Here is a 57,671-nt window from a genome sequence, read left to right as displayed (position 1 = left end):
ATGTCCTGGGACCAAGCCATTCGCGACACCGGTTACATGGCTGTTCTCAAGGGTGCGCCCGACCTCAAAGCCGCCATGGCCTATCTCGACTTCTTCTATGCGAGCTCCGATGCGCATGTGCCGTTCATGCGCGCTGTCAACTATGCGACGGCCAGCAAGTCGGCCATCGAGTTGTTGAAGCCGGAGGAGCGCAATCTCTACGCGACTTCGCCGGAGAACTACGAAAAGCTGGTCAAGCCCGACTTCGCCTGGATCGGCGAGCACCGTAACGAACTACGTGAGCGGTGGATGGCCTGGCTGACTCGCTGAGCCGCATTAGCGTCTCCCGCCATTTGCGCTTCTAAGTGAGGACCGAGCATGGATCACACCAGTGACCCCGGCGCGCTGCGCTACGTGATCGATCCCGGAAGGCTCGATCTCGTCAAGGAGTTCCGCGCAAGTCCGCTCGGAGCGCATAGCCCGGAGCTCCGCAAGCTGTTGGCCCGGATGCGCTGGGGCAAGCCGGAAGGACGGCTTGTTCTGATCGTGCTCGAACCTGGCAAGGCTTGGCGGCTGTCGCGCATCCCCAAGCGTCGCGGCGATCCCATGCCTTTCGTCGATGATCGCGTCTTCACCTCTCTTGTTGAAGCCGAGTGGCATGTCTTCAAGCTACGTTGGCAGGAAATGACGGGAACGACGCTGCCTGCGGAGATTTCCGGTGATCTATAGGACCAACGAATATCTCGGTTATCCGGATCGCATCAGCGTCCCGGCAGGCGAGGCCGTCAGATTCCAGCTCAGCAGCAAGCGGCCGAGCGTGAAGGTCGAGGTGCTCAGGCTGCGCTGCGGCGATGTCGACAGCAACGGCCCTGGGTTCAAATATGAAGTGATGACGAGCCCCATTGACGGTGAGCATGCCTGCCTCGACCAGCCGATCCGGCCGGGATCCAACGCCGTCATTGACCACGATGGTGCACTGGTCCCGACCGGCGGACACTGGTGTTTCGGGACCTACGTTTATCCGACGCGGATCGCGGACAATGCCAAGGCCGTGATGGGAAATTGGTGCGAGCGCTCGGCGCGCGGCTACGCGCTCGAACTCGACGAGGAGGGGCATCTGGTGCTGGTGCTGGGCCAGGTGAGCGGTACGCCGGCGCGTTTTGCCCTCGACGTCAAGCTGCGCCCGCGCGTCTGGGCATTCGTATCGTGCGCGCTTGACCTTGCGGGGGGATCGGTCTCCGTATCGCTGATCGTTCCGGCAGATGGCGTTCGGCCGGTCGCTGCCTATTCGAAATCGTTTGCCCTGCCGCAAGCGCCCGCGCTCGATTCCGGCCTGCCGTTCCTGATCGCGGCCCATCATGCGAATGGCGATCGCCAGTATACCTCGCACTTCGATGGCAAGATTGAAGCTCCGCGGGTCTTTTCGTGTCCATTGAGCGCAGAGGCGCTGCGGGTATTCGACGGCCGGTTGCGGACGGGAGCAGGCGATGCAGGGCTTGTCGCCTTCTGGGATTTCGCAAACGGCATCTCGTCACTGTCGATCAAGGATGTTTCACCGAACGGCCTGCACGGCAGCCTCCGCCAACTGCCCCGCAGGGGCGTGACCGGCTTTCAATGGTCTGGATCCGTTCACGACTGGCGGCTGTCGCCGCAGGAGTATGCGGCGATTCATTTCCACAGCGACGATATCTACGATTGCGAATGGCAGACAACCTGCACGCTCGATGTGCCAGCCCACTGGCGATCAGGCGTCTACGCGCTCCGGCTGACCTCGGGAGGTGATAATCCAGACCGGGACTGCGAAAGCTACGTCACCTTCTTCGTGACGCCCGGCAAGGCGTCCCGGCGGGCGGATCTGGTCGTGGTCGCTTCGATCGCGACATATCTGGCTTATGCCAACAGCGCGTTGCGTCTCTATCAGGTTCACTTCGAGACTCTGATGGAGCACGTTCTGTGGTTGCCGCAAGATGACGTCTTCATGCAGGAGAACCCGGAGATCGGCCAGTCGACCTATGATTGCCATGTCGACGGCTCGGGGCGGGCCTACAGCTCCTGGCTGCGGCCCATCCTCAACATGCGTCCGCGCGGCTATTGGTTCAATTTGATCAACGACACCCATATCCTTGACTGGCTCGAGGAGAAGGGGATCGCCTACGATCTGATCACGGATGTCGAGCTTGACCGGGAAGGAGCGCGGGCGCTCGCTCCTTACCGGGTCATGATGACGCCGACCCATCCCGAATATTACAGCTTCAACATGATGAACGCGATCATGGCGTATCAGAACGCCGGCGGGCGGCAAATCTCGATGGGAGGCAATGCATTCTACTGGCGCTGCGGCTTTCACCCGGCCGCGCCCGCCGCGCTGGAGGTTCGCCGCGGCATGGCCGGGACGCGCACCTGGGAATCGGAGCCCGGCGAAGTGCATCTAGCCGGCACCGGGGAGCCGGGGTCGCTGTGGCGGCATTCGGGCTTTGCGCCGCAGAAGCTGGTCGGCGTCGGGTTCTCCGCCATGATCAACGATACCTGCGGCTACTATCTGCGCACGGCCGAAAGCGAGGATCCGCGTGTCGCGTTCATCTTCGAGGGCACAGGCCGTCACGAAAAATTCGGTGATTTTGGATTTCGCTACAATGGTGCCGTCGGCAGCGAGATCGATCGATACGATCTCGAACTCGGAACGCCGCCGCATGCGTTGCGGATCGCGACATCCGAAGGATTGGGCGCGGGCGCGCTGCCCACGCCGGAGGAGTTTCGCACCGTGGTGGATGGACTCGACGGCACGCAGAATGCGCTGGTGCGCGCCGACATGGTGTTCTTCGAGACCGCCCATGGCGGCGCCGTCTTTGCGACGGGATCGATCACCTACGGCATGTCGTTGGGTCACAACAACTACGACAACAACATCAGCACCATCACGTTGAACGTCGTGAATCGGTTTCTCGATCCGAGGCCGTTCGTCATGCCTGCCAAAACCTAGACTGCGGCCTCGATTTCGGCCCAACATGCAAAGCCGCCATCTCGCCGCCAGAGATGGCTTTTCGAACCAGGGAGGCTGTCATGTCGGACAAGCCTGAGTTTCATCCGCCTGAATTGGGATCCGTCAACGTCGCTCCCCGCAAGGCGCGCCCGATGCATGCGGACGAGCACTGGGCCAGCCAGCCCTGGTATGAGGTTCCGCGCGGCGATCCCTCTGTCGGGGAAGTCTACACCTATACCGATGCGATGTCTTACGACCCGGGAGACGAAGTTGTCTTTCGCTCCTCGACAACAGCAAAGGCCTGGCGGTTGCAGATCTATCGCGACGGTCTCGAGCCCGAGATGGTGCATGAGATCGATGTGCTTGACGGCGTGTTCGCGGCTACGCCGTCCGATGCCTATCGCAATGGCTGCAACTGGCCCGTCGCTCACCGATGGACGCTGCCGCCGGATCTGCGCTCGGGCTTTTATCGTGTGGTCTCGTCGTGCGAGCGAGCGAATGGGGCCCGCTTCATCCAGCATCATTTCTTCGTCGTGCGGCCGACGGAGAAAACGCGGCGCGCGAAAATACTGATGATCCTGCCGACGGGCACCTGGACCGCCTACAATGATTTTGGCGGTGCCAATCATTATTTCGGCGTCGAAGGTCCTGACAGCGACGAGCCGTCGCCGGTGCTGTCGCTGCAGCGGCCATGGACGCGCGGCATGGTCTGGCTGCCGTCAGGCGCACCGCGCATCTGCGCTGATCCCGCGCCCGAGATGGGCGACGCGCCCCGCTACCCGATGAAGGAGTGGGCCTTCTCCAACGGCTTTGGCCAGTATTACGCGGCAGCGGGCTGGGCCCAGTACGACCGGCATTTCGTGCTCTGGGCGCAGAAGGAAGGCCACGCGCTCGACATGATCACCCAGACCGATCTTCACTACCGGCCCGAGCTGCTCGACGCCTACCCTTGCGTCACCATCATCGGCCATGACGAGTACTGGACATGGGAGATGCGCGAGGCGATCGAGCGCTATGTGGAGGGCGGCGGGCGCCTCGCGCGCTTCGGCGCGAATTTCCTGTGGCAGATCCGGCTCGAGGACGACGGCAAGCGCCAAGTTTGCTACAAGTTCAAAGCCATCCACAAGGATCCGATCGTCGGTACGGACCGCGCGCGCCTGATGACGTCTGCCTGGGAAGATCGCAACGTCCGTTGGCCGGGCGCCTCGACGGTCGGCGTGAACGGCGCGCACGGCCTCTATGCATCCTGGGGCGGATTTGCGCCGAACGGCCAAAGAGGCTTTACGGTCTATCGCCCGGAGCATTGGGCGTTTGCCGGCACGGGACTGCACTATGCCGACGTCTTCGGCGACAAGCAGCACATCTTCGCCTACGAGGTCGACGGGTTGGACTACACGTTCCGCAACGGTCTTCCTTTTCCGGTTCCGGTCGAAGGGCAGCCCGAGACCATCCAGATCCTGGCGATGGCGCCGGCCGTCCTGGCGGAAGACGAGCCGCAGGGTGAGGGCTTCCGCTACTACGTACGCAGCAGCGACCACGAAGGCCTGGTGGAGTGCATCACCGGCGAGGTCACGCCCGAGGGTCTGGCCCGCTACAAATACGGCTCCGGCATGATGGTGCACATGACCCGCGGCAAGGGCGAGGTGCTGACAGCCGCGACCTGCGAATGGGTGATGGGACTGAAGCGCGGCGATCCGTTCACGCAGCGGATCACCCGCAACATCCTGGATCGCTTCACTGCGCCCCGTTCCGCGTGAGCAGCTTTCAACGACGCCTGGATTTCGCGCCTGCTGCCTTGGCAGCTGGCGCGGCGCGCGTCTTCGTCGCTTCCATCTCGACGTCGTCGTCCACGGCCGTCTCGGGAGTCATGAAGCGCGTACCGCCATGCTTTTCCAGCAACCGGACGAGATTCTGGCCACCCTCCATCATGTCCGCCTGGATCGACTCGCGAACCTTGTCCGGCCGGCGCTGCCGCAGATTCTTGAGAACCGACAGATGTTGGTGTTCGTTAGGATAGGTCGGGGGGGCGTGCGGGTAATGGAAATTCAACAGGGGTCCGTTCCGCATCCAGATATCGTCGAGGATGGCGAGCACTTCGGGAAGCCCCGATCCATCATAGAGACCGCGGTGGAATTGCCAGTTGGCGCGAACGGCGTCGGACCATCTATGCTCCTTCTCCGCGCTGATCAGCTCGCGGTGAGTGGCTTCCATCCTGTCGATATCGGCTTCCGAGATGCGCGTGGTTGCGTGCTCGGCGGCAAGTCCCTCGAGAAACAGCCTGACGGTCCTGAGCTCGATATACTGCTTGGCCGTCATGTGGGCGACCATGATCGAGCGTCCCGCCTGCATCTCGAGCGCGCGGCCGCGCACGAGCTGCATCAGGGCTTCGCGAATGGGCGTCTCCGACACGTTCATGGTCGCAGCAAGGTCACGGATCTTGAAGCGATGGCCCGGCCAGAACCGGCCTTCCATCAGCGCCTGGCGCAGATTGTTGTAAACCAGGCTTGTCAGGCTGTCGCGAGCCACCGGGCCCACGCCGCCCTCGCCAGGTCTCTGTTCAACGTCAACCATTCTCGGTCCCCGAAAGGTCTGGGCCGTTTCGGCTATCCGCGCCGACACGGGTTCGAATCCATTTCATATATAATATAGGAGATCGTTCTTGCGCGCCGACCGTCTGCGCTTCTTCTACGACAGAAACTTTAAGGTCCTCCCGAAACCCCAAATTCGTCAGCTCGGAGTGGGGCCTCTGCCAGCCGAGGTTCGACGGCCCGGGTCAGGCAAAGCAACAATCCCCCTTGTAACCGAGAACATAATATATGATATATCAAAACTAGAGGAGAAGAAGGCATGCCGGAATTGACCAGGACAAGGGATGCTGCCCTGCGGGCGCGCGCCAAGAAGGTCGTGCCAGGCGGAATGTGGGGACATCTCCACGCGGCCAAGTTGCCCGAGACGTATCCGCAGTTCTTCAGCCGCGGCGAGGGCGGCGTGCTCTGGGATGTTGATGGTCACCGCTACGTGGACTTCATGTGCAGCTGGGGTCCCAACCTGCTCGGCCACCACCATCCCGAGGTGGAGGAAGCTGCCGAGCGTCAGCGGCGTGACGGCGACTGCCTCAATGGTCCGGGCGAAGTCATGGTTGAGTTGGCCGAGCTTGTCGTCGATATGGTGGGACATGCCGATTGGACGCAGTTTCAGAAGAACGGCACCGATGCGACGACGACGTGCGTCACGATCGCAAGAGCTGCAACGGGTCGCCGAAAGATCCTCGTCGCCAAGGGCGCTTATCATGGTGCCGTGCCGTGGTGCTCACCGTCGCTTCTCGGTGTGACCGCGGAGGATCGCGCCCATCTCGCATATTTCACATTCAACGACGTCGAGAGCCTCGACGCGGCGGCCAAGGCGGCGGGTGATGATCTTGCCGGGATTCTGATTTCGGCATTTCGCCACGATCTCGGGATCGACCAGGAACTTCCAACCGTAGAGTTCGCCCGTGCGGCGCGTCGCATCTGTGACAGCAAGGGCGCCGCGCTGCTCATCGACGAAGTTCGCGCCGGCTTCCGCCTGAATGCCGCGGGTAGCTGGGAAGGCCTTGGTGTCCGGCCCGACTTGTCCGCCTGGAGCAAGGCGATCGCCAATGGTTATGCCCTGGCGGCTGTGACCGGAGCCGATTGGCTGCGTCGTGCTGCGTCCCAGGTCTTTGTCACGGGGTCATTCTGGGCCGGCGCCGTCGCCATGGCTGCTGCCGTCGCGACATTGAAGATAGTACGCAGGGACGATGTTCCGACCCGCCTCGGGCAGCTCGGACAAACGCTGCGTGATGGCCTCGAGACGCGCTCCCATCAGTTCGGTCTTTCGATCCGTCAATCGGGGCCAGTGCAAATGCCGACGCTTTTGTTTGAAGGGGACCCGGACTATCGGAAAGGTTCGGCGTTTTGCAGCGCGATGCTTGCAAGAGGTGTCTACTTCCATCCCAAGCACAACATGTTCCTCTGCGCCGCCCATACCGAGGCCGACATCGCCGTTGCACTCGAGGCCGCGGAGCACGGCTTTGCAACTGTGGCGGCACTTTGAAGAGAATAATGGTGCGACGAATGCCCATGTTCGGTCGGATAAGCCCATGGTGCGACCAGTAAATGATTGATTGTTTATTACCCGTCGCCGGCGGGTATTCAACGTAACTGGGAGAACTCAGTCGCTCCTCCTTGCAGCCTTGCGCGCCGGGCGGGGCTTGTCATGTTGTGCTTCCAGATTCCATTCCCGGATCCATTGAATCACAAACTCAGCGAAGGCTTCGGCCGCCGGCGGAATCGAGCGCCGTGAAGGCCGATAGAGACAAACCTCGCGCACGGTCTCGGGCCTTGTGATGCGGCGCATCGTGAGTCCCAGCGGCCGAGCCACGACTCCGACATAAGCCGGAGCAGGCGTGGCAGCGAGCCCCTGCGCTGCTATGCCAAGGGCCGTGGTGATGTTGTCGACAATCTGCGGCGGAGCGATCGGACTTGTGTTCGGAGCGGAGCTCCGCATCTGCGCAACGCTGACTTCGTGATCTCGGCTCGCGGCGACGAGGGGGACGTTGCGAAGGTCGTCCCAGCTCAGCACCTTCCTGGCCGCCAAGGGGTGTTCCGACGCAACCCATAGCACCCAGGGGCTGCGAAAGATCGCCTCTCGGGTGACGGCTGGATCGGGAGGGCGGTCGGGCCCTACCGCCAGGTCGACATCTCCCGCTCCGACCCGATCCACGGTCAGATCGACGGGTACGTCTCGAATATGGATGGCAACATTCGGACGCTCTCGCCTGAATTCGCGTACGGCCGCCGGCAATACCGCGCTCGCCAGGATCAATGGGGCGCCGATCCGGACCACGCCTGCGGCGCGATTGCGAACGTCTGCAGCGGCAGTCTCGGCGAGTTGTACGTGCCTAAGGACAGTCTGGGCAATGCCCAGGAATTCGCGGCCGGCGCTCGATAGAGCAACGCGTCTCGTGCTGCGGTCGAACACGCGAAACCCCGTAATGGCCTCGAGCTCACTTACGAGCTGGCTCACGGCCGACGATGTCAGGCCCAGTCGGTCGCCAGCGGCCGAGAAACTGAGAGTGTCCGCGACTGCAACGAACGCTTCGAATTGCCGGATCGTGGTGCGGGTGAGCGACATGTCTCATTATTAAGCATTCCTGATCAATTGAAAAGAATCGATCGTTTGTCCTGGAGCGTTCGCCCGCGCAAGACTTGCCGTGCCAATCCACGACAGCGGTCGTGGCGGCTCTCAGTGGCAATGATGAAGAGCGGAGCTCACGGATGTGAAGCGACCGCCGTGGCATCGGGAGGGAACTGTGCTCGATCCTCGGACGGCGCCTATGCCGCCCTCACTCGTTAGCCGATCACCGGCGGGATTCTTCTCGTCGCCTTGCAGGCCCATACCTCGTGCCCTCCGTCGAGACGAGCATCGGAAATGATTGAGCACGAAACCACTGGCGAGAAGATCGCTCGGTCTCTGATCGCGCACGGGGTGGATACGGTTTTCGGTATCCCCGGCGCGCACATGTATGACTTCAACGACGCTCTCTATGGCCGCAGTGCCGAGCTGCGCTTCATCCATACCAGGCACGAGCAAGGCGCCGGCTATATGGCCTACGGCTATGCCAAGTCGACCGGGAAGCCTGGGGTCTACTCGGTCGTGCCCGGCCCCGGCGTGCTCAACTCCGGCGCCGCACTTTGCACCGCCTACGGCGCAAATGCTCCCGTTCTCTGCGTCACCGGCAACATCATGTCGCACTTGATCGGGCAGGGGCGCGGCCAGCTCCACGAGTTGCCCGATCAGCTTGCGACATTGCGGAGCTTCATCAAGGGCGCAGAGCGCATCAGCCATCCAAGCGGCGTCTCCGACACCATGGCGAATCTGTTTACGCGCATGCTGTCGGGGCGCCCCGGACCGGTTGCCGTGGAGGCGCCATGGGACGTTTTCGGAGCGAAAGGACCGGTCGGCGCAGTGGCAGTCGGCGTTCCCAATCTTCCGCCGGCCATCGATCCCGATGCAATCGCCGCGGCCGCGGCACTGATCACAAAGGCCAGGAATCCGATCATCATGGTCGGCGGCGGGGCTGCGGATGCCGGCCCCGAAGTCGCCGAACTGGCTGCGCGCCTTCAAGCGCCCGTCACGGCGCACCGCTCGGGCAAGGGGATCCTGCCCGATGACGATCCCCTGGCGTTCAATTCGGTCGCAGCCTTCGAGCACTGGAAGCACGTCGACCTCCTGATCGGCATCGGCAGTCGTCTCGAGCTGCAATACATGCGCTGGCGGTGGCTTCCGCCGGGGCTCAAGGTCATCCGTATCGACATCGATCCGACCGAGATGGTCCGTCTGAAGCCGGATGTTGCCATTGTGGCGGATGCAGCGGCAGGCACCAGGGCTTTGACTGCCGCGATCAGCGGAGTGTCACCTGGCTCGCGCCACGACGAATTCCTCGAGATCAAGGCTAAGGCGCAGAGCGCCTTCTCGGAGGTGCAGCCCCAGATCGCCCATCTCGATGCTATTCGCGCCGTACTGCCTCGCGACGGCTTTTTCGTCGAGGAAGTGAGCCAGATGGGCTTCACGGCGCGATTTGGTTTTCCCGTGTACGGACCTCGGCAGTACGTGACGTGCGGATATCAGGACAATCTCGGCTTCGGCTATAACAGCGCGCTCGGTGTCAAGGTCGCGCATCCGGACAAAGCCGTGGTTTCCGTCTCCGGGGATGGCGGGTTTCTGTTCGGACTCCAGGAGATGGCCACCGCGGTCCACCACCGCATCAACGTCGTTGCCATCGTCTTCAACAACTCGTCATACGGCAACGTTCTGCGCGATCAGCGGCAGTCCTATCAGGGCCGCTACATCGGGTCCGACTTGACCAATCCGGATTTCGTCAGGCTCGCCGAATCCTTCGGCATGCCTGCCTATCGTGCCGCATCGCCGGAAGCCCTGAAGCGCGCGCTCGGAAAAGCCCTCGATCTCGACTCGCCGGCGCTCATCGAAGTGCCGATTGAAAAAGGCTCCGAAATGAGCCCTTGGCCGTTCATATCACCCGGCCGAGCCCAGCGCAGCCGATCGTCGCCGGACATGATCAAGGAGTGAGCATGACAATCCAAACCCGCATCGCAGCTCTGCCCGTGAGCGAGGCCACCAGGGCCTTCCTCTCGAGCAAGCATAACCTCCTGATCGGCGCGCAGGACGTCGGAACGCGGAGTGGCTCGGAAATTCCAGTGCATGATCCGGCGTCCGGGGCGGTCATTGCGGCGGTGCCCGCCGGAGGCAAAGCGGAGATCAATGCGGCGGTGGCGGCAGCCCGCGTTGCCCTCGAAGGATCGTGGTCGAAGTATCGTCCTGCCGATCGCGAACGACTTCTGCTCAAGCTGGCGGATGCGGTCGAAGCCGACGGTCAGCTGCTTTCAGAAGTGGAAACGGCCAACAACGGCCAATCGATCGGTATTGCGCAGGCGCTCGAGGTGGGGGCTTCCGCCGAGCACCTGCGCTACATGGCGGGGTGGGCGACCAAGATCTACGGTCAAACGCTCGACGTCTCGATTCCGATTCCGCCCGGCACCCGCTATCGCGCGATGACGCGGAAGGAGCCCGTTGGCGTCGTCGGCGCCATCGTTCCCTGGAACTTCCCGCTCCTGATGGCGGTCTGGAAGATTGCGCCGGCGCTGGCTGCCGGGTGCACTGTCGTCCTGAAACCGGCAGAGGAGACGCCGTTGACGGCGCTCAGGCTTGGGCAACTGATCCGGCAGGTCGGTTTTCCCGAGGGCGTCGTCAATGTCGTGACCGGCTATGGTCACGAGGCCGGTGCGGCGTTGTGCTCCCACCCTGGGATCGACAAGGTCGCCTTCACCGGCTCGACCGAGGTCGGCAAGCTCATTGGCCATGCCGCGATCGACAATATGACGCGTTTCTCGCTCGAGCTCGGCGGGAAATCGCCGATGGTGATGTTCGATGACATGAATCCCGAATTGTTCGGGCTCGCCGCCAATCTCGGCGTCTATTTCAATCAAGGTCAGGTTTGCACGTGCGGTTCGCGCGTCTACATCCAGAAATCGATTTTCGACAAGGTGGTTGAGACCTTTGTCGGCGTCGCCAACGGTCTGAAGATCGGCTCTGGCTTCGATCCTGCCAGCCAGATCAATCCGCTTGTTTCGGCCAAGCAGCAGTCACGTGTTCTTTCCCTGATTGAAAGAGGCACGGCTGAGGGCGCCACGATTGCAGCAGGGGGAACTTCAGCGGGCGATGTTGGCTACTTCGTCAAGCCGACCGTTGTTGTCGGCGCCAAGAAGACAAACGCGCTGGTGCGCGAGGAAATTTTCGGACCGGTGGTTACTCTGCTTCCATTCACCGACATGGCCGACGCGATCGCTCAGGCGAACGACACGGAGTACGGGCTCTCTGCCTCGGTGTGGTCGCGCGATATCGATCGCTGCTTCACCTTTGCGGATGCCGTGAAGGCGGGCACGGTGTGGGTCAACACGCACAATGTGGTCGATCCGAACATGCCTTTCGGTGGCTACAAGCAATCCGGTCTCGGTCGCGAACACGGAGCCGTTGCTGTCGAGAACTACCTCGAAACCAAGGCGATCTGCCTGGCGCTTTAGCCAGCACAGAAGCAATCGGCCCAGTTAATACTCGTCGTCCACCGGGAGAACAATGATGAGCGAGCCCAAGACGCTTGCGGCCAATCAGAAGAGCGCGGAGTCGTTCCTCGACAGGTTTGCGCGAGCGACCGTGCCGCATCTCATCAATGGCGAACGCACATTGTCAGACTCCGGAGAGACCTTCGACACGCTTGACCCGACCACGAATGCCAAACAATGCACTGTTGCATCCGGTCACGCGGCGGATGTCGCCAAGGCTGCACAGGCTGCAGCCGATGCTTTCCGGATCTGGCGGGACATCTCGGGCACGAAGCGCCGCGCGATCCTCCATGCCATTGCCGATGCCATCGAGGCTCGTTCCGACGAGATCGCCTTGGTCGAATCGTCGGATACCGGACAGCCGATCCGCTATATGGCGAAGGCGGCGCTGCGAGGCGCTGAAAATTTCCGCTTTTATGCGGACCGCGCCCCTGGCGCTGCCGACGGGTTGTCGCTGCCGGACGGCGACCATCTCAATTACACCATGCGCCAGCCGATCGGGCCGGTGGGGGTTGTCACGCCCTGGAACACCCCGTTCATGCTGTCGACCTGGAAGATCGCGCCAGCCCTCGCTGCAGGCTGCACTGTCGTCCACAAGCCGGCCGAGTGGAGTCCGCTTTCGGCAGTGATCCTGACCGAGATCATGGACGAGGTCATTCGCGCGCATGGTGGTCCGGCTGGCGTCGTAAATCTCGTTCACGGACTAGGAGAGAGCGCGGGGAAGGCGCTGACCGAGCACGACGCGATCAAGGCTGTTGCCTTCGTCGGCGAAACCACCACGGGCTCGCACATCATGCGGCAAGGCGCTGCGACGTTGAAGCGCGTCCACTTCGAGCTCGGCGGGAAGAACCCAGTCATCGTGTTCGATGATGCCGATCTGGATCGGGCGCTCGATGCGGTGCTCTTCATGATCTACTCGCTGAATGGCGAGCGCTGCACGTCCTCGTCGCGGGCGCTTGTGCAGAGGTCGATCTACGCCGAATTCGCCGCGAAGGCCGCCGATCGTGTCGCTGCAATCAAGGTCGGACATCCCCTCGACCCGGCGACCGAGATCGGTCCGCTCATTCATCCGCGGCACGCCGAGAAAGTATTGAGCTATCCGAGTTTGGCGCGAGACGCCGGGGCTACGGTCGCGGTCGGCGGCGGTCGTGCTTGCGGAGGAGCGGGCAATTACGTGGAGCCGACCCTGTTCACGAATGCGGCCAACGATATGCGGATCGCGCAGGAGGAGATATTTGGGCCGGTCCTCACCATGATCCCGTTTGCAGACGAAGCCGAGGCGACCAAGATCGCCAACGATGTGCGATATGGGCTCACCGGCTACGTCTGGACACGCGACGTGGGTCGTGCGCATCGCGTTGCGCGCGATCTTGAGGCCGGCATGATTTGGGTCAATTCGGAGAACGTGCGCCATCTGCCGACGCCGTTTGGCGGCGTGAAGCAGTCGGGCATCGGCCGTGATGGTGGAGACTATTCCTTCGACTTCTACATGGAGACGAAGAACATCGCGATTGCCTACGACAGTCACAAGATTCCACGCGTTGGGGTGTGAGAGGGAAGAACAATGGCAATTCCTGCGAGTGTCTTGTATCCGCCTTTCAACATCGTTCGGCTAAGCCATATCGTGCTGACGGTGACCGATCTGGAAGCTGCGCGCGCCTTCTATGCCGATACGCTCGGCCTCCAGGTCACGGCTGAGGACAACCGCCGCATCTACCTGCGCGCTCTCGAGGAGCGCGGTCACCATTGCATCATTCTTGAAAAAGGATCCAGCGGCCTTGCCAACGAGCTCGGCTTCAAGGTGTACGATGAGGATCATCTCGATCGCGCAAAGGCGTTCTTCGAGGGGATGGGTTTACCGACAACGTGGGTCGATGTGCCCTATCAGGGCCGTACGTTCCGAACGCGGGATCCGCTCGGCATTCCCCTCGAATTCTATGCGCAGATGGATCGGCTGCCTCCGATCCATCAGAAGTACTCACTCTATAAGGGCGTGCGGCCACTGCGGATCGATCACTTCAACTGCTTCTCGCCGGATGTGCGGGCTTCGGTTGAGTTCTACAACTCACTCGGTTTCCGGATGACCGAATATACCGATACCGAGGACGGATCGGAGCTCTGGGCGGCCTGGATGCATCGCAAAGGTGGGGTTCACGACATTGCGTTCACAAATGGCCTCGGACCAAGGCTCCATCACGTCGCGTTCTGGGTGCCGACCCCGCTGAATATCATCGACCTGCTCGATGTGATGTCAACGACCGGCTACGTCGGAAACATCGAGCGCGGTCCGGGCCGGCACGGCATCTCGAACGCCTTCTTTCTTTATATCCGCGATCGCGACGGTCATCGGACAGAGATCTATTGCTCGGACTATCAGACCGTTGATCCGGACCTCGAGCCGATCCGGTGGGACCTGAAGGATCCGCAGCGGCAGACCTTGTGGGGTGCTCCCGCGCCGCGCTCCTGGTTCGAAGAGGGCAGCATCTTTCGCGAGGTCAGTCCCGTGGCGTCGAAGCTCAAAGCGACCCCGATTGTAGCCCCCTGAAACTTCGAGGCTCGGCAACGGCCCAAGATTGTCGCATCATTTGGGGCAGGAGCCCGGTCGAAGAAATGCTTGAAGCCTTTAAGAGAGCGACATCCCTGCTGGACGCGACGTGGTCCGTCGCAACGCCGCGCGTGTCGGCCAAACAAGTGGCGATCGTGATCGAAGAAGCGCGCGGTTTCCTTGGCGACCGGCTGTCGACAAGCATGTCATTGCGCGAACAGCACGCGCACGGCGAGGGCCCCACCTTGCCTCATTTGCCGGATGCCGTCGTCTTCGTCGAGACAGTCGACGAGGTTAGGCAAGTTCTGGCGCTCTGTCATCGAGAGGGGGTGCCAGTTGTTCCGTTCGGCGCAGGTTCGAGCCTCGAAGGGCAGGTGAATGCCGTTTGCGGCGGAGTAAGCGTTGATCTCACGCGGCTGGACTCGATCATCGAGGTCAATCGGGAGGACATGGATTGCTTGGTCGAGCCGGGCGTCACGCGCGAGCAGCTCAATAGCTTCATCCGCGACGCCGGCCTATTCTTTGCGGTCGATCCCGGTGCGGAATGCACGATCGGGGGAATGTGTGCGACTCGCGCAAGCGGTACGAATGCGGTGCGATACGGGACCATTCGGGAAAATGTACTTGGGCTGGATGTCGTTCTCGCAGATGGCCGGCTCATTTCGACCGGCGGCCGCGTGCGGAAGGCCGCCAACGGATACGATCTGACCCACCTCTTCATCGGTTCGGAGGGAACACTCGGCGTTATCACAAAGATCCGTTTGCGCCTTCACGGAATACCTGAGGCAACCAGCGCCGCCGTGGCGCAATTCCCAACCCTGGCCGCGGCGGTCGAGACAGTCTTCATGACGATGCAACTCGGTATTCCGATTGCGCGCGTCGAGCTTCTGGATGACGTGCAAATGGGAGCGAGCATCGCTTATTCCAGGCTCGAGGGTTACGAGGCGGTGCCGACCCTGTTCTTTGAATTCAACGGCAATAGTTCGAGCGTGAAAGAGCAGGCCGAACTCGTCGAGACTATGGCGAATGACGCTGGAGCAGTTCGCTTCGTGTGGTCCAGCGGCACCGAGGCACGTAATCGGCTGTGGACCGCCCGACACCGGGCGTATCCGGCCGCAATCGCTTTGCGTCCAGGGGCGAAGGGCATTGCTACCGACGTATGCGTGCCGATCTCGCGGCTTGCCGAAGCTGTCCTCGGGGCGCGAGAGGATATTGCCGCGTCCGGATTGATCGCACCAATTGCCGGCCACGTTGGAGACGGCAATTTTCACTGCTGCATCCTGGTCGATCCCGACGATCCCGTGGAAGTCGAGCGAGCACTCGCGCTGGACCACAAGATCGTCGCGCGCGGTCTCGCGTTGGGCGGGACGTGTTCCGGAGAGCACGGAGTCGGCCTCGGAAAGCGTGGCTTTCTGGAGCAGGAGCACGGTGCTCAGGCCCTGGAGGTGATGCGATCGCTCAAGATGGCGCTCGATCCGAAAGGAATTCTCAATCCAGGCAAGCTTTTCCCAGAACCGCCGTTGGCATCCGTGTGATGAGCTCGTCCGTTAGCATCGAAAGGAACATCGATGAAATACCAGTCTCTTCTCGCGGGCGCCATTGTAGCCCTGACATCGTCATTGGGAACGGCTGCCCTTGCGCAGCCGTTCGAGGGATGTCCGTCGAAGGAAATCCTGACGCAGTTCGAAGAGTTTGGCCGCACCAAGAAGATGCCGCCCGAGCTGGGGGCCTGGCTGAACAATCCCAAGGCCCAGTACGTCGAGCCCTGGAAGGCTTTCGATAACGTCTATTATGTCGGCGTTTGCTGGGTCTCGTCTTGGGTGATACGCACCAGTGACGGCGTGGTGTTGATCGACACGTTGCACGAGCCTCATGTCGATCAGCTCATCGCCAATTTGCGCAGGGTCGGCGTCGACCTGGCCGACATAAAATACGTGCTGATGACGCATGGGCACTTCGATCATGTCGGTGGAGCCGCCAAACTCAAGCCTCTGTTGCCGAATGCGAAGTTCGTGATGACCAAGACCGGCTGGAGCGAAGCGATCGCGGGAGCGAAGCAGTCGGAAGGAACGCCGCGTCGGTGGTCAATGATCGATCGGGATGTCGTCATCGGGGACGGAGATGTCATCCGTTTAGGCGATAACACGTTCGGCGTATTGGAGACCCCTGGTCATACCCATGGCACAGCGTCATACACCTACGACGTGAAGGATAGCACAAAAACTTATCGCGCCATCACGATCGGCGGGCTCGGGCTCAATGCGATCGAAAATTCGAAGCAGGTCGAAGGTTACATTGTGAGCCTCGACAAGATCAAGAAGCTGGTTGAGCAGCCCGGCAATCCTGTGAGGGTGCATCTCACGACGCATCCGTTCTCGAACGGGTTGACCGAGCTCCGCGAGAAAGTCATCTCGCGCGCACCAAACGAGCCGAATCCTCTTGTCGACCCGCAGGGTCTGCTCGATCAGCTGGCGTATCTGCGCAAGGGAGCGGAAGAGCGGCTGGATATCGAACGCAAGGCGGGACGCTAGTCATGCGTCGCCTGGTGCGACGATCGATCATGGTCGAGGAGACGTCATCGTGCGATTGCTGAGCTACCTGCAAGACGGCGAAGAACGGTTTGGCTCGGTGACGAGCGACGGAGTCATCGATCTGACTTCGCGGATGGGCGCCGAATTTCCCAATTTGAAGGCTCTGATAGCGGCCGAGGCGCTCCCGGCCGCGCAACAGGCGGTGGCTGGCCAGGTCGCGGATCATCGGTTCGACCAGTTGACGCTCCTGCCGCCAATCACCAATCCCGAGAAGCTCTGGTGTATCGGCGTGAACTACAACGATCGCAACGAGGAGTACAAGGACAATTCTGACCTGCCGAAGTACCCCAGCCTGTTCGTCCGTGCTCCGTCTTCAGTGGTTGGCTCCGGCCAGCCACTTGAAAAACCGCGCGTGTCCGAGGAGTTCGACTACGAGGGCGAGCTCGTGATCGTGATCGGCAAGGCCGGTCGTCACATTCCGCGTGAGCAGGCTTGGTCGCATATCTTCGGAATGACGCTGTGCAACGAGGGCAGTGTGCGGGACTGGCTTCGGCATGGAAAATTCAACGTTACGCAGGGAAAGAACTTCGATCGGTCGGGGAGCATTGGGCCTTGGATCATCACGGCGGACGAATGCGATCCGCGCGGACCTCATGACATTGCCACCCGCGTCAACGGCGAATTGCGGCAGCACGACTCGACCGAGCGGCTGATGTTCCCGTTCGATTATCTCATCAGCTATCTCTCCACCTTCGCGACCCTCAAGCCCGGCGATATGATCGCGACAGGCACGCCGACCGGTGCTGGAGCGCGGTTCGATCCGCCGCGTTGGCTGAAGCCGGGCGATGTCGTCGAGGTGGAATCCACTCGGATCGGCGTTCTGCGCAACACCGTCGTCGCCGAGGAGCGGTAGTCCTCAAGCCAAGCAGCTGACACCGAGGCTGGTCTGGCCAGCCTCGCTGTCGTTCGTCGCCTCAAATATGGTGCTCGGCGATGATCTGGCCGCTGCCAGATGACGGGAAGTAGGGACAAAGCAGCTCCGTTTCTCCCGTGTATGCGTCCCAACCGAGCAACCCGAACATCATGTGCGTGTCGGCCATCAGGGCCTCGCCATTGCACTTGGTCGAGTACTCCGGGAGCATGCGGACGAACTCCGCATAGCGTCGTTCCTTCCATAGATCGAGGACGCGCAAGTCGACCTGGCGGTTGAATTCGCTGCCGATCTGTTCCCACTGGCTGTCGCCGACCTGCTCGTTGGCAACGAGCTTGTGCGACATGGAGCCGGAGGCAAGGACGGCTACCTTGCGGTTCGAGGCGGCGATTGCGGAAGCGCAGGCCGCACCGAACTTGCGGTTCTCCTCCACGCTGGCGAAGATCGGCGCGGCAACCGAAAGGACGCGCGCCCAGCCGCCTTCGTTCATGTAGTGCATCGGCACGATGGTGCCGTACTCGAGCGGCAGCGTCTCCACCTTGTGTGCCAGGACCTGGAGACCGTGCTTCGTCGCTTCGGCTGCGATCGCGTCACCGAGCTCGGGGTCGCCGGGATAGTCGTAATTCATGTTCTGGATCATATGCGGCGCTTCATGACTGGTATAGACGCCGCGATGGCGCGCGTTTGCGTTCACGTGACACCCGAAATTCGAGATCCAATGGGTATCGAATACGAGGAACGTGTCCGCCTTCCTGTCGCGGGCGCGCCTGCCGATTTCGCGCAACGCCTGAATGGCCGCTGCTCGCTTTCCCTTCAGCGGTCCGTCGCGCTCCGAAATCATGATCGAAGGTACGTGCGCAATCTTGGCCGCCAATACGATGTCACCCATGGACGCCTCCTCTTTGAGTTGATCCAGTGATCGTATTTGTGTTGGCCGCTGCGATCCTTAATGCAGATCAAATGCAGGAGTGTCGAGCGCCGCTTGATCATTAAGCGCAGCTTATCGATTACAAAGAAACTATCGATTGTGAGGCCACGCCCTGCTCGAAAGACTGCATGATTGCGCGGGCGCGGTTACGGCCCCTTATATGCTATCGAGATGAGGTAATTCAGGTGAGGCAGGTGGTTTACAAATTGGCGGGAGCGGCACTGTTGTTGGCAGCAGTGACTTCACCGGCCGTGGCGCAGGATGCAGGCGGCTACGAGAAACAGAGCTACAACTATAGTGAATGGGCCAAGGGCCGCTTTTCAGAAGTGGTGACTGTGAAGAATCCGGGACGACTGTTGTTCCTGGGCGGTATCGGCGCGGAAGATGAGGCGGCAACCTCCGGCGGAGCGATCAAGCACGTTGGCGACTTCGGCGCACAATGCAGGTACGCGTGGGACAAGATCAAGCGTATCCTGGAGAAGCAGGGTGGTTCTTTGAACGATGTTATCAAGGTCACCACGTTTGTGACCGATATCAGGACCTTTCCAGAGGCAGGAAAGTGCCGGAGCGAAGTTTTCGCCGGATCGACCCAGCCAGCAGGTACGTTCGTCGCGGTCAGTCAGCTGGCCTGGCCAGGCATGATGATCGAGGTCGATGTGATCGCGGCGACCGCTAAATAGCTTTAGCTTGAAGCCTTGCTCGAAGATACAAGGCGCCGGGTCGAACCGTCGCCTTGTTGTCAATTCAGAGGGCTCCTGACAGTGCCCGCAGGTTTTGAGGCGAGCCGCCGTCAATCCTCAGCGCTGACCATCGTGCACCGAGATCTCGGACGCTGCCAGCCCGCCGATCCGCGCATGAGGCCTGCCACCGGTCGCCATCACCAGCCCGAAAGCGATCTCGTCACGTCTGGGCGCATCCCATAGCGTCATCTCCGCGGTGCCGAAATGGCTGCGCACATAGCACGCGTGGATGTGGCCCAGAGGGACCATGAGACGCGTGCCGGGCCCGCCGATTGTCTTTGCCGCCGGCACGATCGCCTTGGGCTGGCCGAGCACCTCGCGCATGCCCTGGCCGCCGGCTTCGTGCCAGACCGCGCCGTGCTCGAGCTCTCCGTCTTCGCCGACGATGATGCCCTTGCCGTAGGCTTCGACATGCGAGGCGCCTCCGAGCTGCGCGATCAGCCGGGTTGCAAGTTCGCGCCCGAGCTCACGCAAGGACGCCTGAAATGGCATCAGGTTGGGCTCGTAGCGACCGGCGAAGGGATTGCGGATGACCGCAATGGCCGTTCCGACCAACAGCGGCTTCTCCAGGCGAGGCCCGCGCTCATGCCAGATTGTTTCGACACCAAGCGCGGTCTTGCGAATATCGTAGGACATGCGCGGCTCTATGCTTCGTCGACGACCGGATTGCTGAGCACGCCGATGTTTTCGATCTCCACCTCGACCACGTCGCCAGGCTTGAGGAAGATCGGCGGCTTGCGGGTGAAGCCGACGCCGGCCGGCGTGCCGGTGGCGATGACGTCGCCGGGAACGAGGTCGAAGATGGTCGAGCAATATTCGATCAGCCGGGGGATCGAAAAGATCAGCATCGAGGTATCGGAGGACTGCACCACCGCGCCATTAACGCGTGTCTCGAGCTTTAGCTTGGCGGGATCGCCGATCTCGTCCGGCGTCACGAGCCACGGTCCGAACGGACCGGTGCCGACGAAGTTCTTGCCGGAGGCAATTTGCCCGGCATGGCGCTGCCAGTCGCGCACGCTGACGTCGTTGTAGATCGAGTAGCCGGCCACGTGATTCCAGGCATCGTCCTGGCTGATGTGGCGACCGCCCTTGCCGATGACGACGGCGAGCTCGCCCTCCCAGTCGAAGTTGTCGGAGACCTTCGGCCGTATCACCGGCGCGTTGTGGCCGACCTGCGAGCGCCAGACCCGCAGGAAGATCGGCGGAAACTCGGTGATCTCGCGCTTCATGCCGAAAGCCACCGCCTCGTTGTGGTGGTCGAGATAGTTGCGCACGGCGCAGACGATCTTTTCGGGCCGCGGGATCACCGGAAGGTATTTGACCTCCGCCAGCGCCATCCTCGGCTTGTGTTCGGCCACAATGGCCTCGCGGTGTGCGTAGTCGTTGCTGCCGAGGAAGTCGGCGAGCGTCGGATATTGGGGCAGGGCGCGGCCGAGATCGACCACGCCATTTTCGACGACGGCTCCCCAGCTTTCCCGATTTCCGTCCAAGAACGACAGCAGCTTCATGGCTTTACCCCAAAAGTTCGCGTTTTTCGATCTTGGCTATTATTTTCGAAAATAGGCGGAGACGCAAGCCTGACGCGAGCGAAAAATGCGGACGCGTCCTATTCGGTCTCGAGCAGGTGCCCGGCGTATTTCGCGACATTGTCCGCGGTGGAGCGGATATGCGTCTCGATCAGCTGCACGGCGAGATCGGCATTGCGCGATATGGCGGCTTGCATAATCGCCTGGTGCTCGCCGGCCTTGTCGCGGGGGCGTGGCCGGAAATTGGCCGACAGATGCCGGTATCGCTCGGCGCGGTCGAACAGTTCGGCGCGGATCGCCAGCAGGGTCGCAGAGCCGCAAGCGGAGACCAGCGCCTGGTGGAATTGCCGGTGGGCGATCTTCCATTCGGGATCGCGCAGCGGATGCTCTGGGTCACGCTGTTCGATCCGTTTCAGCCTGTGAAGCGTCGAGATGACGGCAATCTCCCAGTCGTCATCGCCCTTCTGGATTGCGCGGCGCATCAATTCCACTTCGATGAGGACCCGGGCGTCGGTGACTTCCACCAGATCCTGCCGGCTCACCGGCGCAACGCGAAATCCGCGCTGCTCCTGGGCGTCGACCAGGCCCTCGGCGGCGAGGGCGGTCAGCGCCTCGCGCAAAGTGGTGAAGCTCGCGCCGAAGCGCTCGCGCAAGACGTCGAACCTCAACGGCTCGCCGGGGGCCAGGCCGCAGGTCACGATCTCCTCGCGCAGCCGATGGGTGATGTCGGCGGCGATCGTCTTGCCGAATTCCTTGCGGGGCCGAATGGCGTTGTCAGGCATGGTCCTGCCCATGAATCGATGGCCCAAGATGCCGCGCCAATGAGTATCTTGCAATAATTTTCGTAACCGCTATTATTTTCGAAAATAGTGGTCCGAGGAGGGGGTATGAGCTCATGAGAGCGGTCCTGGTACGTCAACCGGGCGGGCCGGATGCCCTTGAATTGGTCGAGCTGCCAGTGCCCACGCCGGGTGTTGGGCAGGTTCAGATCCGTGCCGAAGCATTCGGCGTGGGGCAGCCCGACGCGCTGATCCGCCGCGGCGTTTACAAATGGATGCCGCCGCTGCCGGCCAATCCCGGCAATGATGTTGCCGGCCGCATTTCCGCACTCGGCTCTGGCGTTGAGGGGTTACAAGTCGGCCAGAAGGTCCTGCTGAGTGCACGTGACCTATCGCAGCGCGGCGGCTGTTATGCCGATTACGTCGTCGCTCCCGCCGACGCTGTTCATGTGCTTCCCGACAATGTCGATCTGCAAGCAGCGGTGTGCCTGTCGAATTATCAGGTGGCTTACGCACTCCTGCAGGAGTGCCGTCATCCGCGCGCGCCCGCGAGTGTCCTGGTGATCGGCGCGGCCGGCGGCGTTGGCACCGCACTGGTGCAACTGGCCAAGCTGGCACAGATGACCGTGATCGGTACGGTCTCCACCGACGAGAAGGCGGAGTTCGCGCGCCGTCACGGTGCCGACCACGTCATCTTCTACCGCAGCGAGGATGTCGTGGCGCGGACCCGCGAGCTAACCAAGGGCGCGGGCGTCGGTCTCGTTCTCGACCACGTCTGCGGATCCGAGTTTGCTTCCTACCTTGGTGTGCTCGGAAAATGGGGCACGCTGCTGTCGTACAACGCCTTCGCCGGACTGCCGGAAGAGAATCTGATGGCGGCGATGCGCAATCATCTCGACATCTGCCCGGCGGTGCGCTGCTTCTCATTTCACATTTACGACCATGATCGCGAAGGCCGTCGCGCGCTGATGCGCAACGTGATCGACGCCCTGAGCCACAATGCGATCAAGCCGGCGATCTCGGCGGTTCTGAAGCTGGAAGACGTCAGGCAAGCTCACACCTTGCTGGAGCAGGGCTCCGCGCTCGGCAAGATCATCATGACGCGTTGAGAGAGTGGACGAATACAATGACGACCCAGGCACCGATTGCTCGATTTACACGACTGAGACACGCCACCTTCGCCTCGCCGGATTCGGAGCGATTGCTCGACTATTACCGCGGCGTGATCGGTCTCGGTCTGGTCGCTCGCGATGGAGATCGCATTTTTCTTGCCAGCGATTCCGAGCAGCTTTCGCTCGTAATTGAGCCCGGTGAGGCGGCGTTGACGAGTATCGCGTTCGAGATCTCCCCTGAAGTCGAGATGGAGGCGCTGAGTGCGGCCCTGAAACGCGCTGATCTGCGTCCAGAACTGCGGAGTGATCCCCTGCCAGGGGTTTCCCGTCTGCTATCGTTCGTCGATCCTGAAGGAACGCGGTTCGAACTGCTTCAGGGCTGGACGCCGACGCCGGCGCAGGAGCGGATCGGCGCGCTCGCCGTCACCAAGCTGGGCCATGTCGCGCTTCGGACGCCCGACCCGCTGGCGACGTCGAACTTCTGTGCTGATGTCATGGGTTTGCGGGTCTCCGACTGGGTCGAGGACCGCTTCGTCTTCATGCGCAGCGGCTACGAACATCATACGCTGAACTTCGCCCGTGCGCCCGTGCGCAGCCTCCATCACCTCGCATTTGAACTACGCGGCCCGTCCCACATGCAGCAGGCCTGCGATCATCTCGCTCGCAATAAGCTCAACATTCTCTGGGGCCCCGTCCGTCACGGTCCGGGGCACAACACGGCCGTGTACCACCGCAATCCCGATGGGCATCTCGTCGAGCTGTTTCACGATCTCGATCGTATGATCGATGAGGAGCTCGGCTACTTCGATCCGCGCCCCTGGCATCGCGATCGTCCGCAGCGACCGAAAGTCTGGGTCGGGCTGCCGCGCGACGTCTGGGGTCTGCCGCCGTCACCCGAATGCGTCGAGTTCGCCCGCTAGGCGGCCGGCACTTTTCTTGAAGACCGCCGCTTCAACGCGGCCAACGAAACAAAGTCAAAGGGAGGATGCATCCATGCAATGGATGAGGCGGATTGCTGCGACCGGATTTCTGCTTTGCAGCGTCATTGCTGCTGGCCCCGCGCAATCGGCGGATAACTACCCGTCGCGGCCGATACGAATGCTTCATGGCTTCGCCGCTGGTGGCGCGGCCGATACGCTGTCGCGCATCGTTGCCGACGGGCTCTCCAAGAAGCTCGGGCAACCCGTCGTCGTCGAGGCCAAGCCGGGAGCGGGCGGCAACATCGCGGCGGACGCAATCGCCAGGGCTGAGCCCGACGGCTATACGATCGGCCTCGTCACGGGCGCCCATGCCATATCGGCGGCGACTTACAAAAGTCTGAGCTACCAGCCGGCCGAAAGCTTCGACATGATCTCGACGCTGGTCTACTACGCGCTGGTCATTGCGGTGCGTAACGACTATCCGGCCAAATCGCTCGGCGAATTGATTGCGATGGCAAAGCAGAAACCCGGCGCGCTCAGCTTCGGCTCGGTCGGTTTCGGCAGCACGCACCATCTCGCTGGAGAGCTGCTCAATGCGATGGCCGGCACCGAGATGGTGCACGTGCCTTACCGGGGGGATTCCCAATCCATTACTTCGCTGCTTGGTGGCGAGGTTCCGGTCATCATCGGCACGCCGGTCCTGCTCGCAGCGCAAATCCAGAGCGGAGCCGTTCGCGGGCTGGCCGTGACGTCGCCAACGCGGACCGCGCTTTTGCCGAATGTCCCGACGGTCGAGGAAGCCGGAGTCAAGGGATATGACGTGCGCACATGGGCGGGCCTTCTCGCTCCCAAGGGCACGCCGCCTGCCATTGTCGCCGCGCTCAACGCGGCCACGCTCGAGATCCTCAAGGACCCGGAGATCAAGCAGCGCCTGGAAACAGCCGTGGGAGGCGAAGTCCGTGGCAGCTCCCCAGAAGAGATGAAGAGGCTGATCCAGTCCGAAATCGCGAAGTGGTCGGGCGTGGTGGAGCGGGCGAAGATCCCCAAGATCTGATCCCGCGCGGCGGGGAAAAATCCCGGAACTAAACTAGCCGTCCAGGGCCGTTTCTCTTCTAAAAAGATCTGGCCAAGCCTTTGCGTTCGCTGGGTGACGGGCCAGCAGCGGGTGAAGGCCGCTTTGATTATCTGGACCTGCGCGGCGTTGAATGTCTCCGCGTCGCGGACGACTCGTTCATGCCGCTTCTCGTCTCCGGCAATACCAACGCGCCGACGAAGATGATCGGCGAACGAGCGGCGCGGTTCATCCTGGACAGGGAAACTGGCGCGTAGCTGGCCGAGAGATCAGTCCTTCACGTGGGGCGTTTGGCTTCCTGCGAGAGCATCGTGACAAAGGCGGTGACTTTCGGCGGCCGAAAGCGTGCGGCCGGATAGACGGCATGTATTCCGCCCGCCGGCAGCGTCCACCGTGGCAGAAGATGGATGAGCCGACGGGCCTTCAGGTGCCGTGCAACCAGGAAATCCGGTAGCACGGATAATCCTCCACCGGCGAGCGTCGCCGCGAGGACCGCGGGGGTCGTGTTGATGGCGATCGTCTGCCGCATTCGGACGGTCCGACTCTCGAAATCGCCCTTGGTGAAGCGCCAGACCAGTGGCTCGTTGAGCGCTCCATTGGCGATGAACGGCAGGGACGCGAACTCGTCGGGCTTGCTTATGTCCATCGAACCGGCGAGTGCTGGCGCAGCGACCAGAAGCTGCCGGAACGTTCCGATCCGCCGCGCCTGCAGGCTTGAATCGTTCAGCCAACCGACACGGATCGACACATCGATCTGATTGGCGACCAGGTCAATTTTCGCGTCCGACAGGATCAGGTCAACACTACAAGCCGGATATTTCCTGGCAAACGTGGCCGCGAGCGGAGCAATCATCGAAGTGCCGTAGTCGTTCGGGGCCGTGATACGCAGCACGCCCATGGGCGCCGCATTGGTCTGCGCGAGTTCGTCTACCGCGTCTTCGGCCTCGCGCAGGATCATAATGCAGCGGGCATGCAGCAGGCGGCCAGCCTCCGTCGGTTCGACCCTCCGCGTCGTTCGCAGCAGCAGCGCCGTTTTTAACTCCGCTTCAAGGCGAGCCACTTGCTGGCTGACGACAGTCTTGGTGATGCCAAGCCGCTCCGCGGCGCGCGTGAAGGAGCCAGCGTCGACCACGGCGGCGAAATAGGCGAGACGATTGAGATTGATGGTTTCCATGGCTGCATATTGTAAGTCATGAGTAAACAATATGTATTATTATACGCCATTTATCAATCAATGACATACCGCTAAATCCCGCTGCACATCACACGTGGCGGTGGAGCATGGTGCAGATCGACTATCTCTTCGACCCTCTCTGCGGCTGGTGCTACGGCGCTGGTCCCGCGCTGGAGCAACTGGCTGGGCTCGATAACGTCAGGCTGACGCTCGCGCCGACGGGGCTGTTTGCAGGGCAAGGGGCGCGGGCGATGGACCAGCACTTTGCGGCCTATGCCTGGCAGAACGACCAGCGCATCGCGCGGCTGACAGCCCAGCCTTTCACCGAAGCCTATCGAAACAACATCCTCGGCAAGGCCGGCGGCCTGTTCGATTCGGCGCCGGCGACGCTCGGCCTCGTTGCGGTCGGTCTCACCGAGCCTGCGCGCGAACTGGAGGCGCTAAAATTGTTGCAGCGTGCTCGCTACGTCGATGGTCGGGACAATTCGAGTCTTCAAGTCGTCGCCGACGTACTCGAGGAGGCGCAACTCCCCGAAGCGGCGCGTCGCGTTCGAACGCCCGACGAAGATCTGATGGCCGTCTATCGGAACCGCGTCGAAGCCGCCCGCGCTGACATGGCCCGATTCGGTATCGACGGCGTGCCGGCGCTGGTCGCCGGCATCGGCGGTGCGCGCCGGCTGTTGAGCAGCAGCCTGCTGTTCGGCCGGTTCGAACTCCTCGCCTCACAGCTACGCGCAGCCTGATCGGTCGATATCCCGTTCTTTGACTTTATCAACTTCGATGGAGAGACAAATGTTCTCGAGGAGACAACTCATGAAGACAACGCTTGCTGCCGGTGCCACCGCTGTGTTTGCTGCCGCCGATGTCGGCCATGCGGCTGACGCCAAGCTGGCATGGAAGCACTTTCCGGCTGGGCCCAACGGATTTTTCCGAGCACCTGTGCTGCTCGCGGGGGCGACGGAAGCGGTGCTGATCGACGGCGGCTTTTCCTATCCGGACGGACGCGCGCTCGCCGAGGCGATCAAGGCGACGGGCAAGAAGCTCACGACGATCTATGTCAGCCAGTCCGATCCCGATTACTACTTCAGCCTGAAGCCGGTGCGCGAAGCTTTTCCCAATGCCAGGGTGTTGGCGGCGTCTGCGACGCTTGCAGCCATCAAGGGCAACGTCGAGAAGAAGCTCGCGGTCTGGGGCCCTCAGCTTAAGGAAAACGGTCCGCAGACACTTGCCGATGTGGTTCTGCCCGAGCCGTTCGACGGAGCCTCGCTCACGGTTGACGGCGAAACGATCGAGATCGTCAACGCCGAAGGCCTCGCCAACCGCCGCTATCTCTTCGTTCCCTCCCTCAACGCCGTCTTCGGTGGCGTGATGATCTTTTCCGGCGTCCATGTCTGGACCGCCGATACACCCACCAAGGAGCAGCGCGCGGCCTGGGTTGCGAACCTCGACAAGATCGCAGCGCGCAAGCCATTGGTCGTTGTACCGGGTCACATGGGTCCCAGCGCCGCCATCGATCTGTCGGCCGTCGAGCACACCAGGAAGTATCTGCTCACGTTCGACGAGGAGCTTACCAAGGCCGCTGATGCGGCTGCACTGAAGGCCGCCATGGAAGCGCGCTTTCCGAATCTCGGCATGGGCGTTGCACTCGAGATCGGGTCCAAGGTCGCCAAGGGCGAGATGAAGTGGGGCTGAGGCGGTGGATCTGAACTGATCAACCTGCCGCCCGTCTCAGACGAGCTCGATGTCGGCTGGATAGCCGGCATCACTCAGCTTCTCAAAGAAGGCTCCGGTCAGGATGTGCCGGGGCTCCGGCAATCCCCCTGGTGTTCCCCAGGCGCAGCCGGTGCTCCGACATGCTTTCATGTCGTAGACGAAGGCAGCGGCGAGGTCGATCAAGATCTCCCGCCAGGTGACGACATAGACGTCATCACGGATCTTCCAATAGCTTGCTTCGTCCGTCCCGCAATCGCCCCTGCGCATGCCCTTCAGGCACTGATAGGAGTACCAGCGCGTGTTCAGGTAGATGTGCTCGTAAACCGTATCCTCGCTGTAGCGGTAGATCGCTCGTGTTCCGATCAGATCGCGCGTCGGCTCGGGGGCAGGGGATTGCGTTGGGGAGCCGCGAAGCCGTCCCTTCGTGAACCGCTGGGTTACACGGGTTTTTCTCGCGAAGGGCTGAAGATCCTCGGCGAGTTGCGATACGATGAACAAGACATGATGAGTGCTCAGGTCCAGGACAATGGCCATCGTCTCACGCGTGCGCGGGGGTAGCATCGCCACGATGAGAAGGACGTCCGGCGCGGCCTCGACCACATCGACAGGGCACAGGCCGCTTTTATCCAGCGCGAGGCCAGGTAGCCCGCTCCATCGCAACATCCCATCGGCCAGGAATTCGAGCGCTGCCTTCTCGTCGGCTTCGAGCGATATTTCCAGGGTCTGCCCCACCAGGCGGTTCGTGCTGGCCTGGCGATTGACCGAGAGCCCGCTCGCCACGGCACCAGAGGACGGCGGAGCTCCGGATGCCGTGCGACCGCCGGCCGCGGCGTCGCGCGGAAAACTTTCGCCGACGAGACGCTCCGATAAGGCCCAGACGGCCTCGGCGTGGACTTGATCGAGGGCCCACGGCATGATCCCGTTCGGCAGGCGCGGATCCGGGTTCACCTCGGAGAAGCCGCAGTCTTCCAGAAAGCGGCCGCCTTGCCCGTCGAGCTCGGGATGAGCCAGCGCCCAGACCATCGTCGCAGCTCCGGCGGCCAGACTTTTGCGCGGAAGGTTGGAAACCTCGGGTTGGCGGGCACGTAGCGGCGCGAAATCGCCCTGAGTCAGGTGATGGTGAAGGTTGGTATCGGTAATGATTCCAGGCGCCACCGTGAACGCACGCACGCCTTGTTCGCGATGGCGCGCGTCGAAGGCCAGAGCGAACAGGGCGTTGGCCGATTTAGATTGACCATAGGCGTCCCAGCGGTCGTACGGTTTATGACGGAAGTTGGGGTCGTCGAGGTCGACATTGTGCAGCCGATGCGCGCCTGAGGTCATCACCACGAGACGCGATGGAGCCCGCGCCATGAGCAGCGGCGCCAGTCGATTGACGAGCAGGAAATGCCCGAGATGATTGGCCCCGAATTGCATCTCGAAGCCGTCAGACGTGAGGGCATGGTCGATCGCCATCACTCCTGCATTTGCGACGATCCCGTCGAGTCCGCTGTAGCCAGCTGCCACACCTTCCGTAAACCCCCGCACGCTCGCCAAGGAAGCGAGGTCGACTTGACGGATTTCGAGCCTGGCGTCAGGAATGGCCGACTTGATCGCAGCAGCGGCGGCCTCCCCCTTCTCGAGTGAGCGCACCGCCATGATGATGCTTGCGCCGCGTGATGCCAGGACGCGAGCGGTTTCCTGGCCGAGACCCGACGATGCACCGGTCACGAGATAGACCTTACCGGACAGGTCGATGTCGGCAAGGACCTCTTCGGCCGTCGTTTCGCGATTGAAGCCAAAAATCCCATTCATTGACGGGTTCCTCCTGGAGATGTCGCATGTCATCAGCGACCGGCGCGCCAGGGCGTGAGCGCGCGTTCGATAAAGCCGAGCAGGGTATTGTTGATGGCGCCGACGACGCCGAGCAGAATGATCCCGGCATAGAGATCGGTGCTGCGAAAGGAGCGTGCAGCCATCATGATGGTCGCGCCCAGGCCCTCTTGCGCCGTGATCATTTCGCCGACCACGGTGATGATCAGGCAGGCGGTCAGTGACAGCCGCATCCCTGCGATGGCGTCCGGTAGCGCGTTAGGCAGGCCGAATTTGATGGCGAAGTCGAGCGGTCCAATGCCGAGAGTCCTGGCAACCTCCCGCAGGCGCGGATCAATCGCACTGAAGCCATGAATGGTCGGCAACAATACAGGCCAGACCGCACCAAAGGCGATGATGCCGAGCAGCATGCCCGGCTGAAGGCCGAACAAGGCGATGCCGACGGGCAGAAGCGTTGAAGCCGGGAGCGGACGCAGCAGCTCTAGCGTTGGCATCAGCCAGTAGCGTGCGCGCGGCGACAGGCCGATCAGGGCGCCGAGAAGGATGCCACCGAGCGAGGCCAGCATCCAGCCAAAAATCATCCGCTCGATGGTGGCGACCGTGAGAGCAAGGAGATCGCCCCGGGTCAGACCCTGCCAGAGATTGCTGAAGGTCGACGAGGGCGACGGCAGGAAGATAGGCTTTACCAGGCCGCTCGTTGTCGTCACCTGCCACAGCAGAAAGATCGAGAACGTCACGAGGACCGATCCAGCCCGCAGAGAAGGGTTGCTCATGCAACGTCTCCATAGGCGGCGCCGAACAGGCGATGATGCAGAGCGACCAGGCCGGCATTGAGCAGCCAGCCGAGGATAGCGAGCCAAATCAGGAACGCGTACATCACCTCGGGACGCAAGCTCAGGCCTGCCGAAATGATCGCATAGCCGAGCCCGAACGGGTTAGCCGCGATCTCGGTCGTCACCGCGACGATCAGGGCGATCCCCAGCGTCAGCCGTACCGCGGTGAATATTCTCGGAAGTGCCGCCGGAAGCGCTATCTTCGTGATCCGTTGCCGATATGGCAAACCAAGCATCCGGGCGACTTCGAGAAGGCGGGGCTCGACGCTCACGACCGCGTCGCGGCTCAGCAGCAGCATCGGCCAGAAGCACGTGAAGGCAATGATCGCGGCCTCCATCCGGATGCCGAGGCCGTAAATCAGCATCGTCAGGGGAATGACGGCAACCGGCGGGATCGGGCGGAACAGCTCGATGGATAAGGAGGCGAGTTGTGCCGCTCGAGGGGACAGGCCAAGCCATACGCCGAGCAACAGACCCAACATTCCCCCGGCGGGAACGCCGATGGCGATCGCGCCGATCGTCTCGGCTGTGCGGACGAAGATCTCGCCGTCGCCAATGGCGGCTACCAGAGCGGCTGCAATCTGGGTTGGCAGCGCGAGGCCGTCGCTCTGAATGCCGGAGGCGCGCATCGCGATCTCGATACCGCCGAGGAGACCGAGCGGCACCAGCCAAGCCGGAAGAGCGTACAGCAGGAACTCAATGTGACTTCTGGACATGGTCGAACAGTACGTGGCGAAGCCGAAGGAATTCCGGATGCTCGCGCGTTTGCAATTGATCGCGCGGCCTTGCCAATCCGACGTCGATGACGTCGGCCAGGCGGCCCGGATTGGCTTCGAGTGCAAACACGCGATCGCCGAGATAGATCGCCTCATCGAGATCATGCGTGACGAAGAGCGCGGTTGCTCCGCTGTCGCTGACGAGCCCCGCGATCTCGTCCTGGAGGGCCTGTCGGGTGAGTGCGTCGAGCGCGCCGAACGGCTCATCCATCAGAAGAATGCGCGGCTCCTGGGCCAGACAGCGCGCGATCTGCACACGCTGCTGCATGCCGCCGGACAATTGAGCGGGATATTTGTCTCCGTGCCCGCTGAGGCCGACCTTGTCGAGCAGGGCGTCGATGCGTTCGGCGCGCTCTTGGCGCGGGGTACCCATTGCTTCCAGGGCGAGACCCACGTTTCCCGCCGCCGTCCGCCAGGGCAGGAGCGCGCGCCCATAATCCTGAAACACGATCGCAACCTCGCGCGACGGACCGTCCACCGCGTTTCCGAGGCGTCGAACCTCGCCTCGGCTGGGCGACAGCAGCCCGGTTACCAGTCGCAGCAACGTCGTCTTGCCGCAGCCGGATGGCCCGACCACGCAGGCGAATTCGCCTTGCGCGACCGCGAATGAGAGCCCTTCGAGGATGCACTTGCCGCCGAATTCGAGGCGGATGTCGTCGAATGCAATGGCAGGGGCTGCGCTGGCCTCATCGACCGGCGCAAGGAGAGGGCTGACGTGATTCATTTCCGAAAGAGCGCGTCGGGTGACTTGAAGTTCCGCAGCATGTCCTGCTTCTCCATCATGTCGACCCAAAGCTGGACCTGCTGCGGTGTGACGTTCGTGTCCAGCTTGTTGATGGTCAGCGTCTTCAGCACCTCCGGCGGCATCTTCACGTACTTGCCGAAAATCTCGAGGGTGGCAGGCAAGTCGCCTTGCTCAAAGGCAACCGCCTTGTCCATGGCGAGCTTGAAACCGGTGGCCGCCTGACGATGCGCGTCGGCCCACGCTCTGCTGCTGGCATAGACGAAGGGCGGCAGGCGATCGGGCAGATCGGCGGCGATATGGAAGACCTTGCCGCCGATCCCGGGCGCGGCCGCGCGCTGCAGGAAGGGATTTGTCGAGAGCACGGCGTCCACCGTACGTGCCTTCAGGAGATCGGCGAGTTGCGGAAACGTGCTTTCGACGAACGTGATCTTGCGCCAGTCGACGCCTTTCCGGCGAAACCATTCGCGGGCCATGATGTGGAAGAAGGTCCCCAGCCCCGGAGTCCCGATCTTCTTGCCGATGAAATCCTCCGGCTTCTCGATGCCGGAATTTGCACCAGCGACGATCCCGTAATTGGTGTCGTCGACCGAAGCGATCGCGCCGCCCGAAACGACGACGAGATCGAGGCCGCTGTCGGTCACCTGAATGAGGGACGCCGTGCTCAGCGCCGCGACCTGAAGCGAGTCGGACTGAAGCGCCGCCGGCATCGATTGTCCGCCCGGAATGATCCTGATCGTCGCCTCGATGCCCTGGTCTTTGAAGTAGCCCTTCTCGACCGCAATCATCGGCAGTACGAATTCGGGTACGGGCGGAACGCCGATGGTAACCTTGGTTTGCGCTGCGGCGATGCTGGCAAGCGCAAATTGAACAGCGATTACCGCCAATGCGGCTCTGGAGAGAATAGAAAGGGTGTTTCGCATCGACATCTGCTTTTCCCGGAGATGCCGGCACGATATCAGGGCGCGACAGGCCGACCATCTCCCCAAGATTGGGGAGGGGACTCCGCGTTGGTAATTTGAACAGGTCGAAAAGGGCTATCGAGGCCCGGGCGTGCGAGGTGCTCAATGCCTCGTGCGGCGATGGGGATGGGGGTGGGGAGTTGTGTCTGCACTGTGGAGCAGAGACGCAAGCTGAGTGCGATTGCGAACTCCAAGTTTCGCGAAGGTATTGTCCAGATGCGTCCTCACCGTGGCAAAACTCACGTTGAGACGTCGAGCGATTTGCTTGTCGGGGAGGCCTCGCGCGGCCAGCTCGGCCACGGCCGCCTCGCGCGGCGATAATTTGGCCGGCTCTCTCGCCGGTGTTGCGGGCGTCCCGGAGAGGGCGGTGCGTTTCAAGGCCTGGGTAAACCCAGGTTCGATCAACCTGAGAAGTTCGACCTCCGTATGGCCGAAGTCGGGCCGCCCGTTCCGCCGCCAGATTCTGATGTCGCCGATGCTGTCAGCACCGTCAAACGCAAAAAGATTAATCCCGTAGTAGTGCCCGAACGGGCGAAGGAATTCGTTGTAGATTTCCGTCCGCATCAGCTCGCGGTGTGAAATGAGCGCGCTGACGGGATGGACACCCCGAAGCAGCCAGTGCGGCAGTCGCTCCTTGTGGCGGTGCTGAAAATAGCGCTCGTATGTCTGAACACACGCTGCGTCCAGATTGACGGAGACGCCGAACTCGAAGGCCTGTCTTTGCGCATTCCACGCGTAGGACGCGTAGAAATCGGCGTCGAGCAGCTCCAGAAGCAACGGCCCGATAACGGTCCTCAGCTCCTGGCCGGTTCCATGCTCGGCCGAAAGCAGACCGATGACACCGGACAAAATACGCTGCTTTCTTGTGTTGATTTGCACCGGGGCTCCTCCCCCACCAAGAATAAGTCAGCGCTAATTCGACTGTCCAGCATCCGAAAAAGAAAAGCGCAATGTCCGGGTTTAATTGGAGAATGCCGCAACGAGATCTCAGTCGAATGGGTGAAACGTCCGCAAACAAAGCTGGACAAGGCCGCCGGCCGTTACATCAAGAAATGTCAACAACTTAGAAGATGTTCACTGGTGCCGTGGATGCATCGGATTCCTCGGTTGGATCGCAACTTGAACGAGTCGGTCTCGGTGGCTGCGCCGCCAGGATTTGAGCCTGCTTGCACTCCAATTTTGGCCGGCGAGGAATTGCGCACGAACGGGGGCCCTTGAGAACCACGGGCCGGCTTCGCGAGTTAGGCCGCCCTTCGATAGGATATTCCATGGTGAGCCGTCAGGAAACGACCGGGTTAAGGTTGTCAGCAAGCGCGCCAACCAGGGACCCATGGACTTCCCGTCGTCGCTGCGTGTCTTCGGCCAAGAATACCTGGCGAACAGATTTTGGGGAAGATCCAAACCAACGGTGACATGCCCTGGTAAAAGCTGACGTGTCGTTGAACTGAAGGCGTTCGGCGACTTGCGACAGAGACAGCGTGGTTTGTCGCAAATAATCGGACGTCAGGCCGCGGCGAATATCGTCCAGTATGGCATCGAAGCACGTGTTTTCGGCTCGCAGACGGCGCTGTAGAGTTCTCACCGTTATGCAAAGTTCAGCCGCGACGTCCGCCTGGTTGACCGGTTCGGAGCCGATCATGCGAGAAATAATGCGCCGCACGTCGAATGTGGTGCTGGCCGCTCGAGAACCTTGCCGCGTTTGCAGGAAGTGCAGCGAAATGTCGCTCAAGACGTCGCTTCTCGTCTGATTTGGCCTATCGAGGTCGCGTGCGGAGAAAACGAATCCGACGCGCGGCATTCCGAACTTTGGTGTTACCCCAAATAGTTGACGATAGGCCGAAAGGCTTGCGGTGGGCAAATGCTTGAACCACACTTCCTTGCAAACGCTCCCATTGCCGCCCGACATCGCTTTTGCAAATCCGTAGCCGTACGGAGTGGTTTGGTCCGTGGAGCCGGCAGCATCTTTGAGCGGACACTCAGGTAGCGCCCGGGTCATCAACGGGAGCGCGCACTCGCCGTGGAGGGTGGCTTCCTTGACATGCATGTGCACGCAGAAGGCGCAGCCGTTGAGCTGCGAGGCGCGCACGGTCTCGTGTTTCATCGAGGTCGAGCTCCAAGAGGAATTTGGGTGAGCGGGCCGCGCTCCGGCGCTGGTAACGCGGCCCGTACCGAATGAAGCGCTTACGAGGCGCCTCTCGATCGAACTGCGCGATCAGTAGTCCCAGAAGACCGGCGCCCAGCGAAAGGCGTCGCCGTCGACTGCCACATGTCCGACGGACGGGAACGGCAGGTGAGTGGCCACCAGCAGTCCACCGGTCTCAGCCAGTTCCCGCAAAAGACTGATACGAACGCGGGCCGACTCCTCGGGATCGTGTTCGAAGCCGTTGTACCAGTCGGGGTGCTCGAACCCGACCGCGAACACGAGGTCGCCGGCGAACGTCAGCCGGTCGCCGCCGGACGCCACGCGGACCACGCTGTGCCCGGGGGTGTGGCCACCGGTGCGAGTGACGACCACTCCCGGTGCCAGCTCGTACTCCTCCTCGAACGGCAGTAGCTGGCTGCGGTACTCTTTCACGAACCGCTTGGCCGTCGATCGAAGCGCATCCGGGAAGCCCGGCGGCATGGAGACGTGGGAGAAATCGGGCGCCTCCCAGAACTTGACCTCGGCGGCCGCCACGTGGATCCGCAGGTCCGGACGTAGCTGTTCCTTGACCCCTTCGACGAGCAGCCCACCGATGTGGTCCATGTGCATGTGGGTCAGCACCACGTCGGTCACGGACGCAAGATCGATGCCGGCGGCCTTCAGTCGCTTGATCAATTGCCCGGCGCGCGGCAAGTGCAAGTCCGGGTCGAGCCCCAGCCCAGCATCGACGAGTATGGTCCGGTCGCCGCTACGCACCACGACCACATTCAGCGCCCAATCGTAAGCGTCGGGCGGCAGGAACATGTCTTTCAGCCAGGTTGCCCGGAAGGTAGGGTCCACGTTGTGTGCCAACATTGCGGTTGGGAGCGGTAGCACGCCGTCGCTGACGACCAGCACGTCAATGTCGCCGACCTGCACCGCGTAGCGCGACGGAACCAATTCGTTGGACCCCGGTCCACTGCGGTGTGAGGTGTTGGCAAGGCTCGTGTCTACGTCCATGTTCGATCTCCTGTTTCATGTTCAAGGCTACTGGCTGGTCTCGGTTGAGCTGGCCGCGCAGCCAGCGAGAAGCGCGGCCCATTTCGCGTGAAGCATCTAGAAGAAGCCACTCACGTCAGTCACACGCTCCGGATCGGCAGCGGCCAGCGCGGCGGCACGCTGGGGCCGCGGCGGATAGATCCAGACGGTGTTGATCTCCTGCTTGGTCTTCTTGGCGACCTCGCCGACCATCGCCACTTTGCGTTCCCAGCCAACGGTGAACAGCGCACCGGCTTCGCCGAGGTCGAGGCAGGTGACGTAGCCCTTCTGGTGATAGGGCTTGGTCGGAACGCCCAGCAGTTCGGCGGCGGCGTTGTTGCCGGCAAAAGCGCCCATTCGCGTGGCGTGCTGACACGACATCAGCGCGCAATTGCCGATATCGTCGCTTGCGGCCCGGGCGGCATCGCCGGTGGCGAAGACACCTGGCACTGATGGCACGCGCAAATCCCGGTCGACCAGTAGGCGGCCGAAATTGTCGCGCTCGGCCGGGATCTGCTGGGTCAACGGCGCCGCGCGAATGCCTGCCGCCCAGATCACGGTCTCGGCCTCGATGTGGTCGCCGTCGGAAAGCGTGACGCCGGATTCGTCGAGCGATGTAATGCCGGCGCCAAGCCGGGTCTCCACGCCGAGCTTGCGCAGGGCCTCCTCGATGACAGGGCGGGGGCCTTCGCCCATATCAGGTGCGATCGCCTTGTTGCGGTCGACGATGATGACGCGCGTCTTGGCGTCCTTGCCGAGGATTCCGCGCAGTCGCGAGGGCATCTCGGTGGCCGCCTCGATGCCGGTGAAACCGCCGCCGGCAACGACAACCGTGTCACGCCCGTTCGCCGCCGGCCGTTTCGCCAGGCCGTGCAAATGCTTGTCGAGGGCGATTGCATCATCGAGCGAGTCGACGCTAAATCCGTGCTCACTAAGGCCCGGAATGTTCGGACGGAATAGCCGGCTGCCGGTCGCCACCACCAGCCGGTCGTAGGAAAGGGTCTTCTTCGCACCCTTGGTGGCGACGATGCCCACCGTGCGGGATTTGGCGTCGATGGTTTCGGCGCTGCCTTGCACGTAAGTAACATCGACGGCCTTGAGCACATCCAGCAGCGGCGCAGTCAGGGTCTCGGGCTTCGGTTCGTACAGCCGCGGCCGGACCACCAACGTTGGCTCTGGCGCAACCAGCGCGATCTCGAGCTCCTCGGGCGAAACGCCCCGGATATCGCGCAGGCGGGCTGCGGAAAGTGCGGCGTACATGCCAGCGAAGCCGGCTCCTATGATAACAAGTCGCATGTGATCTACTCCTTTGGTTTGACTTTCTCGGTAGTGCGCCGCCGGCTTCTCTTTGGCGGCGAGCATCCCCCGATCGACGTCGACGCGAAGATGTGGACCGAAGACCGGCGGGCCTATGGTAGGCAGTTCGGTGCCGAAGACATCGGCATGGGGTTTTCACAAGCCGCGCGGCAGCCTCCGAAAGGGGATGCCCAGCCACGGTTAAGGGTCACGGGCAAAGCTGGGCTCGGGCCCCAGTTCTGGTAGGGGAGCTGGGCGCCTACTTTGGACATGATGGAAATCACGGGACTGGTCCGTTGCACGGCCTGCGCCGGAATTTCCACCTCCTCGCCCGCTGCTGAAGTGAAGCGAACTCCCAACGAAAGTCCGTACACGAGTGCGGTCACGAAGCCTTTTCGGCGTGAAGTGATTGCAAGCCGGTCGACCAAGTTCTTCCTGAGCATTTTGTCTCCGTCTGCTGGGGGCGTGGGGCACCCTCATGATCTAGCGGACCGAAGATGCGACTGCGCCAGAGCGATTGCTGTACCTGCAGAGCGATTGCTGCTAACGCGTGCGGCGTTGCCAAACGCTAGGGCTTTCGCCCAGCCCATCGCCGAACGCCACGGCGAGGGCGTACGAGACCTCGCAGCCGAGCTCCGCCGCCAGCGACAAAAAAACCATGCGTCGGCGACTTGCGGCATGTTCATGGTGATCGAGCGGTACTGTGGCGCAGCCGAACGGGCGGCGAGATCCCGGTGCTTTCCTTGAAGGCTCGGCAGAAGTGGAAGCTCGACAGGCCCGCCTCGCGAGTGAGACATCGGTATCGATGTCCGCGCAAGTGTTCGCCGGTGCGGCGGCATTGCCATCGGCGACAACGCGTCAATGACCGGCTGGATCGCGGTCCGCCGATTTCCCACTCACCGCTAGAACCGCAGTGATGCCGTGGGGGAAAGCCATGGACGTGGTCGGCCATAAGTGCGACTGCGTCGTGGACATTTCCCGCTGTGGGGAAAAGTTTGTTACGGTAGAACGAATGCCGTCAGCGCTTGTGACGTCTCCAGTCGCTTGGCGTTTCGCCGGTCAGTTTCTTGAATGCCGCGGCGAAGGCGGTCTGGGAGGAGTAGCCGAGGGCCGCCGCGATCGAGACGACGGATTCATCGCTATCGCGCAGCATGCTCATGGCCTGCTCGAGCCGGTACTGGCGCAGCCAGGCATGAGGCGAAAGCCCGGTGCTTTCCTTGAAGGCACGGCAGAAATGAAAGCGCGATAGACCGGCATCCGAAGCCAGCGCCGCGAGCGAGACGTCCGAATCGCTTTCCGAGCGCAAGCGTTCGGTGGCACGGAGCAGGACCTTCGGCGACAGCCCGCCCATTGTTGGCTGGATCGTCGTTGGCGAGCCGGTGTGCGCAGCCAGAAGACGCGTGGCCAGAAGGTCTATTAATTGGTGCCTGAACAGCGTATCCAGCGCCTCATTGCTCTCCAGGACATCCGTCGCGCTCAAGATCAATCGGGACGTAATGGGGTCGTGATGCGCCGTTCGCTCCACGAGGTCGATCGGTGTGGCGGTGTTGGCTTCGTCAGCAACGCGCTTGAGCACTGCGTGAGGAAGATAGAGCTGAACGACATCAACAGGTTTCGGAATATCCCATCGTGAGCTTGATCCTTCCGGAATGACTATCAATACTCCGGGCCGAAACGTTCCGATCGCAACCGATCTGCCTGTCCGGCGCTCCATGCGCTGCATCGAGCCGTTGTAAGCCATAATGACGTGATGGCTCATAGGCTCGACGACGTCGTGCAATGGCTCATGTTTCCAGTGAGCGATCGCGCTCCCGGAGGGGTCCAAAGCCATGCTGAGTGGTTTGGTGTGAAGCACGCGTGCCATCTCAACATCGGCAGGACGGCGGTCGGCAACCTGCAAATAACGCTGCTGCGCCCTGGGGGCGTCTGGCTGATTTTGTTGGTGCGAATGATCGCGCAAGATTGGCTGGCTCATGAACCTGTCCTAGCTTCGAGGAGCATCGTTGAGCGTTCGGCGCGCGTTCTAAGCGGGTACAGGCCCAGCGTCTTTCTCAAAACTCCCATGCTTTGCCTGATCCTGCTGTCGGCTGATGCTAGGTGCCCGCGCCGCGATTAAAGTCGCAATCAGCGCGGCGGACGGTGGCGGCTAGCTGCTGTCGAAATAGGCAATCGACGCCGGGAGCCGTCGTAAGCGGCAACGAATGGACAAAATCGCTGACGCGCTCGAGCAGACATCGAGCCTTTGTGTCACGAAACTGCCACGACGAAACTGGACGACCGTGCGCTAGCGTCAGATAATGGTTCGCGAAATCGCGTGCGGGCGATTGTCAGCCCAACTTCACTGAAAGAGTTATCCTATGACACAGGCGAGCGCCTTCGGCCGGAAGCTCGGGCAGTTTTTGCACCTGAAGGATGCGCCGCCCTCGCTGATAACGAGTTCACTGCGCGGGGTGGAGCTCGCAGTCACCGAAACCCGGGATGACAATCCAGTGCCGGGTCTTTCCGGTTCCTTTACCGCGGAGGATGCTTTCGTCGTCAGCCTCAAACTTCACGATTATCCCGACTGCGAACTCTGGGAAAATGGCAAGTGCGTGATGAAAGCGGATGTTCCCGCGGGAGCGACCTATCTGTACGATCTCAAGCGCGATCCGCGCTACGTGATCGACAAGCCGTTCCACTCCCTGTTTTTCTATTTGCCGCGCTCGGCGCTCGACGGCCTCACTGAGCAGGCCCGCATGCCGCGCGTCGGTCAGCTTGCCTGTGAACCCGGCGTAGGCCATGACGACACGGTCGTCCGTCATATCGGCGCGTCATTGCAACAAGCGCTGCGTCGGCCAGACGAGACGAACCAGCTTTTCATCGATCACATGATGCTCGCGCTCACCGCACACGTCGCCCAGGCCTACGGCGGGCTACGTCCCTGCACTGAACCGAATCGCGGCGGTCTTGCGCCGTGGCAAGTCAAGCGCGTCTGCGAAAGGCTGGAGTCCGATCTCGGCGGAAAGCTTTCGTTGCAGGAAATCGCGGCCGAGTTCGATCTTTCGATCAGCCACTTTTCGCGCGCGTTTCGCATCTCCACCGGCCTGCCGCCGCACCAGTGGCTGCTGCGCCAGCGTGTGAAGGCGGCCAAGCAACTGATGACGGTTCGCGACCTGTCGCTGTCGGAAATTGCAATATCGGCCGGGTTCGCCAATCAAAGCCACTTCACGAGGGTGTTTTCGTCTGTGGTCGGCGTCAGCCCGGGAACGTGGCGCCGCGAGGCGCAGGGTGCACCGGAAAGCGAGAAATGATCGGAGCCCCGGCAGAAGCCTTTTCGCTCAGCGACGCGTTGCCTGCGAGATAGCGTAAGCGGCGCGACGCACCGCAAACATCTCGTCCAACGGATGACCGATTCCTTCGGCCAGAGTTTCCGGTTGGAAGACGGGTTCGTCGCAGGCATCATTTTCTTCAACACCAGTGATCACAATCGTTCCCAGCCGTACCGCTTCGCGTCCGTCCTCATCGGGCCATCGGACCGTCACGTCCATGACCGGGTCGCCCGGACGGTCCAGCAGCGCCATCACACTGAACCTCATATCGCGAGCCGCGATCCGGGATTCGAGGTCGTGCAGCAGCTCGGTGGGTTTTGCGTTGGCTGCGGCCCCGCGCCTCGCCGCCTGTTCGCCGACTGGCGTGACCTTGAACTTGATGAACCTTGTCTCGCCTCTTGAGTTCGTCGCGGGAAACGCGTGCACGCCCCAATAGGTTGTTGAGGCAAAGCTTGCGGCAGGCGGATGCGCGGCGATGTAGCTCGCCTGATGCAGCGTCTCGGGATTGGCAACTGAAAATGTCTCGACCATTTCCACATCCGGCTTGCCGTCGGGTCCTGGAATACGTGCTCGAAGGAAAGCCAGCATCTGGTCGGGGGTCCTCGCGAAATGAACCGGGGCGCTCTGAGTTAAAATATCCGAGCGCTCGCCATCGCTGCCAAGCCGGAAGCTGAATCCGCGGAGCAACAGGTAGTTGGTGTCTGGGCCTTCCGCCACCGAGAAGCGCGCCAGGAGGCGCGAAGGCTTTGTGAAGCTACAGGATTTCGTGATCTCCTTCGCCTGGTCCGATGGCGTATAGGTGCCGCGAACGCATCGGCCATTGGCAAAGCTCGCACGTGACCTTGGCGGAAGACCGGCAACCGTCTTCATGGCGGCGACTATGGATGCGGAGCCGGCAAGGCCGCGGGGGAGCTTGGGCAGGACGGGACCTCGTGATCTAAAGTTAGTAAAGTTCTTGGGCAGGACAGCTTGGGAGTCTTTCCCGAATCCCTCCCGCCTTGTCCGTTTCTGCGACAAAGCTTGCCGACGGCAGCATCCCCGATGCGTACCGTTCGTCAAAGCTGATGCTTGGCCCGCCATTTCGGGCCAGGGCCACGCATGTAGTGCAGCTCGGGCCGGTAGGTATCGCGTACGTCCAAAAATAGGTTCTGAAGAATGCTGGCGATGTCGGACGCGGTCACGGCCGTCTTCGAGCGAAGAACAGACTTTGCGGACCAGCGTGCAGAAGCCGGTGCGATCGCACGAAGACTGACGACGTTTTTCCAGATCATCTTCTTTCTCCGTCCGGTTGGATGTCGGCCCATGATTTAGCGGATCGGATCTGCTGCTGCGCCAGAGCGATTGCCGTACCTACAGAGCGATTGCTGCCAATGCATGCGCCCGGCCAATCGGTCGGGCCTCCGGAGGTTCCGCGACACCTTCAGGTCACGGGCGATCTCCTTGATCGTCTTGCCCTTGATGAAGTGCTCGCGCCGGATCCGGGCAATCGTCTCCACGATTAGTATCCCCCACCACCTGCTTCGTTCCAAAGAAGGCAGCGCAACAGACCAATCTGTAGGGGGCAATTTTGGACGCCGATCCCCTGGTCTAGGAGGTCAATATTGCAGGCCGAATGACAGGTCAGAACCCGACAGGCAAGATAGCGAAGATCACCCGCGCGGATACACGATGATAGACAGATACGTCATCGGCAGCTTGACGAGCCTCTCGGGACCGTGCAATGCGCCGGAATCAAACAGGATGGAATCGCCGGGCCGCAGACGGTAACTGCTGTCGCCGTGCCGATAGTCGACCTCGCCAGTGAGCATGTAGATGAATTCCATGCCGGCGTGTTGGAATGCCGTGAAGGGCTCGGCGTCCTCCTTCAACGTGATCATGTACGGCTCGACGACGACGTCGCCGCCGATGACATGTCCGAGCAATTGGTAGACATGCCCCACTTTGGTTCCGCGCCGCTCGATCACGACGCCCTGCTTGGCGCGCACGAATGAACAATCGCGTCGCTCTTCGGAGGCCGCAAACAACAGGCTGAGCGGGACGTTGAGCGCCTTTGCGATCGACTGAAGCGTCGCCAGTGACGGAGAAATCTGCCCGTTCTCGATCTTCGACAGCATCCCGGCCGAGATCGACGAGGCGGCTGATAAGTCGAGCACCGACAGATCGCCGTCCCGGCGCAACTTTCGGATCTGGGCACCCAGGGCGCGTTCGAGGTTGCGGGGGTCCTGCGGTGCGTTGGAGCCGGTACGGTATTCAGGCGCCTGGCGTGAGACTGTTTTCGAGCTCTTGGCCCTTGCCATCAGATAGGTCCTCTAAATGAGACCCGGAGCAGAGCCCAGGCCGATCGACCAGTGTACCAGGATCGGACGGCACGCAGTTCGATGCATTGCCGACAGGCGATCAGCTCCGTGTGAGCCCGAACTCTGCCAGGCTGTCATCCAGCCAGCGACGGAAACTGTCGACAAGGCTGCGGAAGACCGCAATCTCGAAGACCGGTGTACCATCTTCCAGATCATCCAGCCGCCAGATGATGGCGCCGAGGTGCGAAACGGCTGTCACGGCGACGGCGCCCGGCGCGAATGCACGGTTGTGCAGATCGATCGGAAAACCCTTGGCGAGAGCCTGGCCGATCCGCGGCCCGCTGACGCGATGGATGACATAGCCGTCGGTCTGATCGGTCACCGATGCGGCATCGCCGACAGCCTGCTTCAACGAGACGGAGAATCCATTGCCGCCATCGTCCTGCGTCGCGAGCCAGGTCGTAGGCCCGATTCCGAGAAAGGCGACCGCGCCGGATGTGCTGCGGCGCGGACCGGGAACGAGATCGATTCCATAGGCGGTCTTGACGCGCTGTTTCAATTGCTCGTCCGCGCCGCGCCGAACCATGATGGTCGCGCAGCCGAGATCATTGCGCATCGATACGGTGACGCCCGGGTTGGAGGACGCCGCAAAGCCATGATTGAGACGATCAGCCACGCAGCCGCGCTCCTTCCGGATCATAGAAGACGGGAGAACATATCTCGGCCTCGAAATCGGCACCTCGCAGAGGGTCGACGACCCGCAAGATCTGTCCCACCCGTTCTCGGCCGGATGCGAGCAGAGCCAGCGCAATCCAATGGCCGAGCATCGGCGAGAATGCCGACGACGTGACGTATCCCTGATCGTTCTCGAGCTTGACGGCTGCACCGGGCGAGAGCAGGTGAGCGCCGTTGCGCAGGCGTTGCCGGCGATCGATCGGCTTTAACCCGATCACGGCCGGACGGTCCGGATCGACGAGTCCGGGCCGACGCGCAAGCACTTTGCCGATAAAGTCCTTCTTGCCCATCATCCGGCCGAGCCCCAGATCGTGCGCGGTGGTGGTGCCGTTCAGCTCGTTGCCCGCGATGTGCCCCTTCTCGATGCGCATCACGCCAAGCGCTTCGGTGCCATATGGAGTGAGGCCGTACTCGGCGCCGGCTTCCATGATGGCGCGGATCGTCTCGTCAGCAAAGCGCGCCGGGACCGCCAACTCGTAGCCAAGCTCGCCCGAAAAGGAGACGCGGAACAGCCGCGCCGGCCGCCGTCTCCAGCAGAAATCCGCGCAGGCGAGATACGGAAATGCGGCATCAGATATGTCGATCGCGCCGCCGAGAAGACGATCCAGGAGATCGCGCCCACGCGGTCCGGCAATGGCGAATTGGGCCCACTGCTCGGTGACGGAGATGGCCTGGACGTCGAGCTCAGGCCAGAGCACCTGTCGGGCGTGATCGAGATGCTGCATCACCTTCGCTGCGTTCGCCGTCGTCGTCGACATCACGTAGTGATCGGGCGCAAAGCGGGCGCAGGTTCCGTCATCCATCGCGATGCCGTCCTCGCGCAGCATCAATCCATAGCGCACCTTGCCGACGGGCAGGGTGGAGAAGGTGTTGATGTAGATGCGATCGAGGAAGATACCGGCATCCGCGCCCTGGACGTCAATTTTGCCCAAGGTCGAGACGTCGCAGACGCCGACGGCGCTGCGCACGGTCTTGACCTCGCGAATCACGGTTGAAAGCCAGTCCGCTTCGCCTGCTCGTGCGAACCACTGCGCGCGCCGCCACGGGCCTGCGTCGACGAAGGTCGCGCCGAGCTGTTCGGCCCAGCGGTGGCTCGGCGCCAGCCGGACCGGGCGGAAATCCTGGCCGCGATGACGGCCGGCGAAGGCGCCGATCGCGACCGGTGTGACGGGCGGTCGCACGACGGTGGTGCCGACCTGCTGCATCGGACGATCCGTGAGCGCCGCCATCATGGCGTGACCGATCACGGCTGCCATCTTGCCCTGGTCGGTAGCCATGCCGAGCGTGGTATAGCGCTTCAGATGCTCGACCGACATAAAGCCCTCGCGGGCGGCAAGTGCGATATCGGCCTGCGTCACGTCGTTCTGGTAGTCGACGAAAGCCTTCGATCGGGACGCCGCGACTTGCCACAGCGGCTCGCCGGAGATGCTCTCGTCGTCGTCGACGACGAATTCGGGCAGGGCGCCGGATTTGAATCCGGCAGCATCCGCACTGGCCGCCCCGGCAGCCGTCCCCTGTTTCAGCGCCTCCGCCAGCGTCAGTGCGTCGCTCGCGGCGCCGATGACGACGAGATCCCGCGGCAGATCGTCGGGCAGGAAGGCCGAGCGTTCCTCGGACCAGCGCGGACGACCGCCGAGATGGGTCGAGAGCGCGAGGTTCGGATTCCAGCCGCCGCTGACCGCAAGCAGGTCGGACTCGATCGCGATGTCGTCGCCCTTATTGGTCCGCACGCGAATTTGGCTGAGGCCATGTGCGCCGCGTGTGTCGATGACGTGCGCGCCCTTCAACAGTCTGGCGCCGATCGTCTGGCCGGAGGCGACCAGCGATGGGGAGATCTCGGATCGTGCATCGATGATGGCTTCGACCTTGACTCCGGCACGCGCGAGGTCGAGCGCGGTGCGCCAGCCGTCGTCGCAACTCGTGAACAGGGTCGCCGCCTTGCCCGGCGTCACGCCGTAGCGATTGAGATAGGTGCGCACCGCGGAGGCCAGCATGATTCCGGGGCGGTCATTGCCGCCGAACACGATCGGCCGTTCGATGGCACCTGCCGCAAGAATGGATCGCTGCGCCACGATCTTCCATAGGCGCTGCCGCGGCTGGTGTGCGGGGGGAACGGGCAGGTGATCGGAAACGCGTTCGAGCGCGCCGAAAGTGCCCCCGTCATAGGCGCCGAAGATTGTGGTCCGCAGCATCATTGTGACGTTCGGAAGTGCGTCCAGCTCTTTGGCGGTGTATTTGGCCCATTCAACGCCTGAGAGGCCGTCGATGGTGTGGACGTCGTTGTTCAGCCGGCCGCCGGGGATGAAGTCATCATCGGCGATGATGACCCGGGCGCCCGCGCGTCCCGCTGCTAGCGCCGCAGCGAGACCGCCAGGGCCACCGCCGATGACCAGCACGTCGCAGAAGGCGTACGCCTTCTCGTACTGGTCGGGATCGGGCTGCAGGCTGGCCCGGCCGAGGCCAGCGGCACGTCGGATCAGAGGCTCATAGACCCGTTCCCAGAACGAAGCGGGCCACATGAAGGTCTTGTAGTAGAATCCGGCGACAAACAGGGACGACAACAGCGAGTTGACCGCACCGATATCGTAACGCAGCGACGGCCAGCGGTTCTGGCTCCGGGCCTCGAGCCCATCATACAGTTCGGCGGTGGTGGCGCGCGTGTTCGGCTCGCGACGTGCGCCGCTTCTCAATTCCACGAGCGCATTCGGCTCCTCGGCGCCGGCGGTCATGATGCCGCGCGGACGATGATACTTGAACGAGCGGCCGACGATCCTGACACCGGACGCGAGAAGAGCGGATGCCAGCGTATCGCCCTGAAAGCCCTGGTAGCACTTGCCATCGAAGTGGAAGCGCAATGCTGTGCTGCGGTCGATCAGACCGCCGTCGATTCGGTTGGGTTGCGGGGCGCTGATGTCGCTCATGCACGGACCCGGTCGCGGGCAAAGCTGGCTTTGGTGATTTCATGGGTCCTGATATTGCGCTCGACTTCCAGCCAACTTCGACAGCCGGACGCGTGATACCAGAGTTCGCGATGCAGCCCGGACGGATTGTCCCGCAGATAGACCGCTTCGAAGAATTGGCGGTCGGCGTCGGGTGCGTCGGCGGCCGGCCGCGGGGCGCTGGCATCGCCAAGATAGGCGAATTCGCTGACGTCGCGATTGCCGCAGAACGGGCAGGGAATGCGCATGCCGATCGGCCTTCAGTGCAGATTGGGTTGGGCGCCCTGGCCCTTTTCATCGAGCAAATGGCCACTCGCGAAACGGTCGAGCCGGAAGGCGCGTGCCACTGGATGCGGTTCGTCGCGGGCAATCAGATGGGCGAAGCACCAGCCGGATGCCGGCGTGGCCTTGAACCCGCCATAGCACCAGCCGGCATTCAGATAGAGGCCGTCAAGCGGCGTGTGGTCGATGATGGGCGAACCGTCCATGGACATGTCCATGATGCCACCCCATGAGCGCAACATCCGTAACCGTCCAATCATGGGCATCAATGCCATGCCGCTTTCGCAGACATCCTCTACGGTCGGCAGATTGCCGCGTTGCGCATAGGAATTGTAGCCATCGATGTCGCCGCCGAACACGAGGCCGCCCTTGTCGGACTGGCTGATATAGAAGTGGCCTGCGCCGAAGGTGACGACACCCGGAATCAACGGCTTGATGGCCTCGCTGACGAAGGCCTGCAAGACGTGGCTTTCGATCGGCATGCGCAGACCGGCCATGGCCGTCAGCCGCGAGGTATTCCCGGCAACCGCCAGCGCCACCCTTGGTGCGCGGATCGTCCCGCGCGTTGTTTCCACGCCGACGATGCGATCGCCCTCGCGGATCATGCCGGTAACTTCGCAATTCTGGACGATGTCGACGCCGCGGTCGCTGGCCGCGCGCGCATAGCCCCATACGACGGCGTCGTGACGGGCCGTTCCGCCGCGTCGCTGCAGCAGGCCGCCCTCGATCGGAAATCGGGCATTGTCGAAATCGAGGAACGGCAGCATGCGCCGGACGGCGGTCCGGTCGAGCAGTTCGGCGTCGACGCCATGCAGCCGCATCGCGTTGCCGCGGCGGGCTGCGGCGTCGCGTTGCGCATCGGAGTGAAACAGGTTCAGCACGCCACGCTGGCTCACCATCGCGTTGTAGTTCAGATCTTTCTCCAGGCCCTCCCAGAGCTGCATCGAGAATTCGTAGAAGGGATTGTTGCCGGGCAGCAGGTAGTTCGAGCGGATGATCGTGGTGTTGCGGCCAGCATTGCCGGAGCCGATCCAGCCCTTTTCCAGCACGGCGATGTTGGCGATGCCGAAATGTCTCGCGAGATAGTAAGCCGTCGCAAGGCCGTGTCCGCCGCCGCCGACGACGATGACGTCGTAGGACGGTTTCGGGCTGGCGTCGCGCCAAGCCGCCGTCCAGCCGCGATGGCCGAGCAGGGCTTGATGAGCGAGACTGAAGATCGAGTAGTGCATGGAGAGGATCGCATTGGGTTTGATGGAAGCCGAGCCCGGACCACACTATTCGATATTTCCTGACAAGAAAACATTGTTCTCAATAGTTGACAGCCGTCCACACGGGACGATATGCATGGTTCGCCCGATGGAGAGCAGGCATGTGCGGTATTGTCGGTCTATTCCTCAAGAACCCCGGGTTGCATCCTGAGCTCGGGTTTCACCTTGCGGCCATGCTCGGCGTGATGAGCGACCGCGGTCCCGACAGCGCTGGGTTCGCGGTCTACGGCAGCTCGCAAGCGGATCACGTCAAGCTTACGCTGCGTGCAGCATCGGCCGTCGAGATTCGTGAGGCGGTGGCGGCTCTCGGCAAGGCGGGCGCGGGCGATCTGGACTCAGTCTTTCACGACACCCACGCCGTGGTCTCAGTGCCGTTGGCGCGTGAACAAGAGGTGCGGTTGCTGATCGCGCGCGACAGTCGCGTGGCGCTGGTCGGCGTGGGCGCCAGGATGGAGCTGTTCAAGGAGGTCGGGCTTCCGGAGCAAGTCGCCAGGCGGTTCGGGCTGTCGGGAATGGGCGGCACGCACGGCATCGGCCACACCCGGATGGCAACCGAATCCGCCGTCACGACGCGTGGCGCACACCCGTTTTCGACCGGAAAGGACCAGTGTCTGGTTCATAACGGCTCGCTTTCAAATCATTGCGGCGTGCGGCGCTTGCTCAGCCGGGAAGGGCTGACGTTCGAAACGGACAACGACAGCGAGGTTGCCGCGGGTTTCCTGACTTGGCGCATGCAGCAGGGTGCGTCGCTGGAGCAGGCGTTGTCGGACAGTCTCGCCGATCTCGACGGGTTCTTCACATTCGTGGTCGGAACCGAGAGTGGTTTCGCGGTGCTCCGCGATCCCATCAGTTGCAAGCCGGCGGTCATGGCGGAGACCGACGACTATGTCGCGTTCGGATCGGAATATCGCGCGCTCGCCGTGCTTCCCAATGCAGAGAAAGCGCGGGTCTTCGAGCCGGAGCCGGCCAGGGTCTATGCGTGGGAATTGCGTTGATGCGCTCCGTCGATCTCGAAGAAAGCAGCGTCCGTGAACTCAATGGCGAGCTGCATCGTCTCACGCCGGAGACCAACGAGACGCGATGGGTGATCGAGCATCCGCAAGGCAAGCATGCCATCGCCTGCGGTCTCGATGCCCCCGTGACCGTCGAGGTGAAGGGGCATGTCGGCTATTACTGCGCGGGCATGAACAAACATGCCACGATCGTCATCCATGGAAATGCCGGCGTCGGGGTTGCCGAGAACATGGTTTCCGGCGAGGTCCGGGTGAAGGGCGACGCCAGCCAGGCAGCGGGGGCGACCGGCGTTGGCGGGCTGTTGGTTATCGAGGGCAATGCGTCGGCGCGTTGCGGCATTTCGATGAAGGGCATCGATATCGTCGTGAAAGGCTCGATCGGTCCGATGAGTGCGTTCATGGCGCAGGCCGGCACTCTCGTCGTGTTTGGCGATGCCGGCGAGGCGCTCGGCGATTCCATCTACGAGGCGCGGCTTTTCGTGCGCGGATCGGTGGCAAGCCTCGGTGCAGACTGCATCGAGAAGCCGTTGTCGGACGAGGACAAGGTCATTCTTCGCAGGGTGCTGGAGAGAGCAGGGCTGTCGGCCGGTTCGGACGGCGGCCCAGACGGTTTCCGGCTCTACGGATCGGCCCGCAAGCTCTATCATTTCCACATCGACAACGTCGATGCTTACTGAGGCAGGACGGCTTCCCGATGAACGCACAAAGTCCGAAAGCCGCCACCCCTCCGCGATTTTCCGCGACCTTCGATCCGCAGGCCATCGCCGAGATCCAGCGCGCGGCGGCGACGGGCATCTACGACATCCGCGGCGGCGGCGCCAAGCGCAAGCTGCCGCATTTCGATGACCTGCTGTTTCTCGGCGCGTCGATCTCCAGATATCCGCTGGAGGGTTATCGCGAGCGCTGCGGCACCAATGTCGTGCTTGGCGGCCGCTTTGCCAGCAAGCCGATCGAATTGAAGATTCCGATCACGATCGCCGGCATGAGCTTTGGTGCGCTGTCGGCGCCAGCGAAAGAGGCTTTGGGGCGCGGCGCATCCGCAGTCGGTACCTCGACCACGACCGGTGACGGGGGCATGACTGACGAGGAACGCGGACACTCGTCGATCCTGGTCTATCAATACCTGCCTTCACGTTACGGTATGAATCCGGACGATCTCCGGCGCGCGGATGCGATTGAGATCGTGATCGGGCAGGGCGCCAAGCCCGGTGGTGGCGGCATGCTGCTGGGCCAGAAGATCTCGCCGCGCATCGCCAGGATGCGGACGTTGCCGGAAGGCATCGATCAGCGCTCGGCCTGCCGGCATCCGGATTGGACCGGGCCAGATGATCTCGAAATCAAGATCGAGGAATTGCGCGAGATCACCGACTGGGAAAAGCCGATTTACGTCAAGGTCGGGGCCAGCAGGCCCTATTACGATACGGCGCTCGCGGTGAAGTCCGGTGCCGACGTCGTTGTTCTTGATGGCATGCAAGGCGGCACGGCTGCGACGCAGGACGTGTTCATCGAGCATGTCGGGTTGCCGATCCTCGCTGCGATCCGGCCCGCGGCACAGGCTTTGCAGGATCTCGGCATGCATCGCAAGGTCCAATTGATCGTATCGGGCGGCATCCGCAACGGCGCGGATGTGGCCAAGGCGCTCGCGTTGGGAGCGGACGCGGTCTCGATCGGGACGGCCGCGCTGATCGCGATCGGCGACAATGATCCCAGCCTCGAAGACGAGTATCGGAAATTGGGGAGCACTGCAGGGGCCTATGACGACTGGCAGGACGGACGCGATCCCGCCGGGATCACGACGCAGGACCCGGAGCTTGCCGCACGGCTCGACCCGGTCAAGGCCGGCCGGCGCCTTGCAAACTATCTCTCGGTGCTGACACTCGAGACCCAAACCATCGCTCGTGCGTGTGGCAAGAGCCACGTCCATAATCTTGAGCCCGAGGACCTCGTGGCGCTGACGCTCGAAGCCGCGGCGATGGCGCGCGTCCCCTTGGCCGGAACTTCGTGGATACCGGGTCATCACGATCCGAAGACGGATTTGACGTGAACCTGCTCAACGGCGAGTAGCGTGGAGACAATGATGTCAACGAAGCTTTCGGATACAGCGCGCGAGAAGGGAATCAAATACTTTCTGATCTCCTTTGCCGATCTGTTCGGCGTGCAGCGGGCCAAGTTGGTGCCGGCCGCGGCGATCGACGGCATGGCCAAGAACGGCGCGGGATTTGCCGGCTTCGCCACTTGGCTCGATATGACGCCTGCTGATCCGGATCTGTTTGCCGTGCCGGATCCCGATACGCTCATCCAGTTGCCTTGGCGGCGCGAGGTCGGCTGGTTGGCCGCCGATCCCTGGATGAACGGCAAACCGGTTGCGCACGCGCCGCGCAACGTGCTCAAGCGCAAGATCGCGGAGGCTGCGAGCGCTGGCCTGACAATGAAGACCGGCGTGGAGTGCGAGTTCTTCCTGCTGACCGAGGATGGCCGCGAAGTCTGCGACACCGCCGACCGGCAGACAAAGCCTTGCTATGATCAGCAGGCGCTGATGCGGCGCTACGATGTCATCAGTGAGCTCTGCGACGCCATGCTGGAGCTCGGCTGGCAGCCCTATCAGAACGATCACGAGGATGCCAACGGCCAGTTCGAAATGAACTGGCAATTCGATGAGGCGCTGGTCACGGCCGACCGGCATGCCTTCTTCAAATACATGGCGCGCTCCATCGCCGAGAAGCATGGCCTCCGCGCGACCTTCATGCCGAAGCCATTCATCTCGCTGACCGGCAGCGGTTGTCATGTGCACGTGTCGCTGTGGAAAGGTGAGCGAAACCTGTTCGAGGACGAAGGCGGCGACCTCGGCGTCTCCGAGCTCGGCTATCATTTCCTCGGCGGCGTGATCAATTCGGCTGACGCCCTGGCCGCTATCCTCAATCCTTCGGTTAATTCTTACAAGCGTATCAACGCGCCGCGAACGGTCTCGGGCGCGACCTGGGCGCCGAACTCGGTCACCTACACCGGAAACAACCGAACCCACTTGATCCGAATTCCCGAGGCCGGCCGTTTCGAGCTGCGGCTCGCCGACGGTGCTGCCAATCCCTACCTGCTGCAGGCCGCGGTCCTATCCGCCGGACTCGACGGCCTCAGCAACAAGCGAGATCCCGGAAAGCGGCTCGATATCAACATGTATACCGAGGGGCACACCGTGACCTCGGCCAAGCGGCTCCCGATGAATCTGCTCGATGCCTTGCGAGCGCTCGAGCATTCAAGCGTGCTGCGGGATCATCTCGGGGAGTTCGTACCCGCCTATCTCAAGCTGAAGCATGAGGAGTGGAACGACTACGCACGCCATCTGACCCAATGGGAGCGAGACAACACTCTGGACTGTTGATATCCGGAAGAAGTGCGTCGTGCCCAAGGCCGTTCCGGGCGTTGAACCGCCGCTGACGTCATCCCCATTGTTCGTCGTAGACTGGAGATGCGCTCAATCGCTGCGTCGCAACAGGTGGTCAGCACTGGCGCGATGGGAAGCCGGCACGCGCCGTATCACACACAGACGATCTGGAGGACCAGGTACCAAACCATTTGCTCGTCAACGAACCATCATTGTCGGTCCAGGGGATCGGCGGCAATTGCGGCAGGTAGGATGCATATGGCATCACTTTCGCAAGCGTCACCCTGCCCGGGTACCGTTCGAGAAAAGCCTTGTTCATTCCGCCGTCGAATCCGCTGTAGATCGGGGCAATTGGCACGTTGTCTTCAAGCAATTGCGCGTACGCGCGCTCGTCGGCGCGCCGTTTTTCCAGCGCCTTTCGCGCGATTTCCGGATTGACGACAAAGGGAGGGCATTTCTCGATCGGATTGAACACGAGAGGGTGCGGCGAATTCGGGGGAGGTTGCGCATCGAACACATAACGGCGGTTACACACATCCACTTTGGGTTCGAGTTGTGTCGTCTCGAAATGATCGTTGCCGACCTTGAGCATTTCCCAGAAGGGCAGGTTGGGATTGTTTCGATGGCGCGCCAGATTCGCCGGTGTCAGGCGGAACGGATAGGCTTGGACCTGGAACGAGGTTCGGCCGCCGCGGAATGAGTCACGCGCCAGCGAATAGATCTCGCTGATCTGTTCGTCCGTCATGGCATAGCAACCGCTCGACCAGCAGTCGCCGTGGATCATGAGGAAGCTGCCGTTTCGTTTGTGTGCCCTGTCGAAGCTGTTCGGATAGCCGAGGTTGATCGAGAGATAGAAATTGGAGTTGGGGTTCATCAACTCAGGCGTAACTGTATAGAACCCTTCCGGAGCCTGTCGGTCGCCCTCGTACAATTTCGGCCCGAGATCGCCCGACCACCGGCAGATCGGATAGGTCTTGAGGAGTTGGAAACGGCCGGCAGTGTCCTGCTTCCAGACTTCAAGCTCTGCCTCGTCCTTGAAAAGACGCACAAGGATAGGGGAATATTTCGGCATCTTCTTCTGTTCGAGCAGCGCGAGCAGCTCGGCTGGCAATTCCTGCGTCGCCTTGGCGGGCAACGGCTTGCTGCTTTCGCCGAAGCATGTGGCAGGTGCCAAGGCAGCGGCAAAAGCCGCCGCCAGCACAATTGCGTGTCGGACCATGGCGCATATCACTGCTGTACCTCCAGCCCGCCGCGCGCCGCTATTTCTCAAATCCGACGAACATCGTAGCCTCCTCGACCGACTTCCGCTCCGACACCATCGCATTCGCCGGAAAAGTCTCATCATTCTGCCCCCGATGTCGCCGAACCACCGGACGCTGTTTCAGCAGTTCGACGCCGCGCCCGGCAAGCACGCGAAGGCGCAACACAAGTCGTTCGATTGCAGTACTATGGATCAACCGGACGACATCGTCTACGGAGTGCACGACTTCGAGGCAATGTGCTCTCCCCAAGCATCGCCCGTTCGGCAGGCTCAGCTGAACTCGACCGAGAGTGATCGCGCTGGTGCACCGTGCCTCGCCGGTACCGGCACCTCCGGCAGGCGCGAGGCGATCCATCACGGCGCCTGTACGCTCCGGCACGCGATGACACATCATGGTTCTGCTGCAAGATGGTCCCCGCTACGGGCGAACGCACACGCTGGCGCGACCACCTTTACTACAAGGTGGCTGTCTCAGCGCGGCTTTCATCTCGACGAACCGGCGTCGTCGCTAGCGACTAGCGCAGCACGACTTCTTGATCTGTCCAGCGAAGATAATGCCGCGGTGCAGCGCCCAGCTCGCGCTTAAACATGGCGGCGAATGCGCTCGGGCTGTCATAGCCCACGTCCAGCGCTACGCATGTGACGGGTTCGCCTGCGCCCAGGCGTGCCAAAGCTTCCAAGAGCCGCACGCGCTGTCGCCACACTGAAAAGCTCTGACCGGTCTCGCGGCGGAACAGCCTCGTCAGCGTTCGCCGGCTGAGGCTGCATTTGTCAGCCCAGTCGTCGAGCGTGAGGTCCGAGGAGGGGTCGCCAAGCACTGCCTTACAGATCGCCGCAAGGCGGGGGTCCGGTGGCACCTGCACGTGAAGCGTCACCTCCGGCATGTGCGAGATCTCGGCGAGCAGGAGTTCGAGAAGCTTGCCGTCGCGTCCGTCCTGGTCGTAGGTCTGCGGCATCCGCACCGCCTCGTCCATTAGGGCTTCGACGAGCGAGGATGCACGAATCAGGCGACACGTCTCCGACGTTCCTCGTCGGCGATCAGGCGTGACATAGATCGTCTGGGCCTCGACTTCACCCCATGCGCGCGACTGATGTACAACGCCGGCCGGAATCCATAAACCATGCCCGGGTGGAACCACGAAATGACCGCGCTCGGTCATCATCGCCGTGACGCCGGTGATCTGCAGGATGAACTGGTCGCGCCGATGCGTGTGCCGCGTGCTGGTGCTCTCGTTCGGATAGGTTGCGGTCATCGCGGCGACCGGCCGCGCGATCGTCTGAAGTTGTCCGGCATAGTTGGCGGCCGCTGCGGGGCCCTCCTGTTTGCTGCAGGTGCGCAATTCGCCAGTCACATCTTGCCGCGCTACGACTTTCACGTGTCGTGAACTCCCGATCCAAGTCCTTTTCTGCAAGGCTCTTATGCATCTTCTGGGCCAGATATGGCCCGATCGCGATGGTTCTTGTCCCCGATCAGGTAGCGCGGGACAGGGCGTTTGGCAACAATGCTCGCGCCGGCCAGATTCGTCAAAGCCGAATACGGCGTCTGGCAAGGTCCTTCTCACGCCGATATGCGACACGGAGAGCTCGATGAACAGACGCGAATTCACCCAGGCCATGCTGGCCGCCGGCGCCGCTATCCCCTTCGGCATCACGCGAGCGGCCGGCCAGACCCGCGGTGGAACACTCAACACCATCATCCAGCCCGAGCCGCCGCTGCTGGTCACCGCCTTCAACCAGCAGCAGCCGACGCTGACGCTCGGCGGCAAGATCTACGAGAGTCTTCTCAAGTATGGCGCTGACCTGAAGCCGATGCCGGGCATGGCGCAGTCCTGGGAGATTTCGCCGGACGGGCTGACCTATACGTTCAAGCTGTTTCCCAACATCACCTTCCACGACGGCAAGCCGATGACGTCCGAGGACGTCGTGTTCAGCTGCATGAAGGTGTTGACCGAGACGCATCCGCGCGCGCGGCAGAATTTTGCGCGCGTCGCTTCGGCCGAGGCGCCCGATCCGCTCACCGTCGTGTTCAAGCTGAAGCAGCCCTTTGCGCCGTTCCTCGGCTGTTTTGACTGCACTTCGGCGCCGATCGTGCCAAAGCACGTCTATGAAGGCACCGACTACCGCAAGAACCCGCTGAACGACAAGGCAATCGGCACCGGCCCATTCAAGCTGAAGGAATGGGTGCGCGGCTCGCATGTCCATCTGGTGCGCCATGAAGGATACTATCTGAAGGACCAGCCATACCTGGATGAGATCATCTACCGCATCATCCCGGATTCGGCATCGCGCGCGCTGGCGCTGGAGAACGGCACGGTGCAACTCGCGCAATGGACCGACGTCGAGTTCTTCGACGTGCAGCGCTTCAAGGCGCAGAAGAACCTCGAAGTCACCACCAAGGGTTATGAGTATTTCGCGCCGCACCAGTGGCTCGAGATGAACAACCGTATCGCGCCGATGAACGACAAGCGCTTCCGGCAGGCGGTGATGCACCTGATCGACCGCGACGCGCTCGCCAAGCGGGTCTATTTCGGCAGCGCCAAGGTCGCGACCGGCCCGATCTCGTCCAAGACGAAATTCTACGACGGCAAGGTCAAGCGCTACGACTATTCGATCGACAAGGCCAAGGCGCTGCTCGACGAGATGGGGCTGAAGCCCGACACCAACGGCAAGCGCGCTGAGATCAAATACATCGTGCCGCCTTATGGCGAATCCTATCAGCGCGCCGGCGAGTTCTTCCGCCAGAGCTTTGCCCGCGTCGGCATCGATCTTGTCCTCGTCGGCACCGACATGGCCGGCTGGGCCGAGAAGGTCGGCAACTGGGACTATGAGATGACCCAAAACCTGCTCTACCAGCTCGGCGATCCCGCGCTCGGCGTCTCCCGCACTTACGTGTCGTCGAACATCAAGAAGGGCATCCTGTTCTCGAACACCGAAGGCTATTCCAACCCTGAGGTCGACAGGCTGTTCGACGAAGCCGCCGTCACGCTCGACGAGGCCAAGCGACTGGAGCTTTATTCCAAGGTGCAGCAGATCCTGGTCGAGGACGTGCCGGTCGCCTGGACGCTGGAGCTCGAATATCCCATCATCTACGACAAGGCGTTCAAGAACATCGTGTCGACCGGCATCGGCTCGCACGAAACTTTCGGGTCGGTCTACAAATCGTGATCCGTCTCGGCAGCGCGGCGACGATCGGGCTGATGGCGCTGAGCCGGATTGCCCAGCTCGTCGCCGTCATCCTCGTCATCGCCACTTTCAACTTCGTGCTGGTGCGGGCCGCCCCTGGCGATCCCGCCCAGGTCATGGCCGGCCAATCCGGCGCATCCGATCCGAAGCTGCTGGAAGATCTGCGCAAGGAATATGGGCTCGACAAGCCCTACGCGGTGCAGCTGGCAAGCTATCTCGGCCGCGTCGTCAGGCTCGACCTGGGCTATTCCTACCGCCAGCGCCGCGCGGTGGTCGATCTCATCCTGGAACGGCTGCCGGCGACGCTGCTGTTGACGGTAACGGCCTTCTGCCTCGCGCTGCTGATCGGCACGACCCTCGGCGCGCTCGCGGGGCTGGCGGCGGGCAGCGTGCTCGATACGGTTTTCACCGTGCTGTCGCTGGTGCTTTATGCGACGCCGGTGTTCTGGCTGGGGCTGATGCTGGTGCTGGTCTTCTCCGTGACACTCGGCTGGCTGCCGCCGTTCGGTTACGAGACCATCAACGTGAAGCTCTCGCCGCTGGAGCATGTGCTCGACATCGCCAAGCACATGATCATGCCGGTGACCTCGCTGGCGGCGATCTATCTCGCGATCTATGCCCGGCTGATGCGGTCCTCGATCATCGAGGTCGCCCAGCAGGACTTCATCAAGACCGCGCGCGCCAAGGGCCTGTCCGGTCCCAGCATTGTGGTCGGCCACATGCTGCGCAACGCGCTGGTGCCCGTCGTCACCGTGGCCGGCATGCAGGCCGGCGCGCTGGTCGGCGGCGCCGTGGTCATCGAGACGGTGTTCGCCTGGCCGGGCCTCGGCCGGCT

At 62.2% G+C, this 57,671-nt stretch carries 51 protein-coding genes and 2 pseudogenes (2 of these 53 only partly in view); 26 read left to right on the top strand and 27 right to left on the bottom strand.

Annotated elements, in window-relative coordinates; all coding sequences use genetic code 11:
- The 4 genes from P0R31_RS19025 to P0R31_RS19010 all read left to right on the top strand — a co-directional run.
- Nucleotides 1-309 carry the final stretch of an ABC transporter substrate-binding protein gene (locus tag P0R31_RS19025; RefSeq protein ID WP_275515484.1) on the top strand. Its footprint begins 759 nt before the window's first position, so the window shows 309 of its 1,068 coding nt (coding positions 760-1,068); the start codon falls outside the window, past its left edge; the stop codon is at nt 307-309.
- A 48-nt stretch (nt 310-357) separates the two neighbouring features.
- A complete protein-coding gene (locus P0R31_RS19020) occupies nt 358-708 on the top strand; it encodes a hypothetical protein (RefSeq protein ID WP_128263209.1) in 351 nt (116 codons plus the stop codon).
- Nucleotides 698-2,959 (top strand): N,N-dimethylformamidase beta subunit family domain-containing protein, encoded by a 2,262-nt coding sequence (locus P0R31_RS19015; RefSeq protein WP_275515483.1) that lies wholly within the window; start codon nt 698-700, stop codon nt 2,957-2,959. The genes P0R31_RS19020 and P0R31_RS19015 overlap by 11 nt, the downstream gene beginning before the upstream one ends.
- An 80-nt stretch (nt 2,960-3,039) precedes the next feature.
- Complete coding sequence (locus P0R31_RS19010) at nt 3,040-4,716, top strand: N,N-dimethylformamidase beta subunit family domain-containing protein (protein WP_275515482.1); 1,677 nt, start codon at nt 3,040-3,042, stop codon at nt 4,714-4,716.
- A 109-nt stretch (nt 4,717-4,825) separates the two neighbouring features.
- Here the strand turns inward: P0R31_RS19010 and P0R31_RS19005 are convergent.
- Nucleotides 4,826-5,530, bottom strand: a pseudogene (locus P0R31_RS19005) (GntR family transcriptional regulator); the annotation flags it as partial.
- 276 nt (nt 5,531-5,806) lie between these two features.
- Here P0R31_RS19005 and P0R31_RS19000 point away from each other — a divergent pair.
- Nucleotides 5,807-7,033 (top strand): aminotransferase class III-fold pyridoxal phosphate-dependent enzyme, encoded by a 1,227-nt coding sequence (locus P0R31_RS19000; RefSeq protein WP_275515478.1) that lies wholly within the window; start codon nt 5,807-5,809, stop codon nt 7,031-7,033.
- Nucleotides 7,034-7,150: 117 nt separating this feature from the next.
- On the opposite strand, the gene P0R31_RS18995 is transcribed toward P0R31_RS19000, so the two are convergent.
- Nucleotides 7,151-8,113: a LysR family transcriptional regulator gene (locus P0R31_RS18995; RefSeq protein WP_275515477.1), complete on the bottom strand. Its 963-nt coding sequence runs from the start codon at nt 8,111-8,113 to the stop codon at nt 7,151-7,153.
- A 297-nt stretch (nt 8,114-8,410) separates the two neighbouring features.
- Here P0R31_RS18995 and P0R31_RS18990 point away from each other — a divergent pair, with 297 nt between their 5' ends.
- The 7 genes from P0R31_RS18990 (at nt 8,411) to P0R31_RS18960 (ending at nt 17,608) form a co-directional block, all read left to right on the top strand.
- The gene (locus P0R31_RS18990) at nt 8,411-10,069 is read left to right on the top strand and encodes a thiamine pyrophosphate-dependent enzyme (protein WP_275515476.1); all 1,659 of its coding nucleotides are present in this window, start codon (nt 8,411-8,413) and stop codon (nt 10,067-10,069) included.
- A gap of 2 nt (nt 10,070-10,071) precedes the next feature.
- On the top strand, nt 10,072-11,580 hold the full coding sequence (locus P0R31_RS18985) for an aldehyde dehydrogenase family protein (RefSeq protein WP_275515475.1): 1,509 nt from the start codon (nt 10,072-10,074) through the stop codon (nt 11,578-11,580).
- 55 nt (nt 11,581-11,635) lie between these two features.
- Nucleotides 11,636-13,171 carry a 5-carboxymethyl-2-hydroxymuconate semialdehyde dehydrogenase gene (hpaE, locus tag P0R31_RS18980; protein WP_275515474.1) on the top strand — a complete coding sequence of 512 codons (1,536 nt, stop codon included), beginning with the start codon at nt 11,636-11,638 and terminating at the stop codon, nt 13,169-13,171.
- A gap of 12 nt (nt 13,172-13,183) precedes the next feature.
- Nucleotides 13,184-14,164, top strand: coding sequence for a 3,4-dihydroxyphenylacetate 2,3-dioxygenase (hpaD, locus tag P0R31_RS18975; protein WP_275515473.1), 981 nt, complete (start codon nt 13,184-13,186; stop codon nt 14,162-14,164).
- A 65-nt stretch (nt 14,165-14,229) separates the two neighbouring features.
- Nucleotides 14,230-15,699 carry an FAD-binding oxidoreductase gene (locus P0R31_RS18970; protein WP_275515472.1) on the top strand — a complete coding sequence of 490 codons (1,470 nt, stop codon included), beginning with the start codon at nt 14,230-14,232 and terminating at the stop codon, nt 15,697-15,699.
- Between the two features lie 33 nt (nt 15,700-15,732).
- A complete protein-coding gene (locus P0R31_RS18965) occupies nt 15,733-16,695 on the top strand; it encodes an MBL fold metallo-hydrolase (RefSeq protein WP_275515471.1) in 963 nt (320 codons plus the stop codon).
- Nucleotides 16,696-16,744: 49 nt separating this feature from the next.
- On the top strand, nt 16,745-17,608 hold the full coding sequence (locus P0R31_RS18960) for a fumarylacetoacetate hydrolase family protein (RefSeq protein ID WP_275515577.1): 864 nt from the start codon (nt 16,745-16,747) through the stop codon (nt 17,606-17,608).
- A 61-nt stretch (nt 17,609-17,669) separates the two neighbouring features.
- Here P0R31_RS18960 and hpaD (P0R31_RS18955) read toward each other — a convergent pair whose 3' ends face one another.
- A complete protein-coding gene (gene hpaD / locus P0R31_RS18955; RefSeq protein ID WP_275515469.1) occupies nt 17,670-18,515 on the bottom strand; it encodes a 3,4-dihydroxyphenylacetate 2,3-dioxygenase in 846 nt (281 codons plus the stop codon).
- A gap of 233 nt (nt 18,516-18,748) precedes the next feature.
- On the opposite strand from hpaD (P0R31_RS18955), the gene P0R31_RS18950 reads away from it, so the two are divergent.
- Nucleotides 18,749-19,234, top strand: a complete 486-nt coding sequence (locus tag P0R31_RS18950; RefSeq protein WP_275515467.1) for a RidA family protein — start codon at nt 18,749-18,751, stop codon at nt 19,232-19,234.
- A gap of 117 nt (nt 19,235-19,351) precedes the next feature.
- Here P0R31_RS18950 and P0R31_RS18945 read toward each other — a convergent pair whose 3' ends face one another.
- From P0R31_RS18945 to P0R31_RS18935, 3 genes are all read right to left on the bottom strand, one after another.
- Nucleotides 19,352-19,930 carry an amino acid synthesis family protein gene (locus tag P0R31_RS18945; protein WP_275515466.1) on the bottom strand — a complete coding sequence of 193 codons (579 nt, stop codon included), beginning with the start codon at nt 19,928-19,930 and terminating at the stop codon, nt 19,352-19,354.
- An 8-nt stretch (nt 19,931-19,938) separates the two neighbouring features.
- Nucleotides 19,939-20,802: a fumarylacetoacetate hydrolase family protein gene (locus P0R31_RS18940; protein WP_275515465.1), complete on the bottom strand. Its 864-nt coding sequence runs from the start codon at nt 20,800-20,802 to the stop codon at nt 19,939-19,941.
- 98 nt (nt 20,803-20,900) lie between these two features.
- A complete protein-coding gene (locus tag P0R31_RS18935) occupies nt 20,901-21,602 on the bottom strand; it encodes a GntR family transcriptional regulator (RefSeq protein WP_275515464.1) in 702 nt (233 codons plus the stop codon).
- A gap of 176 nt (nt 21,603-21,778) precedes the next feature.
- On the opposite strand from P0R31_RS18935, the gene P0R31_RS18930 reads away from it, so the two are divergent.
- From P0R31_RS18930 to P0R31_RS18915, 4 genes and pseudogenes are all read left to right on the top strand, one after another.
- On the top strand, nt 21,779-22,708 hold the full coding sequence (locus tag P0R31_RS18930) for a zinc-dependent alcohol dehydrogenase family protein (protein ID WP_275515463.1): 930 nt from the start codon (nt 21,779-21,781) through the stop codon (nt 22,706-22,708).
- Nucleotides 22,709-22,800: 92 nt separating this feature from the next.
- Nucleotides 22,801-23,631 (top strand): VOC family protein, encoded by an 831-nt coding sequence (locus P0R31_RS18925; protein WP_275515461.1) that lies wholly within the window; start codon nt 22,801-22,803, stop codon nt 23,629-23,631.
- A gap of 73 nt (nt 23,632-23,704) precedes the next feature.
- On the top strand, nt 23,705-24,685 hold the full coding sequence (locus P0R31_RS18920) for a tripartite tricarboxylate transporter substrate binding protein (RefSeq protein WP_343299328.1): 981 nt from the start codon (nt 23,705-23,707) through the stop codon (nt 24,683-24,685).
- 131 nt (nt 24,686-24,816) lie between these two features.
- A pseudogene (locus P0R31_RS18915) lies at nt 24,817-24,960 on the top strand (GMC oxidoreductase); the annotation flags it as partial.
- 20 nt (nt 24,961-24,980) lie between these two features.
- Here the strand turns inward: P0R31_RS18915 and P0R31_RS18910 are convergent.
- Nucleotides 24,981-25,877, bottom strand: coding sequence for a LysR family transcriptional regulator (locus tag P0R31_RS18910; protein WP_275515458.1), 897 nt, complete (start codon nt 25,875-25,877; stop codon nt 24,981-24,983).
- A 110-nt stretch (nt 25,878-25,987) separates the two neighbouring features.
- Between P0R31_RS18910 and P0R31_RS18905 the strand changes: the two genes are divergently transcribed.
- Both P0R31_RS18905 and P0R31_RS18900 read left to right on the top strand, forming a co-directional pair.
- Nucleotides 25,988-26,620 (top strand): DsbA family protein, encoded by a 633-nt coding sequence (locus P0R31_RS18905; RefSeq protein ID WP_275515576.1) that lies wholly within the window; start codon nt 25,988-25,990, stop codon nt 26,618-26,620.
- 49 nt (nt 26,621-26,669) lie between these two features.
- The gene (locus P0R31_RS18900; protein ID WP_275515456.1) at nt 26,670-27,569 is read left to right on the top strand and encodes an MBL fold metallo-hydrolase; all 900 of its coding nucleotides are present in this window, start codon (nt 26,670-26,672) and stop codon (nt 27,567-27,569) included.
- Nucleotides 27,570-27,605: 36 nt separating this feature from the next.
- On the opposite strand, the gene P0R31_RS18895 is transcribed toward P0R31_RS18900, so the two are convergent.
- From P0R31_RS18895 to P0R31_RS18850, 10 genes are all read right to left on the bottom strand, one after another.
- Nucleotides 27,606-29,384 carry an SDR family NAD(P)-dependent oxidoreductase gene (locus P0R31_RS18895; protein WP_275515454.1) on the bottom strand — a complete coding sequence of 593 codons (1,779 nt, stop codon included), beginning with the start codon at nt 29,382-29,384 and terminating at the stop codon, nt 27,606-27,608.
- 32 nt (nt 29,385-29,416) lie between these two features.
- Nucleotides 29,417-30,175, bottom strand: coding sequence for an ABC transporter permease (locus tag P0R31_RS18890; RefSeq protein ID WP_275515453.1), 759 nt, complete (start codon nt 30,173-30,175; stop codon nt 29,417-29,419).
- Complete coding sequence (locus P0R31_RS18885; protein ID WP_275515452.1) at nt 30,172-30,864, bottom strand: ABC transporter permease; 693 nt, start codon at nt 30,862-30,864, stop codon at nt 30,172-30,174. Before P0R31_RS18885 ends, P0R31_RS18890 begins: the two co-directional genes overlap by 4 nt.
- Before the next feature lie 67 nt (nt 30,865-30,931).
- The gene (locus P0R31_RS18880) at nt 30,932-31,735 is read right to left on the bottom strand and encodes an ABC transporter ATP-binding protein (RefSeq protein WP_275515451.1); all 804 of its coding nucleotides are present in this window, start codon (nt 31,733-31,735) and stop codon (nt 30,932-30,934) included.
- A complete protein-coding gene (locus P0R31_RS18875; protein ID WP_275515450.1) occupies nt 31,732-32,682 on the bottom strand; it encodes an ABC transporter substrate-binding protein in 951 nt (316 codons plus the stop codon). The genes P0R31_RS18880 and P0R31_RS18875 overlap by 4 nt, the downstream gene beginning before the upstream one ends.
- 135 nt (nt 32,683-32,817) lie before the next feature.
- Nucleotides 32,818-33,594: a helix-turn-helix transcriptional regulator gene (locus tag P0R31_RS18870; protein WP_275515448.1), complete on the bottom strand. Its 777-nt coding sequence runs from the start codon at nt 33,592-33,594 to the stop codon at nt 32,818-32,820.
- 400 nt (nt 33,595-33,994) lie between these two features.
- Nucleotides 33,995-34,816, bottom strand: coding sequence for an AraC family transcriptional regulator (locus tag P0R31_RS18865; RefSeq protein ID WP_275515447.1), 822 nt, complete (start codon nt 34,814-34,816; stop codon nt 33,995-33,997).
- 111 nt (nt 34,817-34,927) lie between these two features.
- On the bottom strand, nt 34,928-35,857 hold the full coding sequence (locus tag P0R31_RS18860; RefSeq protein ID WP_275515445.1) for an MBL fold metallo-hydrolase: 930 nt from the start codon (nt 35,855-35,857) through the stop codon (nt 34,928-34,930).
- A 96-nt stretch (nt 35,858-35,953) separates the two neighbouring features.
- Nucleotides 35,954-37,171, bottom strand: a complete 1,218-nt coding sequence (locus P0R31_RS18855; RefSeq protein ID WP_275515443.1) for an NAD(P)/FAD-dependent oxidoreductase — start codon at nt 37,169-37,171, stop codon at nt 35,954-35,956.
- A gap of 1,018 nt (nt 37,172-38,189) precedes the next feature.
- Nucleotides 38,190-39,146, bottom strand: coding sequence for a helix-turn-helix transcriptional regulator (locus P0R31_RS18850; RefSeq protein ID WP_430516842.1), 957 nt, complete (start codon nt 39,144-39,146; stop codon nt 38,190-38,192).
- Between the two features lie 382 nt (nt 39,147-39,528).
- Here P0R31_RS18850 and P0R31_RS18845 point away from each other — a divergent pair, with 382 nt between their 5' ends.
- A complete protein-coding gene (locus tag P0R31_RS18845; protein ID WP_275515442.1) occupies nt 39,529-40,461 on the top strand; it encodes a helix-turn-helix domain-containing protein in 933 nt (310 codons plus the stop codon).
- Nucleotides 40,462-40,488: 27 nt separating this feature from the next.
- Here the strand turns inward: P0R31_RS18845 and P0R31_RS18840 are convergent, their stop codons facing one another.
- The 8 genes from P0R31_RS18840 to P0R31_RS18805 all read right to left on the bottom strand — a co-directional run bounded on the left by P0R31_RS18840 (nt 40,489) and on the right by P0R31_RS18805 (nt 47,961).
- Complete coding sequence (locus P0R31_RS18840; protein ID WP_430516845.1) at nt 40,489-41,400, bottom strand: catalase; 912 nt, start codon at nt 41,398-41,400, stop codon at nt 40,489-40,491.
- Between the two features lie 134 nt (nt 41,401-41,534).
- Nucleotides 41,535-41,750 (bottom strand): hypothetical protein, encoded by a 216-nt coding sequence (locus P0R31_RS18835; protein ID WP_275515440.1) that lies wholly within the window; start codon nt 41,748-41,750, stop codon nt 41,535-41,537.
- Nucleotides 41,751-41,786: 36 nt separating this feature from the next.
- Entirely contained in the window at nt 41,787-41,975 is a 189-nt protein-coding gene (locus P0R31_RS18830; RefSeq protein WP_275515593.1) for a hypothetical protein, read from the bottom strand.
- A gap of 153 nt (nt 41,976-42,128) precedes the next feature.
- A complete protein-coding gene (locus P0R31_RS18825) occupies nt 42,129-42,776 on the bottom strand; it encodes a helix-turn-helix domain-containing protein (protein WP_275515438.1) in 648 nt (215 codons plus the stop codon).
- 100 nt (nt 42,777-42,876) lie between these two features.
- Complete coding sequence (locus tag P0R31_RS18820) at nt 42,877-43,452, bottom strand: sarcosine oxidase subunit gamma (protein ID WP_275515437.1); 576 nt, start codon at nt 43,450-43,452, stop codon at nt 42,877-42,879.
- The gene (locus P0R31_RS18815) at nt 43,445-46,432 is read right to left on the bottom strand and encodes a sarcosine oxidase subunit alpha family protein (RefSeq protein WP_275515436.1); all 2,988 of its coding nucleotides are present in this window, start codon (nt 46,430-46,432) and stop codon (nt 43,445-43,447) included. Before P0R31_RS18815 ends, P0R31_RS18820 begins: the two co-directional genes overlap by 8 nt.
- Nucleotides 46,429-46,698 carry a sarcosine oxidase subunit delta gene (locus P0R31_RS18810; protein ID WP_275515434.1) on the bottom strand — a complete coding sequence of 90 codons (270 nt, stop codon included), beginning with the start codon at nt 46,696-46,698 and terminating at the stop codon, nt 46,429-46,431. The genes P0R31_RS18815 and P0R31_RS18810 overlap by 4 nt, the downstream gene beginning before the upstream one ends.
- 12 nt (nt 46,699-46,710) lie before the next feature.
- Nucleotides 46,711-47,961: a sarcosine oxidase subunit beta family protein gene (locus tag P0R31_RS18805; protein WP_275515432.1), complete on the bottom strand. Its 1,251-nt coding sequence runs from the start codon at nt 47,959-47,961 to the stop codon at nt 46,711-46,713.
- 140 nt (nt 47,962-48,101) lie between these two features.
- On the opposite strand from P0R31_RS18805, the gene P0R31_RS18800 reads away from it, so the two are divergent.
- Genes P0R31_RS18800 through glnT form a run of 4 tightly spaced genes read left to right on the top strand, consistent with a single transcriptional unit; the run spans nt 48,102 to nt 52,389 of the window.
- The gene (locus tag P0R31_RS18800) at nt 48,102-48,995 is read left to right on the top strand and encodes a class II glutamine amidotransferase (RefSeq protein ID WP_275515431.1); all 894 of its coding nucleotides are present in this window, start codon (nt 48,102-48,104) and stop codon (nt 48,993-48,995) included.
- A complete protein-coding gene (locus P0R31_RS18795) occupies nt 48,995-49,690 on the top strand; it encodes a protein glxC (RefSeq protein ID WP_275515430.1) in 696 nt (231 codons plus the stop codon). Before P0R31_RS18800 ends, P0R31_RS18795 begins: the two co-directional genes overlap by 1 nt.
- Before the next feature lie 17 nt (nt 49,691-49,707).
- Nucleotides 49,708-51,057, top strand: coding sequence for an FMN-binding glutamate synthase family protein (locus P0R31_RS18790; RefSeq protein WP_275515429.1), 1,350 nt, complete (start codon nt 49,708-49,710; stop codon nt 51,055-51,057).
- A 33-nt stretch (nt 51,058-51,090) separates the two neighbouring features.
- A complete protein-coding gene (gene glnT / locus P0R31_RS18785) occupies nt 51,091-52,389 on the top strand; it encodes a type III glutamate--ammonia ligase (RefSeq protein WP_275515428.1) in 1,299 nt (432 codons plus the stop codon).
- Between the two features lie 118 nt (nt 52,390-52,507).
- On the opposite strand, the gene P0R31_RS18780 is transcribed toward glnT, so the two are convergent.
- Together P0R31_RS18780 and P0R31_RS18770 are read right to left on the bottom strand one after the other, a co-directional pair.
- Nucleotides 52,508-53,611, bottom strand: a complete 1,104-nt coding sequence (locus P0R31_RS18780) for a murein L,D-transpeptidase family protein (protein WP_343299326.1) — start codon at nt 53,609-53,611, stop codon at nt 52,508-52,510.
- Between the two features lie 557 nt (nt 53,612-54,168).
- On the bottom strand, nt 54,169-55,029 hold the full coding sequence (locus tag P0R31_RS18770; protein ID WP_275515426.1) for an AraC family transcriptional regulator: 861 nt from the start codon (nt 55,027-55,029) through the stop codon (nt 54,169-54,171).
- Nucleotides 55,030-55,240: 211 nt separating this feature from the next.
- Here P0R31_RS18770 and P0R31_RS18765 point away from each other — a divergent pair, with 211 nt between their 5' ends.
- Both P0R31_RS18765 and P0R31_RS18760 read left to right on the top strand, forming a co-directional pair.
- On the top strand, nt 55,241-56,818 hold the full coding sequence (locus tag P0R31_RS18765) for an ABC transporter substrate-binding protein (RefSeq protein WP_275515425.1): 1,578 nt from the start codon (nt 55,241-55,243) through the stop codon (nt 56,816-56,818).
- Nucleotides 56,815-57,671, top strand: partial view of an ABC transporter permease gene (locus tag P0R31_RS18760; protein ID WP_275515424.1) — the 5' portion only. Its footprint extends 145 nt past the window's final position; 857 of the gene's 1,002 nt are visible here — the first part of the coding sequence; it begins with the start codon at nt 56,815-56,817; the stop codon falls past the right edge of the window. The genes P0R31_RS18765 and P0R31_RS18760 overlap by 4 nt, the downstream gene beginning before the upstream one ends.

Origin of the sequence: Bradyrhizobium yuanmingense, assembly GCF_029167105.1 — a bacterium.
GTDB lineage: Bacteria > Pseudomonadota > Alphaproteobacteria > Rhizobiales > Xanthobacteraceae > Bradyrhizobium > Bradyrhizobium yuanmingense_A.
This window is presented reverse-complemented; position numbering and strand designations above follow the sequence as displayed.

Coding starts and splice junctions, on each gene's coding strand:
- P0R31_RS18765 (WP_275515425.1), top strand. CDS start 55,241: ATGAACAGACGCGAATTCACCCAGGCCATGCTGGCCGCCGGCGCCGCT.
- P0R31_RS18935 (WP_275515464.1), bottom strand. CDS start 21,602: ATGCCTGACAACGCCATTCGGCCCCGCAAGGAATTCGGCAAGACGATC.
- P0R31_RS19000 (WP_275515478.1), top strand. CDS start 5,807: ATGCCGGAATTGACCAGGACAAGGGATGCTGCCCTGCGGGCGCGCGCC.
- P0R31_RS18940 (WP_275515465.1), bottom strand. CDS start 20,802: ATGAAGCTGCTGTCGTTCTTGGACGGAAATCGGGAAAGCTGGGGAGCC.
- P0R31_RS18825 (WP_275515438.1), bottom strand. CDS start 42,776: ATGGCAAGGGCCAAGAGCTCGAAAACAGTCTCACGCCAGGCGCCTGAA.
- P0R31_RS18875 (WP_275515450.1), bottom strand. CDS start 32,682: ATGTCGATGCGAAACACCCTTTCTATTCTCTCCAGAGCCGCATTGGCG.
- P0R31_RS18780 (WP_343299326.1), bottom strand. CDS start 53,611: ATGGTCCGACACGCAATTGTGCTGGCGGCGGCTTTTGCCGCTGCCTTG.
- P0R31_RS18945 (WP_275515466.1), bottom strand. CDS start 19,930: ATGTCCTACGATATTCGCAAGACCGCGCTTGGTGTCGAAACAATCTGG.
- P0R31_RS18850 (WP_430516842.1), bottom strand. CDS start 39,146: ATGAGCCAGCCAATCTTGCGCGATCATTCGCACCAACAAAATCAGCCA.
- glnT (WP_275515428.1), top strand. CDS start 51,091: ATGTCAACGAAGCTTTCGGATACAGCGCGCGAGAAGGGAATCAAATAC.
- P0R31_RS19010 (WP_275515482.1), top strand. CDS start 3,040: ATGTCGGACAAGCCTGAGTTTCATCCGCCTGAATTGGGATCCGTCAAC.
- P0R31_RS18865 (WP_275515447.1), bottom strand. CDS start 34,816: ATGAAACACGAGACCGTGCGCGCCTCGCAGCTCAACGGCTGCGCCTTC.
- P0R31_RS18880 (WP_275515451.1), bottom strand. CDS start 31,735: ATGAATCACGTCAGCCCTCTCCTTGCGCCGGTCGATGAGGCCAGCGCA.
- hpaE (WP_275515474.1), top strand. CDS start 11,636: ATGAGCGAGCCCAAGACGCTTGCGGCCAATCAGAAGAGCGCGGAGTCG.
- hpaD (WP_275515469.1), bottom strand. CDS start 18,515: ATGGGTGACATCGTATTGGCGGCCAAGATTGCGCACGTACCTTCGATC.
- P0R31_RS18855 (WP_275515443.1), bottom strand. CDS start 37,171: ATGCGACTTGTTATCATAGGAGCCGGCTTCGCTGGCATGTACGCCGCA.
- P0R31_RS19020 (WP_128263209.1), top strand. CDS start 358: ATGGATCACACCAGTGACCCCGGCGCGCTGCGCTACGTGATCGATCCC.
- P0R31_RS18965 (WP_275515471.1), top strand. CDS start 15,733: ATGAAATACCAGTCTCTTCTCGCGGGCGCCATTGTAGCCCTGACATCG.
- P0R31_RS18805 (WP_275515432.1), bottom strand. CDS start 47,961: ATGCACTACTCGATCTTCAGTCTCGCTCATCAAGCCCTGCTCGGCCAT.
- P0R31_RS18900 (WP_275515456.1), top strand. CDS start 26,670: ATGTTCTCGAGGAGACAACTCATGAAGACAACGCTTGCTGCCGGTGCC.
- P0R31_RS18995 (WP_275515477.1), bottom strand. CDS start 8,113: ATGTCGCTCACCCGCACCACGATCCGGCAATTCGAAGCGTTCGTTGCA.
- P0R31_RS18790 (WP_275515429.1), top strand. CDS start 49,708: ATGAACGCACAAAGTCCGAAAGCCGCCACCCCTCCGCGATTTTCCGCG.
- P0R31_RS18835 (WP_275515440.1), bottom strand. CDS start 41,750: ATGATCTGGAAAAACGTCGTCAGTCTTCGTGCGATCGCACCGGCTTCT.
- P0R31_RS18910 (WP_275515458.1), bottom strand. CDS start 25,877: ATGGAAACCATCAATCTCAATCGTCTCGCCTATTTCGCCGCCGTGGTC.
- P0R31_RS18920 (WP_343299328.1), top strand. CDS start 23,705: ATGCAATGGATGAGGCGGATTGCTGCGACCGGATTTCTGCTTTGCAGC.
- P0R31_RS18885 (WP_275515452.1), bottom strand. CDS start 30,864: ATGCGCGCCTCCGGCATTCAGAGCGACGGCCTCGCGCTGCCAACCCAG.
- P0R31_RS18895 (WP_275515454.1), bottom strand. CDS start 29,384: ATGAATGGGATTTTTGGCTTCAATCGCGAAACGACGGCCGAAGAGGTC.
- P0R31_RS18990 (WP_275515476.1), top strand. CDS start 8,411: ATGATTGAGCACGAAACCACTGGCGAGAAGATCGCTCGGTCTCTGATC.
- P0R31_RS18800 (WP_275515431.1), top strand. CDS start 48,102: ATGTGCGGTATTGTCGGTCTATTCCTCAAGAACCCCGGGTTGCATCCT.
- P0R31_RS18845 (WP_275515442.1), top strand. CDS start 39,529: ATGACACAGGCGAGCGCCTTCGGCCGGAAGCTCGGGCAGTTTTTGCAC.
- P0R31_RS18810 (WP_275515434.1), bottom strand. CDS start 46,698: ATGCGCATTCCCTGCCCGTTCTGCGGCAATCGCGACGTCAGCGAATTC.
- P0R31_RS18860 (WP_275515445.1), bottom strand. CDS start 35,857: ATGGACGTAGACACGAGCCTTGCCAACACCTCACACCGCAGTGGACCG.
- hpaD (WP_275515473.1), top strand. CDS start 13,184: ATGGCAATTCCTGCGAGTGTCTTGTATCCGCCTTTCAACATCGTTCGG.
- P0R31_RS18890 (WP_275515453.1), bottom strand. CDS start 30,175: ATGAGCAACCCTTCTCTGCGGGCTGGATCGGTCCTCGTGACGTTCTCG.
- P0R31_RS18815 (WP_275515436.1), bottom strand. CDS start 46,432: ATGAGCGACATCAGCGCCCCGCAACCCAACCGAATCGACGGCGGTCTG.
- P0R31_RS18970 (WP_275515472.1), top strand. CDS start 14,230: ATGCTTGAAGCCTTTAAGAGAGCGACATCCCTGCTGGACGCGACGTGG.
- P0R31_RS18985 (WP_275515475.1), top strand. CDS start 10,072: ATGACAATCCAAACCCGCATCGCAGCTCTGCCCGTGAGCGAGGCCACC.
- P0R31_RS18795 (WP_275515430.1), top strand. CDS start 48,995: ATGCGCTCCGTCGATCTCGAAGAAAGCAGCGTCCGTGAACTCAATGGC.